Consider the following 56,624-nt stretch of genomic DNA (forward strand, 5'->3'; position numbering starts at 1 on the left):
GAAGCGGATGACCGAGGGATCGCGCCTGGTCGTGCTGGAGATGACGCGCATCGAGGCGACGCACCTCGCCGGCCTCGTCGGTCAGTTCGTCGAGTTGCTCGAGGACGACGTCGAGGGCGCGCGCACGGACGATCCCGCGGTGGCCCGCCTGGTGCCGCCCGCCTACGCCGACGACGAGGAGGCGGCGCGGGAGTTCCGCTCGCTGACCGAGGACGACCTGCTGTCGCGGCGGGCCGCGGACGCGCACGCGGTGCTGTCATCGCTCGGCCCCGAGATCATCGATGAGGACGCCGACCTGTCGTTGGCGACCGTGACCGACGTCATCACCATCCCGCTCGATCCAAACGGTGTGAGGTCGTGGCTGCGCACCCTCGCGGCGGTGCGGCTCGTGCTGGCGTCGCGACTCGGCATCATCGACGATGACGACCACTCCGAGGACGATCCGCGCTTCGGCATCTACGACTGGCTCGGCTTCCGCCTCGACGGTCTCGTCCGGGCCGCCACCGAGGACTGAGGCGCGCGGCGGGCTGACGCCTCAGGGGATGGACAGCACGAGCGTCGCATGCTGCGCGGGCTCGTCGCGCGCCAGGTGCCGCTCCTCCTGCTCGGCCCATCGCTCCCAGTGCGGACGGTAGGTGTCCCCGTCGCGGTCGAGCGCCCGTCGCCGCCGCGACGCGGTCGGGGAGTCGAGCCACACGCGTACATCGCTCAGTCGTGCGGTGACGGGCGTGAGGACGCCGGAACCCTCGACGATCAGCGGGAGGGACGGATCGACCGCGTGCGCCTCGGCCGGCTCCTCCGCCGTCCAGTCCCAGCGCTGCCAGACGCCGATGAGACCGCGCGCGTGCGGGACGAGGATCTGACGACGCGCCGTCTCCACCCCGTCGGCCAGGCCATCCCATCCGGGGTAGATCGAGTCGAGCCCGACGAGCTGAACGCGCCCGCGGATGGGCCAGCGGGCGACGAGATCCTGCGCGATGGTGCTCTTGCCCGCGCCGCTTCGACCGTCGATCAGGACGACGGGATTAGACGCCTCGACCGCGACGACCGCATCCAGGATGCGGGCGACGGCGACGGCGCGTGCAGCGGCGACCGGGTCGGAGCTACTTCTTGAGGGCGCGGATGACACGGCTGAGCGCGCGACCGGCCACCCAGACGAAGGGGATGCCGACAGCGAGGACCGACACGATGTTCGGCTCGAAACGGAGGTCGTCGCCGCGACGGATGTAGGCGCCGAGGGGGAGGGCGTAGCCGCCGCCACCGCCGCCGCCGTTGCCCTGCTCGTCGGAGCCTCCGCCGAAACCGGACCACGTCAGGGCCACCGGGATGATCCGGATGCCGTCGACGTCCTCCTGCTGGCCGTAGGCGCTCTGGACGCCGAGGGAGGCGGACTGCTTGCCGAGTTCGAGTGCGATGTTGGGCATGGTTCCACGCTACTGCCCGTGGACGGGGATGCCCAGGGTCGGGGGAAGACCGATCACTCGAAAGTGCGCGGAGCGGGGTTCGTGGGGACGGCGGTGATCGCGCGACCGCGACCTAGGAGGGCCGCCCGCGTCACCGCGCTCATGCCGAAGCGGGCAGTGGCGTCATCCATCGCGCCGTCGAGCTTCTTCCACTCCTCGTCGTCGTCCCACAGAGCCATCGCGTCGCCGCCGGCCGGCTGCAGCTTCTCTGCGCGCACGCCGATCAGCCGGATGGGCTGCCGGTGGTCGACCGCGTCGAAGAGCTCGTGCGCGACGTCGCCGATGCGCTGGCTGACGGCCGAGGCGGCCTCGAGGGTCTGCGACCGGCTGATGGTGGTGAAGTCCGCGTAGCGGATCTTGATCGACACCGTCGCCGCCTCCCACCCGTGACGGCGAAGTCGGGCGCCCACCCGGTCGGACAGTCGCCGCAGCTCGGCGCGCAGCACCGCCGGGTCGGCGATGTCCTCGTGGAACGTCTCCTCGTGACCCACGCTCTTCTCGACGTGCGTCGTGGTCACCTCGCGCGCGTCGAGCCCCCGGGACAGGTGCCACACGCGTTCCCCGCCGGCCCGCCCGAGTGCCCGCTCGAGGACGTCGCGCGGCGCGTCGCGGATGTCGGCGATCGTGCGTATGCCGCGCGCCTCCAGCGACTCGGCCGCCTTCGGACCCACGCCCCACATCGCCCGGACGGAACGCGGACCGAGGAAGTCGAGCGTGTCGGCGGCGGCGACGATGAGAAGCCCGTCGGGCTTGCTGATCGTCGAGGCCATCTTGGCGACGTGCTTGGTGGCGGCGACGCCGATGCTGCACACCAGTCCGGTCTCGGCCAGCACACGGCTCCGCACCTGCCGCGCGATGGTGCCCGGGCTGCCCCACAGTCGTCGGGCACCGCGCACGTCGAGGAAGGCCTCGTCGATCGAGAGCGGCTCCACCAGGGGTGTGAAGGACCGGAAGATCTCCATGACCTGCGCCGACATGGTGGTGTAGCGCTCGAACCGCGGTGAGACCACGATCGCCTGCGGGCACAGGCGCAGCGCCTGCGAGACCGGCATGGCGGAGCGCACGCCGAAGCGCCGGGCCTCGTACGAGGCGCTGGAGACGACCGATCGCCCCTCCGGCGCTCCGATGATGATCGGCTTGCCCGTCAGCGTCGGATCGTCGAGGACCGCCACCGACGCGTAGAACGCGTCCATATCGACGTGCAGGATGCCGGTGCCGGTGTCATCGGCGTCATCGGGCGACACGATGCGTCCCGTGCCATCGCCGCGCCCCATGCGTCCATCCTCTCGCGCACCTCCGACACCGGGGCGGCGGCTGCCGCTACTGGGCCGCGCGCTCCAGGATCAGCTCGCGCACCCGGGCCGCATCGGCCTGACCGCGCATCGCCTTCATGACCGCGCCGATGACCGCACCTGCGGCCTGCACCTTGCCGTCGCGGATCTTTGCCAGCACGTCGGGCTGCGCCGCCAGGGCGTCGTCGATCGCCGCGATCAGCGCGCCGTCGTCCGAGACGACGGCGAGCCCGCGGGCGTCGATGACCTCCTGCGCCGAGCCCTCCCCGGCGGCGATGCCCTCGAGCACCTGGCGGGCGAGCTTGTCCGTCAGCGTCCCGGCATCCACGAGGGACTGCAGATCGGCGACGTCCTGCGGCGAGACGAGGTCGGAGGCCTCGCGTCCCTGCGCGTTCGCGAGCCGCGTGAGCTCACCCGTCCACCACTTGCGGGCGGCCGCGGGCGACGTGCCCAGGGAGATCGTGGCCTCGACCTCGGCGAGCAGACCGCCGTTCGCGACGTCCTGGAACTCGAGGTCGGTGAAGCCCCAGCTGTCCTTGAGCCGGCGACGGCGCACAGCCGGGGGCTCGGGCAGCTCGTCGCGCAGCTGCGCGATGAGCTCCGGCGCGGGCACGACGGGGAGCAGGTCGGGCTCGGGGAAGTAGCGGTAATCGTCGGCATCGGACTTCGGCCGCCCGGGAGAGGTCGTGCCGGTGTCCTCGTGCCAGTGGCGGGTCTCCTGCGTGATCGAGCCGCCGGCGGCCAGGATCGCAGCCTGGCGCTGGATCTCGTAGCGCACGGCGCGCTCGACCGATCGCATCGAGTTCACGTTCTTCGTCTCCGTGCGCGTGCCCAGCTTCTCCTGGCCGCGCGGACGGAGGGATACGTTCGCGTCGCAGCGGAGGTTGCCGCGCTCCATCTTGGCGTCGGAGATGCCGAGAGCGAGCACGATGTCGCGGATCGTCTGCACGTAGGCCTTGGCGATCTCGGGAGCGCGGTGCTCGGCGCCGTAGATGGGCTTGGTGACGATCTCGACCAGTGGCACCCCGGCTCGGTTGTAGTCCACGAGGGAGTACTCAGCACCCTGGATGCGACCCGTCGCGCCTCCCACATGGGTCAGCTTGCCGGCATCCTCCTCCATGTGCGCCCGCTCGATCGGCACGGTCACGATGGTGCCGTCGGAGAGCTCGACGTCGACGGAGCCCTCGAAGGCGATGGGCTCGTCGTACTGCGAGATCTGGTAGTTCTTGCCGAGGTCGGGGTAGAAGTAGTTCTTCCGCGCGAACCGGCTCGACGGGGCGATCGAGCAGCCGAGGGCGAGGCCCAGGGAGATCGAGTAGCGCACCGCCTGCTCGTTGACGACGGGAAGCGAACCGGGCAGACCGAGGTCGACCGGCGCGAGATCGGTGTTCGGCTCGCGGCCGAAGGAGTTCGGCGCCGACGAGAACATCTTGGTCTTGGTGTTGAGCTCGACGTGCACCTCGAAGCCCAGCACGGGCTCGTACCGTTCGAGGGCCTCCTCGAACGAGAGGATCTTCTCCTTGACCATCAGCGGTTCCCTTCGTTCGATCCGGACGCCGCCAGCGCGGGCGCGCGATCCAGCAGGGGCGCGCCCCACGAGTCGACCAGGAGCGTCTCCAGCGCAGCGCCCACCCGGTAGAGCCGGGCGTCCTCGCGGACGGGGGCGAGGAACTGGATGCCGACGGGCAGGCCGTCCTCCTCCGCGAGACCTGACGGGATCGAGATGCCGGGGACGCCGGCGAGGTTGGCCGGGATGGTCGTGACGTCGTTCAGGTACATCTGCAGAGGGTCGCCGAGCTGCTCGCCGAGACGGAACGCGGTCGTCGGAGCCGACGGGGTCGCGATCACGTCGACCTTCTCGAAGGCCGCGTCGAAATCGCGCTGGATGAGGGTGCGCACCTTCTGCGCCGACCCATAGTACGCGTCGTAGTAGCCGGCGGACAGCGCGTAGGTGCCGAGGATGATGCGGCGCTTCACCTCGTCGCCGAAGCCCGCGTCGCGGGTGGCGGCCATCACGTCCTCGACGGTGCCGCCGGAAGCCGAGCGCATGCCGAAGCGCACCGAGTCGAACTTCGCGAGATTGCTGGAGGCCTCGGCGGGCAGGATCAGGTAGTACGCGGCGACGCCGTACTCGAAGTGCGGCGCGGAGATCTCGACGATCTCGGCGCCCTGCGCCTCGAGCATCGCGAGTGCGGCACGGAACGAGGCCGACACGCCCGGCTGGAAGCCGCTGTCGTCGAGCTCGGAGATCACGCCGACGCGCAGTCCCTTCAGCACGTCGCCACGGGCGCCGTCGCGCGCCGCCTGGGCGAACGAGGGCCAGGCGTCGGTCAGGGAGGTCGAATCGCGGTGGTCGTGCCCGCCGATGACGTCGTGCAGCAGGCCGGCGTCGAGCACCGTGCGCGTGACCGGCCCCACCTGGTCGAGTGACGAGGCCAGCGCGATGGCGCCGTAGCGGCTCACGCCGCCGTAGGTGGGCTTGACGCCCACCGTGCCCGTGACGTGCGCCGGCTGACGGATCGATCCGCCGGTGTCGGAGCCGAGAGCGAGGGGCGCCTCGAAGGCCGCGACCGCGGCCGCCGATCCGCCGCCGGAGCCGCCGGGGATGCGGTCGAGGTCCCACGGGTTGCGGGTCGGCCCGTAGGCGGAGTGCTCGGTGGAGGAGCCCATGGCGAACTCGTCCATGTTGGTCTTGCCGAGGGGCACGAGTCCGGCCGCGCGGGAGCGGGCCACGACGGTCGCATCGAAGGGCGACATGTAGCCCTCGAGGATGCGGGAGCCGCTCGTGGAGGGCATGTCGGTCGTGACCAGGACGTCCTTGATGGCGAGGGGCACGCCGGCCAGGGGGCCGAGCTCCTCGCCGGCGGCACGGCGGCGATCGATGTCGGTCGCGGCATCCATCGCGTGCGCGTTGACGTGCAGGAACGCGTGCACGTCGCCGTCGACGGCGGCGATGCGGTCGAGGTGCGCGCGGGTCGCCTCCGCGCTGGACACGTCGCCGGCGGCGAGGGCGGAGGCCAGGTCGGCCGCGGTCAGGCGGGTGAGGTCGCTCACTGCTCCTCCCCCAGGATCGCGGTGACGCGGAAGCGCCCGTCGGCCTGGTCGGGCGCGTTGCTCAGCGCCTCGGCCTGGGTCAGCGTCTCACCGACCTCGTCGCGGCGGAAGACGTTCTCCAGCGGGACGGGGTGGCTGGTGGCGGGCACCTCCGCGGTGGCCACCTCCGACACCTTCGCGATGTTGTCGACGATGGCGTCGAGCTCTCCGGTGAGGCGCTCGACCTCCTCGTCGCTCAGCTGGATCCTGGCGAGCACACCGAGATGGCGCACGAGATCGGGGGTGATTTCAGACACGCCCCCATTCTACGGGGGACGCTCCGGGCTCCCCCGGTCGGCGGTCGACGCGTCCTAGGCTGAGCCCGTGACCGCTTACGACCCGCCTCGGCCGTGGATCCGCAGCTACGCCCCGGGGGTGCCGGATGACCTCGAGCCGGTCTCGGGATCACTGGTGGACATCGTCGAGGCCTCGGCGAGGGACTATCCGGATGCTGCGGCCCTCCAGTTCTTCGGACGCGAGACGACCTACCGCGAGCTGTCGGAGCAGATCGACCGTGCGGCCGCAGGACTCGCAGCGCAGGGCGTCGGCGCCGGGGATCCCGTGGCGATCGTGCTGCCGAACTGCCCGCAGCACATCGTCGCGTTCTACGCCGTGCTGCGGCTCGGTGCGGTGGTCGTCGAGCACAACCCCCTCTACACGCCCCGCGAGTTGCGGAAGCAGTTCGAGGACCACGGGGCCAAGACGGTGATCGCCTGGAGCAAGGTCGTCGCCACGATCCAGGAGTTCCCGGCCGATCTCGCCGTTCGAACCCTGATCTCCGTCGACGTGACCCGGGCCATGCCGTTCGCGACGCGCGCGGCTCTGCGGCTGCCGATCGCGAAGGCGCGCGCGTCGCGCGACGCCCTGTACGCCCGCGTGAGTGGGACGGTGCCCTGGGAGCAGCTGCTGCGCGCCGCGCCGATCTCCGCCGCGCATCCGCGTCCGGCGACCGATGATCTCGCGATCATCCAGTACACGAGCGGCACAACCGGCACCCCCAAGGGTGCCGCGCTGACCCACCGGAACCTGGTGTCCAACGCCGCGCAGGCCCGCGCCTGGGTGCCGTCGATCGTCCGCGGCGAGGGCTGCGTCGTGTACGCGGTCCTGCCGATGTTCCACGCCTACGGCCTCACGCTGTGCCTGACGTTCGCGATGTCGATGGGCGCGCGCCTCGTGCTCTTCCCGCGATTCGATCCCGACCTCGTGCTGGCCGTCACGAAGAGGCACCCCGCGACGTTCCTCCCGCTCGTGCCCCCCATCGCCGACCGTCTGCTGAAGGCCGCACGGGAGAAGGGCGTCTCGCTGGCCGGCACGGAGGTCGCGATCTCCGGCGCCATGGCCCTGCCGCACGAGCTGGTGGTCCCCTTCGAAGAGACCACCGGCGGGTTCCTCGTCGAGGGGTACGGCCTCAGCGAGTGCTCGCCCGTGCTGATGGCCAACCCCGTCGCCGACAACCGTGTGCCCGGAACGGTGGGCCTCCCGCTCCCCGGAACCGAGTGCCGGGTCGTCGACCCGGACGAGCCGACCCGTGACGTCGAGCCCGGCGGCCGCGGCGAGCTGCTGGTGCGCGGCCCGCAGGTCTTCGGCGGCTACTACGGCCGGCCGGAGGAGACCGCGGCCGTGTTCGTGGACGGCTGGTTCCGCACCGGCGACATCGTCCAGATCGATGAGCACGGGTTCGTCCGCATCGTCGACCGCATCAAGGAGCTCATCATCACCGGGGGCTTCAACGTCGCCCCCACCGAGGTCGAGAACGCCCTCCGCCAGCATCCGCGCGTGCGCGACGTCGCCGTCGTCGGGGTGCCGAGCACCCATTCCGGTGAAGATGTGATCGCCGCGATCGTCGTGGACGACGACGGCCCCGTCGACGTGGAGGATGTGCGGGCGTTCGCCCGCGGCATCCTCACGCCCTACAAAGTCCCCCGTCGCGTGGTCGTGGTGGACGAGCTGCCGACCTCGCTCATCGGCAAGGTGCTGCGCCGCCAGGTGCGCGAGAGGCTTCTCGCGGAGACCGACGGCTCCTGAGGCGCGTCGGCGGACACGCCTCCGCCTGTCCCGCAGAACCGTCGGGACGGCGATGTCGGAGCCCTCGCGTATCGTCGTCAGTGTCAGGAACGCGCACGTGCCCACTCGCGCGACCGGTTGCCGCGCTACGCGCGGCCGATCCAGGAGCAGGGCATGGGGCACGAGGCGACGATCGACCCGCAGCGGCTCCATGCGCTCGTGACCTCCGTCGTGGCCGCGCGGCAGCGCGTGGCCCGTGCTCAGGCCGACGAGTCGCGGCTTCTCGCCGATGCCGTCGAGATGGTGGTGTCCGCCATGGAGGCCGAACGTGCGCACGGATCGCATCATCGCTCCCGTGCTGACCTGCCGATGCGCGAGGTGGCGGCTGAGCTCGCGACCGCGATGCGGGTCACCGACCGGACCGTCCAGCGGCGGATGGGTGACGCGTCGCAGCTCGCCAGCCGGTTCCCCGCCACCCTTGCAGCCTGGGAAGAGGGCTCGATCGACAGCGCGCACCTGAACGCCCTCCTCGACGCCGGCGGTCAGATCGACGACGACGACGCACGCGGGCGGTTCGAGGCGCGTGCCCTCGAGGTCGCCCGCATGGAGACCGCGGCGCGGTTGCGAGCGGTCGCAGCGGCGATCGCTGCGCAGATCGACCCGGTCGGATCGGCGGAGCGGATGCGGCGGAGCGCGTCCGACCGACAGGTGCGGGTTTTCGACCTCGACAGCGGGCAGGCTCGGCTGCTGGCCGATCTCCCCGCCACCCTCGCTCACGCGATGTACGACCGGCTGACGCGGATGGCCAGGACGGTGCGCGGTCGTGGTGGTCACGACACCGGCGCAATGGCGCCCAGCCGATCCGAGGGTGGCGACGACGGCGCGACCGTGGACGACGAGGAGCGCACGGCGACCGCAGACGACGAGCGCGCGGCGACCGTGGACGACGAGCGCCCGGCGACCGCAGAGCCGTGCGACCCGTTCGTGACCGGCCCCTCGCAGGCGCCGACCGACCACGTGATGGACGACTCCGTCGATTCGCGCACCCTCGATCAGCTGCGCGCCGACCTCCTGTGCGACCTCGTTCTCGCCGGCGGCGCGATGGCGCACGGCGACGGGCTCGAGTCGATCACAGGACACGTGCAGGTGACGGTCACCGCGCGATCGCTCGCTGAGGGGCGCGGTGAGATCGGGCTGCTCGCCGGGGGTGAGACCGCCGACGCCGAATCCGTCCGGTGCCTCGCCGCCACCGCGTCCGTGTGGGATCGCGTGTTCACCGATCCACTCAGCGGTGCGGTGCTCGGGGTCGACCGCTACCGTCCGTCGGCAGAGCTGAAGCGATTCCTCCGGGCCAGGGATGAGACGTGCCGATTCCCCGGGTGCCGCCGCGCTGCGAGGGGATGCGACATCGACCACACGCAGGACGCGGCGCACGGCGGACCCACCCGGGTGGACAATCTCGCTCACCTGTGTCGCCGTCACCATACGCTCAAACATGAATCCGCCTGGACGGTGAGGCAGCGCGGTGGTGGTGTGCTCGAGTGGCGAAGTCCGCTCGGTCGCCTTTGCCGCGATCGGCCACCCGCGGTCGTTCGCTTCACCCGGATGGACGCGGATCCACCTCCGTTCTGACCGGGTTCTACTCGAAGCCCGTGGAACACGTGCCAGGAGCCCGGTCGGGGAGCAGCAGGTGCCCGACGTCCGCTGCCCGACGTCTGCTGTCGGGGTGCCCTTACGCCGGCTGCCCGACGCCGCCTGGCCGACGCCCGTTGCCCGACGCCGGCTGCTCGACGCCCGTTGCCCGACGCCCGCTGTCCAGTGCCTCAACGCCAGCTACCCGGCGTGGCTGACGGCTGCCCGACACCGACTGTCCGACACTCGCGACTCGACACCGACTGCCCGACACTTAAGCCCGACACTTCCTGCCCGACACTTCCTGCCCGACACTTCCTGCCCGACACTCAAGGCCCGACACCGGCTGCCCGACACTCGCTGCCCGACACTCGCTGGCCGACGCCGCCCGGCCGATCAGTACGCTGTCTCAGTCGCCGTTGACGGCCACGGCGTAGGGGTACAGCTCAGCCGTCATCACACCGGCCGCGACAGCGGGATCCGTCTGCGTGACCGCGCGGGCGCTGGCCTCATCGGGCGCCTCGAAGATCGTGATCCCCGGCGCTCCGTGGTCGTGCTCAGGACGTCCGGCGAGGACCAGGATGCCCGCCGCCGTGAGCGCCTCGAGGTAGTCGACGTGCTCCGCCATCACCGTCTGCTCCTCGAGAGTGGGAGCTCCGAGCATCTCGGGGCGGGTCGGGACGAGCCGATAGATCCATCGAGACATATTTGATCACCCTTCCTCGATCGTGCCGGGCCGGACGGCATCGGACACCGCCGGTTCGTCCGTATCTTCCTCGATCGTTTCCTCCGGGTCGGGCAGCGCTCCGGGGCCTTCGGTGACCAGAAGCCGGAACTGGGCGGCGTCGATGATGCGCACGCCGAGCGCCTCGGCCTTGCCGAGCTTGGAGCCCGCGCCCGGCCCGGCGGCGACGAAGTCCGTCTTCTTCGACACGCTTGAAGCCGCCTTCCCGCCGGCGGCCAGGATCGCCTCCTGAGCTCCCTCGCGGGAATAGCCCTCCAGTGATCCGGTCGCGACGACCGTGATGCCCTCCAGTACCCCACCCTGAACCACGGCGCCGCCGGGCCCCGGGTGCCCCGGCGTGCCGAGGCGCACGCCCGCGGCACTCCAGCGGTCGATGATGTCGCGGTGCCAGTCGACCTCGAACCAGTCGACGAGGGCGTCGGCGATGATGCCGCCCACACCCTCCACCGCGGCCAGCTCGTCTCGGGAGGCGGCGCGGATCGCCTCGACCGAGCCGAACCACTGCGCCAGTGCGCGGGCGGCGACCGGACCGACGTGGCGGACGTTCATCGCGACGAGGTAGCGCCACAGGTCTTTCGTCTTGGCCTTCTCGAGCTCCTCGATGAGACGCACGGCCTGCACCGAGGGCTGCGCGCCCGTCACGCCCGCCTTCTTCTCCGCGGCCGACGCGTTGCGCCGGAACGGGGCGCGACGGACGGGCAGGCCGGTCGCGTCATCGACCCGCGGCTCGCCCGTCTCGGCGTCGCGGACGACGACCTCGATCGGGATCAGCTGCTCCAGGGTGAGGTCGAACAGACCTGCCTCGGTCTCGAGGGGAGGCTCCTCGGGCACGGACGGCTGCGTCAGCGCGGCCGCGGTCACCTCGCCGAGCGCCTCGATGTCGAGCGCGCCGCGGGAGCCGATGTGCTCGACCCGTCCGCGCACCTGCGCCGGGCAGGACCGCGTGTTCGGGCAGCGCAGGTCGATGTCGCCCTCCTTCGCGGGCGCGAGCTCGAAGCCGCACTCTGGACAGTGCGTCGGCATCACGAATGCGCGCTCGGTGCCGTCGCGCAGCTCGACCACGGGACCGAGCACCTCCGGGATCACGTCACCGGCCTTGCGCAGCACGACGGTGTCGCCGATCAGCACGCCCTTGGCCTTCACGATGTCCTGGTTGTGCAGGGTGGCCTGGCGCACGACCGAGCCGGCGACGCGGGCGGGGGCCATCACGGCGAACGGCGTCGCGCGTCCGGTGCGGCCGACCGAGACGACGATGTCGAGGAGCTTCGTGTTGACCTGCTCGGGCGGGTACTTGTAGGCGATCGCCCACCGCGGGGCGCGGCTCGTGGATCCGAGCTCGTCGTGCAGGGCGAGCTCGTCGACCTTGACCACGACGCCGTCGATCTCGTGCTCGACCTCGTGCCGGTGCTCGCCGTAGTGCGCGACGAAGTCGAGGACGCCGTCGATGTCGTCGGCGGTGCGGAAGTGCGGGCTGGTCGGAAGTCCCCACCCGTCCAGCAGCGCGTAGATCTCGCTCTGCGAGGACACGGGCGGGTTCTCCCACGCGCCGACACCGTGGACGTACATGCGCAGCGAGTCGAGGCGTGCCTGACCGGCTTCGAGCTCCAGTCCGTCCTTCTTCTCCAGCTGCTGTCGCAGGCCGCCGCTGGCGGCGTTCCGCGGATTCGCGAACGCCGGGAACCGCCGCTCGGCGCTGAGCGTCGACTTCGCCTCGTCGAAGGCGCGCCCGCGTGCACGCGCCTCCTCTACGACGCGGTCGCGGAGCGCCGCCTGGAGGGCGTTGAGCCGCTCGAACGCCGCCACGGGGATGAACACCTCGCCGCGGACCTCGACCAGCGGCGGGTGGCCGCTGCCCGACAGCCGTTCGGGGATGCCCGCAACGCGCACGGCGTTGGCGGTCACGTCTTCGCCGACCCGCCCGTCGCCGCGCGTCGCGGCGGAGGTGAGCACGCCGTTCTCGTAGCGGAGATTGAGGGCGAGCCCGTCGATCTTCAGCTCGGTGAGCCATCGGACGGTCCGGCCCGACGACGCCTGGGCCTTCGCGCACCACTCGGCCAGCTCGTCGGGCGAGAAGACGTTGTCGAGGCTCAGCATCCGCTCGGCGTGCGTGATCGGCGCGAACATCGACGCCTGGGCGGCGCCGACCGTCTGGGTCGGCGAGTCCTGACCCTGCAGCTCGGGGAACGCCCGTTCGAGGGCCTCGAGCCGTCGCATCCACCCGTCGTAGGTCGCGTCGTCGACGAGCTCGGCGTCACGGCCGTAGTACGCGTCGCGCGCACCCGTGATCTGGTCGATGAGCGACTGCACTTCGGCGCGGGCATCCTCGCGCGACAGTCCGGTGGGAAGCTCCGCGTCGGTCACCGCCCCAGTCTATGGATGGCCTCCGACGCTGCACCGGCCCGACAGACCGAGTCCGCAGACCGAGCGCCGACAGACCGAGCGCCGACAGACCGAGCGCCGACAGACCGAGCGCCGACAGACAGCGCAGACCGAGCGCCGACAGACCGAGCCGACAGATCCAGCGCCGACAGACCGAGGGAGACGGACCGCGCGCCGATCGTTCAGGCGTCGACGGGTACCGCGGAGACCGTGCGGTCGATCGTGAACTGGCCGATGACGCGCGTGCCGTCGTAGAGCACCGCCGTCTGGCCGGTGGCGACGCCGTCGAGCGGCTCGACCGGCGTGACGACGACGGTCGCGGCATCCTGATCCCAGAGCGCCTGCGCGGGCACCGGATCGGCGTGCGCGCGGATCTGCACGGCGCACGCGAACGCCGATGCGGTCGGCGCGGCTCCCGCCCAGGAGTACGTCGCGCCGGAGATCTCGGCCACGGCCAGCGCCTCGCGCGGCCCCACCACGACGGTGTTGTCGACGGGGCGGATCTCGAGCACGAAGCGGGGCTTGCCGTCGGCGGCGGGCACACCCAGCGAGAGGCCGCGACGCTGACCGATCGTGAACGCGTGCGCCCCTTCGTGGGTACCCACCTTCGCTCCGGCGCGGTCGACGATGTCGCCGGTCGCGGTGCCGACCTTCTCCGCGAGCCAGCCGCGGGTGTCGCCGTCCGGGATGAAGCAGATGTCGTGGCTGTCGGGCTTCTGCGCGACGGTGAGGCCGCGCTCCGCCGCCTCCGCGCGCACGAGCGCCTTGGAGGGCGTCGTGCCCAACGGGAAGTAGGTGTGCGCGAGCTGTTCGGCGGTCAGCACCCCGAGCACGTACGACTGATCCTTCGCGGCGTCCGATGCGCGGTGCAGTTCGCGACCCTCGGGGCCGTCGACCAGCAGCGCGTAGTGGCCGGTGCACACCGCGTCGAAGCCCAGCTCGAGCGCCCGCTCCAGAAGGGCGGCGAACTTGATGCGCTCGTTGCAGCGCATGCAGGGGTTCGGCGTGCGTCCGGCGCGGTACTCGGCGACAAAGTCCTCGATCACGTCCTCGCGGAACCGCTCGGAGAAGTCCCAGACGTAGAACGGGATGCCCAGCAGGTCGGCCGCGCGTCGCGCGTCCATCGCGTCCTCGATGGTGCAGCAGCCGCGGCTCCCGGTGCGCAGCGTGCCGCCCGCCCGCGAGAGCGCGAGGTGCACGCCGACGACGTCATGACCCGCCTCGACCGCGCGGGCGGCCGCGACGGCGGAGTCCACTCCCCCGCTCATGGCCGCAAGAACACGCATGCGGTCAGTCTACGAGGCGGGCCTGACCGCCGACTCGGAGCGCCGACGGGGGGATGCCGCGGCGAGCGCGCGGGCGTGGACGTCGGGCAGCGCGGCGAGCAGCGCCTCCACGTCGGCCCCGGTCGAGGTGCGCCCCAGCGTCAGCCGCAGCACGGATCGTGCTTCGGCCTCGGTGCGTCCCATGGCGCGCACGACGTGCGACGGCTCGGGCACGCCGGCCTGGCAGGCGGATCCCGTGGAGACCGCGACGCCGGCCTGGTCGAGGAGGAACAGCAGCGTCTCACCGCTGCACCCCGGGAACAGCAGCTGCGCGTTGCCCGGCAGACGGTTCCGCTGATCGCCGAGCAGCTCGGTGGTCGGCACGAGATCGCGGATGCCGTGCAGGAGCCGATCGCGGAGCACCCCGAGCCGCGCGGCCTCCGCCTCGCGCTCGGCGTCCGCGAGCTCGGCCGCCACGGCGAACGCCGCCGCGCCGGCCACGTCCTGCGTACCGGAGCGCAACCCGCGCTGCTGCCCGCCGCCGTGGAGCAGGGCGGTCGGAGCGGCCGATCGCGACACGACGAGCGCGCCGACACCGACCGGGCCGCCGATCTTGTGCGCGGACACGCTGAGCGCCACCAGCCCTGCACCCGCCGGAGCGCCGGCGCGCCACCGCGCGACGTCGACGGGCACGTGGCCGAACGCGGCGATCGCGTCGAGGTGCAGCGGGATGCCGCGCTCGGCCGCCGCGGCGGAGAGGCCCGCCGCGTCATTGACCGTTCCCGCCTCGTTGTTGGCCACCAGCGCCGTGGCCAGCGCGGCGCGCGGGTCGGCGACGGCCTCCGCGAACCCGGCGACGGGGATGCCGGCGCGCGCGTCGACGGCGACCGGGCGGACGGACGCGCTCTCGTGACGGCGCAGCCACTCGATGGCGTCGATCGTCGCGTGGTGCTCGGCGTCGGGCAGCACGATCGTGTCGGAGCCCTTCGGGCGGGACCACCACAAGCCCTTCAGGGCGAGGTTCACGGCCTCGGTGCCGCCCGAGGTGAACACCACCTCGATGCTCTCGCAGCCCAGCACCGCGGCGAGGCGCTCGCGCGACTCCTCGAGCAGCCGTCGAGCCGCCTGTCCGCCGCCGTGGATCGACGACGCGTTGCCCACCACCTCGGCCGCGGAGAGCCAGGCGTCGCGGGCTTCGGGCCGCAGCGGGGAGGTGGCGGCATGGTCCAGGTAAGCGCGCATCCGCACTCCCCCTGTCCTCCCGGATCGGCCGCTACGGCCGCCCTGACTACTGTAGGTCGCATGGTCCTGACGGAGCACGATCTCGCCATCGCCCCGCCGCCCGGTCTGCTCGATCCCCGGTGGGACGGTCTGGGTGTCACCCTGCACGACGGTGTGGGCACTCTCCGCGTGTGGTCGGGCCACGCCGACGGCATCCGGCTCGTCATCTTCGACGACACCGACCTCGACTGGGCGATCGAGACCCTCCCGCTCGTCGACGTCGGCGGCGGCTTCTGGGCGGTCACCACATCGCTCCTGCGTCCCGGCGCCCGCTACGCGATCAGGGTCGACGGGCCGCACGGACCGGGCAACCTGTTCAACCCCCTGTCCCTCCTGCTCGAGCCCTACTCGCGCGGGCTCGTCCGGGGCGGCGCCAACGACTGGCGCTCGGTCGTGGTCGAGGGCGGCTTCGACTGGGGCGGCGTCGCGAAGCCCGCCGTGCCGATGGATCGCACGGTGATCTACGAGGGCCATCTGAAAGGCATGACGAAGCGGCATCCGCTCATTCCCCCCGCCCTGCACGGCACGTACGCCGGCCTGGCGCATCCCGCGATGATCGAGCACCTGCGGACGCTGGGCATCACGAGCGTGCAGCTGCTGCCGGTGCACGCCTTCACCACGGAGCCCCGCCTGCTCAACCTGGGACTCTCGAACTACTGGGGCTACAACACCGTCAACTTCTTCTCGCCCCACGCGGCCTACGCCACGAAGGCCAACCGGCGCGAGGGCGCCGAGGCCGTGCTGCGCGAGTTCAAGGGCATGGTGCGGCTCCTGCACGAGGCCGGCCTCGAAGTCATCCTCGACGTCGTCTACAACCACACGGCCGAGGCCGACATCGGCGAGCCGCGTTCGAGTCTCCGCGGCATCGACAACCGGTCGTACTACCGTCAGCACCACGACGGCGCCTACATCGACGTGACGGGCTGCGGCAACTCGGTGAACACCTCGACGGATGCTGCGGCCCGCCTCGTGCTGGATTCGCTCCGGTACTGGGCCAACGACTGCCAGGTCGACGGATTCCGCTTCGACCTCGCCGCAACGCTCGGCCGCGACGCGGACCACGCCTTCACGCCCGAGCATCCGCTCCTGCGCGCCATCGTCGACGATCCGGCTTTGGCCGGAGTCAAGATGATCGCCGAGCCCTGGGACGTGGGCATGGGCGGGTGGCAGACCGGCGCCTTCGGCGACGGCTGGAGCGAGTGGAACGACCGCTACCGCGACCGGGTGCGCAACTTCTGGCTGAGCGATGTCGACTACGCCCGCCGGGCCGATGTCGCGCCGACGGGCATCGGCGGCTTCGCCGCCCGGCTCGCCGGCTCCGCCAACACCTTCAGCGCCGAACGCGGCCCGCTCGCGAGCGTGAACTTCGTCACCGCCCACGACGGCTTCACCCTCCACGACCTCGTCAGCTACGACGTCAAGCACAACCTCGCCAACGGCGAGCACGACCGTGACGGGGCCGGCACGAACCGGTCGTTCAATCACGGGATCGAGGGACCGACCGACGACGAGGCCGTGCTCGCGACGCGACGCAAGGCGATGCGCAACCTGCTGGGCACGCTGCTGCTGTCGGCCGGCCTGCCGATGCTCACCGCCGGCGACGAGTTCGCCCGCACGCAGGACGGCAACAACAACGCCTACTGCCACGACTCGGCCCTCACATGGCTGTCGTGGGAGACCGAGTCCTGGCAGGAGCATCTGGCCGAGCACGTGCGGGCGCTCACCACCGCACGGCGGGAGAACCCGGCCCTCCGGCCGACGCGCTTCGCACACGAGGATCTGCAGGTGCCGGGCGCGTCCGTCATGGACTGGTACGGCGTGGACGGCGAGACGATGGGCATCGCGGACTGGACCAGCGCCGCCCACCGCACGCTGCAGTACGTGGCGACCTCGACGCCGCACGAGGAGGAGTTCAACCGCATCCTGCTGATCGTCCACGGCGACGAGCGGCCGACCCGCGTCGTGCTGCCGCAGGTGGACGGCGTCGAGCGTTACGAATCGCTCTGGAGCAGTGCCGAGGAGCAGCCGCAGACGGATCGGGCGGTCTACGAGCCCGGCCAGGTCGTGGAGGTCGACCCCACCTCGATGCATCTGTTCCGCGCCGTCGGCGACGCCTCCTAGCACGCCCGCGCGGGACAGGCCACCACCCGGCCCGCTCCTTCGCGGGACGTGATCCGGGCGGTAGGTTCGGAACGTGGCCACACCGAAGCGCACCGCATCCCCGATCCTCACCCGCAGCGGCTCCACGATCCCGCTCCGACCTGCCGAGGCGTTCCAGACCGACGCCGAAACGCGCACGGGGCGCATCCCCCTCGCGCTGCCCTTCCCCTCCGTCCCCGGAGGCGCATTCCGGCCGACCGCCTTCGTCGGCGAGGTCGTGCCGTTCCGCGTCACGGCCTTCCGCGAGGGTCATGACCTGATCGGCGTCCACGTGCGGCTGTTCGCCCCCGACGGCACCGAGTCGCTGCATCGCCTCTCGCCCCTGAACGACGGCTTCGACCGCTGGGCCACCATCGTGTCGCCGCTCGCGCAGGGCGTCTGGAGCTTCCGCTTCGAGGCGTTCGCCGACGAGTTCGCCACCTGGGAGCACGCGGCGGAGCTGAAGATCGCCGCCGGCGTCGACGCGCCCCTCATGCGGGAGATCGGCGCGCGCCTGTTCGACGGCGCGCGGGCCGAGAAGGACCGCTCCGCCGCGGAGCGCCGCACGCTCAAGGGCGCGGCGACCGCTCTGCGCGACCCCGCCGTCGGCGACGCCACCGCGCTGGACATCGTGCGGGACCCCGCGATCGCCGCCTTCTTCGCCGATCGCCCTGTGACCTCGCTCGTGACGCTCGGCCCCCGGCAGGAGCTGCTCGTCGAGCGCGAGCGGGCCGGCGTCGGCGCCTGGTACGAGTTCTTCCCCCGCTCGGAGGGCGCGGAGCAGAAGGCCGACGGCACGATTCAGAGCGGCACCTTCCGCACGGCCACCGCGCGGCTGGCGGGCGTCGCCGACATGGGCTTCGACGTGCTCTACCTGCCGCCCATCCACCCGATCGGCCGTCTCAACCGCAAGGGGCCGAACAACACGCTGAACGCGGCACCCGGCGACCCGGGCTCCCCGTGGGCCATCGGCAGCTCCGAGGGCGGCCACGACACCGTGCACCCCGACCTCGGCACCCTCGAGGACTTCCGCGCCTTCGTCACGGCGGCACGCGCGGCCGGCCTCGAGATCGCGCTGGATCTCGCTCTCCAGGCGGCCCCGGACCACCCGTGGGTCGCAGAGCACCCCGAGTGGTTCACCACGCTGCCCGACGGCACGATCGCCTACGCCGAGAACCCCCCGAAGAAGTACCAGGACATCTATCCGGTCAACTTCGACAACGACCCCGAGGGCATCAAGGCGGAGGTGCTCAGGATCGTCCGGCACTGGATCGCGCAGGGCGTGCAGATCTTCCGCGTCGACAACCCGCACACCAAGCCGCTGCAGTTCTGGGAGTGGCTGATCGCCACGGTCACCCAGGAGAACCCCGACGTCGTGTTCCTCGCGGAGGCCTTCACGCGTCCGGCTCCAATGCAGGGTCTCGCGATGGCGGGCTTCCAGCAGAGCTACACCTACTTCACCTGGCGCAACACGAAGGAGGAGCTCGAGGAGTTCCTCACGCAGGTCTCGCAGGACACGGCCGACTTCCTGCGTCCCAACCTCTTCGTCAACACGCCGGACATCCTCACGGAGTACCTGCAGTACGGCGGCCGGCCGGCGTACCGCACGCGCGCGGCGATCGCGGCGACGGCGGCTCCGACGTACGGCGTGTACGCCGGCTTCGAGCTCTTCGAGAACGTCGCACGCCCGGGCGCCGAGGAGAACATCGACAACGAGAAGTTCCAGTACAAGCTCCGCGACTGGGCGGCCGCCGAGGAGCGAGGCGACTCACTCGCCCCGTTCCTGCGCCGGCTCAACGAGATCCGCCGTGCGCACCCCGCGCTGCGGCAGCTGCGCAACCTCACGGTCCACTGGAGCGACGACGACGCGATCCTCGTGTACGTCAAGCACCTCGACGCCGCCCTCTCCCCCGACGGACGCGCCGACACGATCATCGTCGTCGTCAACGTCGATCCGCATTCGGCCCGCGAGACGATGGTCCACCTCGACACCCGCGTGTGGGGCGTCACCCCCGGCGAGCCCTTCGAGGTCGAAGACCTGCTCTCCGGTGCGCAGTGGACGTGGTCCGACCACGACTTCGTGCGGCTCGACGCATTCACCGAACCCGTCCACATCCTGCACGTAAAGGAATCCCGATGAGCATCGACGACGCACTCCTCGACACGATCGCCGCAGGCGCGCACCACGACCCGCACGGCGTCCTCGGCCTCCACGCGGGCGCCGACGCCACGGGCGCGCAGACCTGGACCGTGCGCACGCGCCGACCCATGGCATCCGCCGTCACCGCGACGTTCGCAGACGGCACCCAGGTGCCGATGGAGCACGTGCGCTCCGGCATCTGGGAGGGCACCCGCACCGGCTCCCCGGGCGGCTACGAGATCACCGCGAGCTACGAGGGCGGCCCGGACTGGACCGCCGACGATCCGTACCGGCACCCCCCGACCGTCGGCGAGCTCGATCTGCACCTCATCGGCGAGGGGCGCCACGAGGAGCTGTGGCGGGTGCTCGGCTCGCACACCCGCACCCATGACGGCGTCGCCGGCACCGCGTTCACGGTGTGGGCGCCCAACGCCCGTGCCGTGCGCGTGATCGGCGACTTCAACGGCTGGGACGGACGGTCCCACGTAATGCGCTCGATGGGCGGCACGGGCGTCTGGGAGATCTTTGCGCCCGGCGTCGGAGCGGGCTCGACCTACAAGTACGAGATCCTCACCCGCCGCGGCGACTGGATCCAGAAGGCCGACCCGATGGCGCGCCTGGCCGAGGTGTCGCCGGCGACCGGCTCCGTCGTGACCGAGTCCGACTACCGCTGGGCGGACGACGACTGGATGACCGAGCGCGCGCGCACGACGCCGGTGTCGCGACCCATGTCCATCTACGAGCTGCACTTCGGCTCGTGGCGCCCCGGTCTGGGCTATCGCGACGGCGCCGACCAGATCATCGACTACGTCACGGAGCAGGGCTTCACCCACGTCGAGTTCCTGCCCCTCGCGGAGCACCCCTTCGGCGGCTCCTGGGGATACCAGGTCTCGGGCTACTACGCTCCGACCAGCCGCTTCGGCAGCCCCGACGACCTGCGCTACCTCATCGACCGCCTGCACCAGGCGGGCATCGGCGTGATCATGGACTGGGTCCCCGGGCACTTCCCGAAGGACGCCTTCGCCCTCGCCCGCTTCGACGGCGAGGCGCTCTACGAGCACCCGGACCCCCGTCGTGGCGAGCACAAGGACTGGGGCACGCTCATCTTCGACTACGGCCGCAACGAGGTGCGCAACTTCCTCGTCGCCAACGCGCTGTACTGGTTCGAGGAGTTCCACGTCGACGGGCTGCGCGTGGACGCGGTGGCGTCGATGCTCTACCTGGACTACTCCCGCGAGGAGGGCCAGTGGGAGCCCAACGTCCACGGCGGGCGCGAGAACCTCGAGGCGATCCGCTTCCTTCAGGAGGTCAACGGCACCTCCTACAAGCGCTACCCCGGCATCGCGATCATCGCCGAGGAGTCCACGAGCTTCCCGGGAGTGACGCAGCCCACCAGCCACGCCGGCCTCGGCTTCGGCTTCAAGTGGAACATGGGCTGGATGAACGACTCGCTGCACTACATCGCGCGCGACCCCATGTACCGGTCGCACCACGACGGGGAGCTGTCGTTCTCCTTCGTGTACGCCTTCAGCGAGAACTTCATCCTCCCGATCAGCCACGATGAGGTCGTGCACGGCAAGGGCAGCCTCTTCGGGCGCATGCCGGGCGACCACTGGCAGAAGCTCGCCAACATGCGCGCCTACCTCGCGTACATGTGGGGGCACCCGGGCAAGCAGCTGCTGTTCATGGGCCAGGAGTTCGGGCAGATGTCCGAGTGGTCCGAGGGCCGTGGGCTGGACTGGTGGATGCTGGACCAGCCGGCTCACGCGCAGCTGCAGTCCTTCGTGGGCATGCTGAACCGCACCTACCGCGGGTCGTCCGCGCTGTGGTCGCGCGACAGCGACGCCGCCGCGTTCTCCCGGCTGGGCGCTCCGTCGTGGAATCCGAACGTCATCGCCTTCGCCCGCCGCGACTGGCACGGCGGCACTGTGGCGGTCGTTTGCAACTTCTCCGGCACGCCGATCCACGACTACCAGCTGGACCTCCCGGAGGAGGGCGCCTGGCACGAGATCCTCAACTCCGACGCGCAGGAGTTCGGCGGTTCGGGCGTGGGCAACCTCGGCGTCGTCCACGCGGGCGCGGGTGGACGCGCCTCGATGGTGCTGCCCCCGCTGGGTGTGCTGTGGCTCGAGCACCGCGCCGGCGGCGACCCGCACCTCCCCTCCGCGACGCGCCGCTGAGGGAACGCCGAAGGCGGGTGAGCGATGCTCACCCGCCTTCGGCGTTCCCGGGGTCCCGGGCGATGTTCAGAACAGGAGCGTGGTGAGCGCCCGCCGCGCGGCGACAACCCGGGGATCGGCGTCGCCGACCAGGGCGAACAGCTCGAGCAGACGCTCCCGCACCGGAGCGCGCTCCTCGGACGGGAGGATCGAGAACAGGTCCAGGAGCCGCCCGAAGGCGTCCTCGACGTGGCCACCGGCCAGGTCCAGGTCGGAGGCGGCGAACTGCGCCTCGACGTCGGTCGGGCGGGAGGCCGCGGCGTCCCGCACCTCCTGCAGGTCGAGATCCTGCACGCGGGCCAGCAGGCGCACCTGTCCGAGCCCGGCACGCGCGTCGGCATCACGCGGGTTCTCCGCGAGTGCCTTCTCGTACGCGGCGACGGCGCGAGGGTAGTCCCCCGCCTCGATGGCGTCGAACGCCTCGGCGTGCAGCGGCGGGAGCGGCGGCTCCTCGGGCGTGCCCTCCTCGGCGGGCTCGGCCGCGTCGGCGGGCGTCACGGTGCCCGTCACGCCGTTCTGGGCGGCGAGCTGCAGGAGCTGACCGAGCACCTCGCGCACCTGCGCCTCGGGCACGGCCCCCGTGAACAGCGGCACCGGCTGACCGGCGACGAGGGCGACCACCATCGGGATCGACTGCGCGCGGAAGGCCTGCGACAGCTGCGGGTTGGCGTCCACGTCGACCTTCGCGAGGACGACGCGGCCGGCGAGTTCGGTGACGACGCGTTCGAGGATCGGGCTGAGCTGCTTGCAGGGGCCGCACCACTCGGCCCACAGGTCGACCACGATCGGGACGGTGCGAGACAGCTCGAGCACCTGTGCGAACGTGTCGTCGGTGACGTCCATCACGAGCGGGACGGTCGGTCCGCCCGCTGCCGCCGGAGGGGTCGCGCCGGCGGTCGCCGCGGGAGCGGCCGGGCGGTTGCGCAGCGAGGAGAGGTCGACGGCTCCGCGCAGGACGGCTCCGGGGGCGGGATCGGTCACGGGATCACTTTCGCGTCGAGGATGTGGGACGAGGCGCCCAGCAGACGGATCTTCTCCGTCGATCCCTGGCCGGGAACGTAGAAGAAGAGCTGGTCGCTGTAGGTCGTGGTGAAGCCGGTCGCGGACTGCTCCGCCCCGACGAGAGCCTTCACGGTCGGGTTGTTCGTCAGCTTGATCACCGCATCGGCGTTCGTCGGCTTCACGGTGTCGGTCTCGTTGATGTTGACCGCTACGATGGCACCGCTCTCCAGCGTAGCCAGCGCCAGCGGGGGCTGGCTTCCCGCGGACGACTCGAACGTCAGGCTGCCCGTGTCGGCCGCGGTCTGGTTGAACTCGTCGAGCCGCTTCTGGCGGTCTGCCGCAACCCCCGTGCGGAAGCTGTCGCTGTCGGCGTCGAACAGGCTGAGCGAGGTGCTCGCGTCGCCGTTGTTGAGGATGTCGGCGTACGCGGCCGCCACCTTGTCGGGCGCGAGGGTGAGGAAGTCGGACCCCGGCGGGACCTGCGGTGCGCCGACGTAGGGGGCGGCGAGCTCGGGCAGCTCGGTGGATGCCTCGAGGTTGGCCATGTAGGTGAGCTTGAAGGCGGACCACGGGTCGGCCTGGGTGAGCATCATGATGCTCGAGACCTTGTCGGCCTGGTCGTCGACGACGGTCATGACGGTGCGCGGCCAGGCGTCGTAGGCGACGGGCAGGACGATGCGCAGCGGCTTGGCCTGCACCGCGGGCAGCGCGGCATAGTCGGCGATCGAGGACCGGAGCGTGTAGTTCGTGGTGCGCTCGGCGAGCATGGCGCCGTCCAGACGGGTGGAGGCCAGAGCCTGGTCGCTCGCGGCGTCCGCCTCGGCCACGGTGTCGGCCACGCGCGCGAGGATCCGCTCCGCCTGTGCCTCGGTGACGGCCGGGGACTGCTGTCCCTCGGGCACGATCACGGATGCCGACGGCGTGGGGGTGGCCGTGCCGCCGAGGGTCGGCCAGGCGTCCGCCGAGCAGCCGGTCACCAGGAGCGCGGAGACGGCGACGAGCGGCACGAGCATGGTGCGACGACCGCGCCCGAGCGAGCGGCGCGACGCACTGCTGCTGATGACACCCTTGTCCGCCTCGGCGGTCGCGAGGTCGATCGGCTCGGTCACCGGGAGCGGCAGGCCCTTGCGGCGCGGACCCTTCGAGCGCCGGACGTGCCGGATGCCGAGGATGTACAGGAAGACGCCCACGGCCATCAGGAGGGCCCCGCCGGCGATGAGCGGTCCCGCCCACGGCGTCGCGTTGCCGATCGGCCAGGACACCGAGATGTCGGCCGGCGCGGGACTCGTTCCGTCGCCGGCGATGAGCACGCTCATGTCGGAGGGCAGCTGCAGCGGGGCCACCAGCTCGTCGTCTTGCTGGAACTCGTCGAGCCAGAGATCGGAGCCGATGGGATCGCGGGTCGCGGCGGCCGCGGCATCCGTCGCCGTCGTGTCCGTCGTGTCATCGGTCGTGGGGGCCGGCGTCGCCGTCGGCTGCACCTCGGAGGTGGTCAGCGCGCCGTTCTCGCCGACGCCGACCTGCACGTACTCCGCATCGGACAGCCACGCCTTCACGTCGGCGGTGCGCCCGTAGGCGGCGAAGATCGTGCCGCTGCCCTCGGCGCGCAGGGTCTGCGCGCCCGGGAGGCTGTTGAGGACCGATCCGTCGACGAGGACGTACGGGGTGTCCTGCGACAGGGATACGGACTCCGTCTGCGTCTTGGGGCCTTGGAACACCGTCCGCTGCGCGATGCCTGCGCCGATCATCGCGGCAGCCAGGACGAAGGCCAGAACGGCCCACACGAATCGCACGAAAGACACCTTCCCGAGGTCCGCGGGCACCCCGCTCGGACCGTCTGATCGACATTTCAGACTAGCGAAGACGACCTGAAAGTCCCCAGGGAGCAGCCAATGCCGTGTCGCGCTCGGGCCAGTCACTATCCTGACAGGACACCGCCTCGCCGTCGTCCCCGGGCAGGAGACCCCCGTGAAATTCCAGAACCCCTTCCGCGTCGCCTTCGTCGCGACGCTCGGGGTGGGCCTCGGCCTGCTGTTCATCAGCAGCGTCTCCACGCTGTCGACGATCCTCCTGTACGTCGGGACGGCGCTGTTCCTGTCTCTCGGCCTCGAGCCGGTCGTGTCGTTCCTCGAGCGCCGCGGACTGCGTCGCTGGCTCGCGGTGCTCATCACCATCGTGCTCGTGCTCGCGCTGTTCGCGGGCATCGTGCTCATGGTCGTGCCGATCATCGTCGGCCAGGTGAGTCAGCTGGTGAACACCATCACCGATTTCCTCTCCAGCCGCACGCTCGATCAGTTCCTGACCGACGTCAACCGCTGGCTGTCCGAGCGCTTCCCCGGCCTCCCGCCCGGCTTCCTCAACGACGCCATCGGCAATGCCCAGACGTGGCTCGTGGACAACTGGGGTGTCATCACCGGCGGCGTCATCAATGCGGGCATCGCCCTGTTCGCCGGCCTCGGCGGCGCGTTCATCGTGCTCATCCTGACGATCTACTTCACGGCGTCGACGCCCTCGCTCAAGAGCGCCGTCTACCAGCTGGTCCCCGCGTCCAAGCGCCCCCGCTTCATCGACCTCGCCGAGCAGATCACCGACTCCGTCGGGTACTACGTCATGGGCCAGGTCACGATGGGCGTCATCAACGGCGTCCTGAGCGCGATCTTCCTGAGCATCATCGGAGCGCCCTTCCCGGCCGTGCTCGCCGTCATCGCGTTCTTCTTCTCGCTGATCCCCCTCGTGGGCACGCTCACGGGCTCGACGATCATCGTGCTGAGCTGCCTCATCCCGGGGCTCGGATCGCCGAACGCATGGTGGATCGCGGCCATCTACTACCTGATCTACATGCAGCTCGAGGCCTACGTGCTGTCGCCGAAGGTCATGAACCGGGCAGTCTCCGTGCCGGGTGCGGTCGTGGTCATCGCTGCCCTGGCCGGCGGCTCGCTGCTCGGCCTGCTCGGCGCGCTCATCGCCATCCCCGTGGCCGCCAGCGTGCTGATCATCTACCGCCAGGTCATCATCCCGCGGCAGAACGAGCGCTGACCCGCTTCACGGAGCGGGCTCAGCCGAGCGGACCGTCCCACTCCAGCGGCAGCGGCAGAGCGGCGGGATTGACCGCTCCGACGATCTCGGTGAGCACGCGACGGGTCTGCGACTCCCCCACCCACAGGTGCCGGCCGCCCTCGACCGGGATGAGCACGGCGTCGGGGATCGACGCGAACCGCTCCGCCGCGGCATCCGGTCGCAGGTAGTCATCGAGTTCGGGGATGAGGGCGATCACGTGCCGGTGGTCCCCCGCCCAGGCGGCGACCTCGTCATCGGTGGCGCGGTGCAGCGGCGGCGAGAGCAGCACGACCCCCTCGACGGCGTGGTCGCGGCCGTACTTCAGCGCGAGCTCCGTGCCGAACGACCACCCCACGAGCCACGGGCGCGGCAGCCCGCGGTCGGTCACCAGGTCCATCGCCGCCGCGACGTCGAAGGCCTCGCTCCGGCCGCCGTCGAAGGCGCCCTCGCTGGTGCCCCGCGGCGACGTGGTGCCGCGCGTGTTGAAGCGCAGCACGGCGAGATCCGCCAGGGCCGGCAATCGCGCCGCGGCCTTGCGGATGATGTGCGAGTCCATGAACCCGCCCGCGGTCGGCAGCGGATGCAGTGTCACCAGGGTCGCGACCGGGTCGCGGTCCACCGGGAGCGCGAGCTCGCCGACGAGCGTCAAACCGTCGAGCGTCTCGAGCTCGACCTCTTCCCGGCGGGCGGGAAGCAACAGCGGTCCGCGAATCTCCATGTCAGCTGATCCTCCAGCAGTGGGTGTGCCAATGTCTCCGTGCCGCGAGGTCGGCTCCGTCGCCGAGGACCCCGTCGGCGCGCCACGCGACGAGGTGCGCGACGCCGGCCTCGATGACCCGGCCGCAGCCGGGGCAGATGTAGGACTTCACCGCCTGCGTCTCGGACACGGGCTGGATCGTCCACTCCTGCCCGCGGCGCACCTCGGTGCGCTTCCAGCCCGACAGCAGGCGGGCGAACGAGTCGTCGTCCGGCTGCTCGGAGCGCCGGCGGTGGGAACGGGGCATGGCGACGCGTCACCACCAGTGGTTGGACGTCCAGAAGGCGTAGGCCGAGGCCCAGCTTCCATAGCGTCCGACCGCGTAGCCGTTGCCCCACCGCAGGTTGTCGACCGGGTCGTAGCCGTTGCCCGGCACCTTGCTGCACGGCAGCGCCTGCACGAGCCCGCATGCTCCCGAGGAGCTGTTGGTGGCGTTCGGGTTCCAGCCGCTCTCGCGGCTGACGATGTAGTCGACGTAGCCCCAGTCGCCCTCGGCGATGCCCGCCGCCGACATCCACTCCGACGAGGATCCTCCGCCGGTGTAGTACGGCCGGGCTGCGGCCACCGGCTCGCTCGACGACGACTCGTCGGACGAGCTCGTCTCCTCGGGTTCGGGCACCGGCTCGGGCGTCGGAGTGGGCTTCGGGGTGACGTACACCTCGTAGCTGTCGCGGCCCAGGTCCATCGCAGCGGCCTCCGCCTTCGCGGCGGCCTCTCGTCCGGCGGCGTAGCCGGCCGCGTACGACTGGCTGTCGTCGAGGGCGCTCGCGTACAGGGTCACGGGGAGCGGCTGCGCCTCGGCGCTGGCGCGCGTGAGCGTCACCCCCAACGGCCCGGCGTAGGCGGCGACGAAGCCGACGGCGGCGACGGCGGCGAAGACGGCCACGACGCCGCGCCGACGCGACCAGCGGGGGGACGACGAGGATGCTGCGCCGACGGGTCGCTCGTCACGATGGGCGATCGCAGTCCCATGGGGAGTGGCGCGGGAGGCGACATCCCTCTCGCGACGAGCCCGGCGCGTGGACGCAGGAGTCAGATCGTCGCCGGGAGTCACAGTGCGGCCGAGTCTACCCGGAGCCCCGGACCGGTGCCAGGTCAGACGACGGCGAGCATGACCTCGACGACGGCGTCGAGCACCGCGTCGACCTGCACCTCGCGGTAGCCGCCGCGCTGCATCCGGAACGCGATCGAGCGCACCTGCTCGACGGTCACGGCGTCGCCCGACTCGAGGTAGCGCGCCAGCTTGTCGGCGATCAGGTCGACCTCATCGACGCGGTACCCGTAGTGCAGGAAGCCGACCCGCTCGAACCGGTGCCGCGGCGGCCGCGTCAGGCGGTCGAGGATGACCTGACCGGTCTCCCGCGTGCGTCCGACCCAGGCCCGCGCTCCGCGCGAGCTCACCGCACGGCTGCGCTCACGCCCGGCGAAGGCGTCCTCGATGCGCGAGAGGGCGGCGTCCACCGCGGCGATCGCGTAGCCGTGGCGCACGAGGGGGAAGGCCACGCGGCGCACGTCGGCGGCGTCCAGCTCGGCATCGGCGGGATCGGCCTCAAAGGAGGTGCGCGCCGCCTCCAGGAACGTGTCGACGGCGGCCTTGTCGTACCCCTTCGTGCGTCCCGTCGTGGACGGGAACGGAGCGGGCGCCGTGCCTCCGTCGGGGCCGACGGAGGTGGACGCGTCGTCGAGGGTCATGAGGCCGCCAGAGGGGAGAGCAGGTAGAAGAGGGCGAGGGCCGCGGCGACGGAGGGCAGGATCGAGTCGAGGCGGTCGAGCACTCCCCCGTGACCGGGCAGCCACGAGCTCATGTCCTTGATGCCGAGGTCGCGCTTGACCATCGACTCGCCGAGGTCGCCTGCTGTCGCCGTGACCAGGATCAGCGCGCCGAGGATGAGACCGCACCACCAGGGCAGACCGAGCATGAACAGCGCGACCAGGACGCCCGTGACGAGGGCCGCCGCCGCCGCTCCGGCGAAGCCCTCCCAGGTCTTCTTCGGGCTGATCTTTGGCGCCATCGGGTGCCTGCCGAAGGCGAGGCCGGCCGAGTAGGCGCCGGTGTCGGAGGCGACGACCACGATGATGAACGCGAGCACCCACCACTCGCCGCCCTCCTGACGCAGCAGGAGCACGCACAGGCTCGCGAGGAAGGGCACGTAGAGCTGCACGAAGCCCGCGATGAGCACGTCGCCCAGCACGCCGGCGTACGTGCGCCCGTCATTCGCGACCATCTGCGCGATGAGGCGCCACACGATGACGAACGCCACGGCGAGGAACAGGGCGATCCAGTGCAGCCAGGAAGCCAGGAAGAGCCCGGCCGCGACGAGCATCGTGCCCGCCACGAGCTGCGGGACGAGATCGACGCGGCGGCCCGTGGTCTGGAGGGCGCGCGCGAGCTCGAAGATGCCGAGGGTGCTGGCGCCCAGGGCGAACAGGACGAAGCCCCACTTGAAGAAGATGAGGGATGCTACGAGCACGGCTCCGATGGCGAGCGAGATGCCGATCGCCACGATGAGGTCGCGTCCGGTCCGCTCCTTCAGCCGCTCGTTGGCCTGATCGAACTCAGCCCGGGCATGCGCCACCTGCGACTCGAACTCGGTGCGCGCAGCACGCACCTGCGACGAGAAATCGCCGCCGTCGGCGCGCACGGAGCCTTCGGGCTGCCCGCGACGCGCGGCCGCGGCATCCCGTCGGGAAGGCGTCAGCGCCGGATCGTCCGCTGTGTCGCCGGTCGGCTCTGCACCGGGCGCGTCCGTCATGTGGAGTCCTCAGACCTCGAGCAGCTCGGCCTCTTTGCGCTTGAGCGCCTCGTCGATGGCGTCGACGTGGGCGCGCGTGAGCGCATCGAGTTCCTTCTCGGCACGTGCGAGCTCGTCCTCGCCGAACTCGCTCTTGAGCTCGTCGAGGTCGTCCTTCGACTTGCGACGGATGCCGCGCACGTGCACCTTCGCGTCCTCGCCCTTGCTTCGCGCGAGCTTCACGTACTCCTTGCGACGCTCCTCGGTGAGCTCCGGCATCGTGACGCGGATGAGGTTGCCGTCATTGGTCGGGTTGGCGCCGAGGTTCGGGATGTCGCGGATCGCCTGCTCGATGTCCTTCAGCACGGACTTGTCGTACGGCGTTACCAGCACGGTGCGGGCCTCGGGGTTGCTCACCGAGGCGAGCTGGGCGAGCGGGGTGGGCGAGCCGTAGTAGCCGACCAGGACCTTCTGGAAGAGCTGCGGGTTCGCGCGGCCCGTGCGGACGGTCGCGAAGTCCTCCTTCGCTGCCTCCACGGCGCGGTCCATGCGCGCTCCGGCATCGGCCAAGACGTCGGCGATCACGGTGACTCCTTCGGTTGAAACCTGAGTGCCCAGTCTAGCCGCGGGGCCTCGTCACGCCGTGACGAGCGTGCCGATGGATTCGCCAAGGAGGGCGCGCGTCACGTTGCCGGCCGGCTCCATGCCGAACACCCGCATGTCCATCTTGTTGTCCATGCACAGGCTGAAGGCCGTCGAGTCGACGACCTTCAGTCCGCGCTGCAGCGCGTCGAGGTAGGTGATGCGATCGATCTTCGTCGCCGCGGCATCCTTCTTCGGGTCCGCGGTGTAGACGCCGTCGACGCCGTTCTTCGCGACGAGGACCTCCTGCGCGTCGATCTCGAGGGCGCGCTGCGCCGCGACGGTGTCGGTGGAGAAGTAGGGCAGGCCCGCGCCGGCGCCGAAGATGACGACGCGGCCCTTCTCCATGTGACGCTCCGCGCGCCGCGGGATGTACGGCTCGGCGACCTGGGTCATCGAGATGGCGGACTGCACGCGCGTCGCGGCTCCGGCCTGCTCGAGGAAGTCCTGGAGCGCCAGGGCGTTCATGACGGTTCCGAGCATGCCCATGTAGTCGGCGCGACCGCGGTCCATGCCGCGCTGGCTCAGCTCGGCGCCGCGGAAGAAGTTGCCACCGCCGACGACCACGGCGATCTCCACGCGATCGACCGCCGCGGCGATCTCCCGTGCCATCTGGCTGACGACGTCGGGGTTCACCCCGAGCTGCCCCCCGCCGAACGCCTCTCCGGACAGCTTCAGCAGAACGCGGCGGCGTCCGGTCATCTCATCGATCACGTCAGGGGGTCCTCTCGTCGCGCTTCCAAACTAGCGGCGTCGGGGTGCGGCATCCGCCCCCCGCGCACGGAAAAGGCCCGCACCGTCGCCGATGCGGGCCTGAGCGGCGTCTTACGCGCCGACCTTGAACCGGGCGAACCCGGTCAGGGTGAGACCTGCGTCCTTGGCGACCTGCGCCACGGACTGCTTGTTGTCCTTCGCGTAGTCCTGGTCGAGCAGGGAGACCTGCTTGAAGAAGGCGTTGACGCGACCCTCGACGATCTTGGGCAGGGCGGCCTCGGGCTTGCCCTCGTTGCGGGAGATCTCGGTGACGATCTCGCGCTCCTTGTCGACGTCGGCCTCGGGGACCTCGCTGCGCGTGAGGTAGGACGGGTTGGCGAAGGAGATGTGCTGAGCGAGGCTGCGAGCGGTCTCCTTGTCGTCACCCGAGTACGCCAGGACCACGCCGACCTGCGGGGGCAGGTCCTTGCTGGTCTTGTGCAGGTAGACCTCGAAGTGCTCGCCGGTGAGGGTGCGCACGCGACGGAGCTCCACCTTCTCGCCGATGATGGCGGCCTCGTCGGAGATCAGCTGCTCGACGGTGACGTCGCCGGCGGGCGCTGCGAGCGCGGCCTCGACGGAGTCGGCCGAGACGGCGGCGGCCGCGTCGGCCACCTTGTCGGCGAGGGCGATGAAGCGCTCGTTCTTCGCGACGAAGTCGGTCTCGCAGGCCAGCTCGATGAGCGTGACCTTGCCGTCGCCCTCGCGAGCGGCGATGAGGCCCTCGCTGGTCGAGCGGTCGGCGCGCTTCGCGTTGCCCTTCGCGCCCTTGAGGCGGAGGATCTCGACGGCCTTCTCGACGTCGCCGTCGGCCTCTTCGAGAGCCTTCTTGGTGTCGACCATTCCGGTGCCGAGCTGCTCGCGCAGCGCCTTGATGTCGGCGATGGTGAAGTTGGCCATGGTGTGGCTGCTCCTGTTTCTGCTGGATCGATGCGTCGTGTGCGTGGGGGGAGGATGCGACGGCGAGGTCGTCGCGGCGATACGCGACGGACCTCGCCGAGCGGATCCGAGGCGGGTGTCGAGCGGCGATCGGCCGCTCGTCACCCGCCGGGGGTGTTACTTGGCGTCAGCGGCCTCGGCGTCGGCGACCTCGGCGGCCGGCTCGCCCGCCTCGGCGGCGACGGCCGAGTCGTGCGCAGCGGCGCCCGCGGCGTCGGCGTCGGACTCGGTGGCGGCGATGGTCTCGGCCTCGACGTCGACCGCGTCAGCGGTGTCCGTCGCGGCGATGTTCTCGTCGGCGACCTTCTCGGTGCCCGCGGAGCCCTGCTCGAGCAGCTCGCGCTCCCAGTCGGCCAGGGGCTCGGCGGCCTCGGACTCGTCGGTGGGCTGGTGACGCTGGATCAGGCCCTCGGCCGCGGCGTCGGCGATGATGCGGGTGAGCAGGCCCACCGAGCGGATCGCGTCGTCGTTGCCGGGGATCGGGTACTGGAACTCGTCCGGGTCGGCGTTCGTGTCGAGGATGCCGATCACGGGGATGCCGAGCTTGCGCGACTCGTTGATCGCGAGGTGCTCGCGCTTGGCGTCGATGACCCAGATCGCCGACGGCGTCTTGGTCAGGTTGCGGATTCCGCCGAGCGACTTGTGCAGCTTGTCGAGCTCGCGCTTCTTGATCAGCAGCTCCTTCTTGGTGAACCCGCTCGCGGCGGGGTCCTCGAAGTTGAGCTCCTCGAGCTCCTTCATGCGCGCGAGGCGCTTGGAGACGGTGCTGAAGTTGGTCAGGAGACCACCGAGCCAGCGCTGGTTGACGTAGGGCTGGCCGACGCGGGTCGCCTGCTCGGCGATGACCTCCTGGGCCTGCTTCTTCGTGCCGACGAAGAGGACGGTGCCGCCGTGGGCGACGGTCTCCTTCACGAACTCGTACGCCTTGTCGATGTACGACAGCGACTGCTGGAGGTCGATGATGTGGATGCCGGAGCGCTCGGTGAGGATGAAGCGCTTCACCTTCGGGTTCCACCGGCGGGTCTGGTGTCCGAAGTGCACGCCGCTGTCGAGCAGCTGGCGGATGGTGACGACGGCCATGGCCGTTCTCCTGTTCTCGGCGCGAATGCGCCGTCTGCGGTTGTCTCCGCCGGTGCGTTCGACCGGCGATCCTGGTGCCCCGGCTCCATGCCCGCACCCGCGGAGGACCGCGGGAGACCGATGGGTGGGGATGCCGCGCCTGACCCTGATCCGCAGACCGGGATCGCAGCGCTGAGGGCACGCGAAGTCACCCCGATATCCGAGGTGCAGTTCTCAGTGTATCAGCCGGGTCGCGCGTCCTCCCCATGGTGGCAGGGGCGCCCCGTTCCCCGGAGCGAGCTGGTGGCGGCGTCCGGCGCCGGAGGACTGCACGACAGTGGACGGATGCTGCTCCCGACCGTGCATCCCCGCGCAGCGTCAGGGCGGGCCCGACGTGCGCGGCAGCGTTCTTCCCGGCTTCTCTGGGCCGCCGCGATCGTGGTGTCGATGGTGAGTTCGGGTGGACCGGCTGCAGCCGACCCCGGAGCGGGGGTCGCTGCCGTCGACTCGCGCGCTGCGATCACGGGTCCGACGGCGGGTTCGGCCACGGAGGCGGTCGACCTCGCGGCGCTCGGATGGGTGTGGCCGGCCGAGCCGTTCCGACTTGTGCGTCCGTTCGCGGCACCCGCGCACGAGTACGGGCCGGGACACCGCGGCATCGACCTCGATCTGGTGGGCGGGGAGGCGCTCCGCGCGCCGGCGGACGGAGTGGTGGCGTTCGCCGGGTCGGTGGCCGGACGTGGCATCCTCACGATCGATCACGGCGGCGGGCTGGTCACGACGCTCGAGCCGGCCGCGTCGGACCTCGCTCCCGGCACGATCGTCGCGCGCGGAGCGCCGGTCGCCACCCTGGGCTCGGGCGGGCATGCGGCGGCCGGCACGGTGCACTTCGGTGTGCGGCTGGACGGGCGTTACATCAACCCGCTGCTGCTCCTCGGTGACATCCCCCGGGCGGTGCTGCTGCCGTGCTGCTGACGCGCGCCGCCTCGCCGCGTGCGTTCGTCGGTTCCGCGCGGACGAGGATCTCGATGCGCTGACACGCCCCTGCGGCCGACAGCCGTGCGCGGTTCGGCAGGTCAGTCGCCGGTGCGGACGGAGTTGCGCTGGCCCTGGTCGAGGACGGTGCCCAGCTCCGTGGCCGTCACGGAGTTGTCGTTGCCGTTGACGGCGACGGATCCTGCCCGCGCCTGCACCTCGACCTCGTTGCGGTCGCCGTTGAGCACGATGGAGTCGATGGCGCTCACGTCGACCTCGTTCTCCTGGCCGGCCACCGTGAGCGTGTTGACGTCGCCGGCGTCGACCTCGGCCCGATCCCCCGCGATCTCCAGCGTCCCGATCCGGGCATCCCGCGCGTCGAGCTCGATGTCGGCGCCGGCCACCACGACGTACGGGCAGTCGCCGGTGACCGTGTGGTCCCGGGCGTCGTCCGCGACCGTGACGGCCGCTCCGCCGCAGTCGACCGGCCCGGCAGAGCCCTGAGTGCGGGAGGAGCCGGACGTCGCATCTCCGGCCGAGGTGCTCGTTCCGGGCCGCGGGGCGGAGTCGCCGCCGTTCGAGGAGGAGCCCATCGGGACGCAGCCGGACAGGACGACGGCCAGCGCGCCCGCGGTCGCGAGCGCGGCGATGGAGTGACGGGCCGAGCGTGTGCGCATGAGTCCAGGTTAGGCGCAGGGGCCACCGGAACGTCTCGCGCCTCCCCGTCGTGGCGGAGTGCGCCGGGGCGGCGTGCGCCGGGGCGGCGTGCCGCCCGCGGCGGCGTCGAGCGTCAGGCGCGCGGGTGGGCGAGCTTGTACGTCGAGACGAGCCGCTCGCTCGACACGTGGGTGTAGATCTGGGTCGTGCCGAGGCTCGCGTGGCCGAGCATCTCCTGCACCGAGCGCAGGTCGGCACCACCGTCGAGCAGGTGGGTGGCGGCGGAGTGCCGCAGGGCGTGCGGACCGGTGGCCGACGACCCCATGGCCGCCCCGACGGTGCGCGAGACCAGGTCGTACACGGTGCGCGTGGAGAGCCGCCCGCCCCGCGCTCCGAGGAAGAGGGCCGGTGCGGAGGTCAGACCTGCGTCGCGCGCCGTCGTCCGCTGCGCGGTGCCGGCAGCTCCACCTCGGCCGCCGTTCGTCGGATCCGCCGCCCGAGCCCGCAACGCCGGGCGCCCGGTCCGCAGATAGGCGTCGAGCGCCGCGGCCGCCGGTCCGCCGAACGGCACGACGCGATCCTTCGACCCCTTGCCGCGCACCCGGGCGGTGCGGCGTCCGAGGTCGACGTCGCCGTCGTCCAGCCCGCACAGCTCCGACACGCGCACCGCCGCCCCGTAGAGCAGTTCGAGGACGGCGTGGTCGCGCAGCGCGAGCGGGTCGCCGTCCGCGGTACGGGCGGCCGCAGCATCCAGGACCTCCTGCATCGAGGCCGCCGAGGCGACGGCGGGCAGCGTCCGCGCGCGCTTGGGGGCGATGAGACGCAGGCTCGGATCCGTCTCGATGAGACCGCTCTCGAGCGCCCAGGCGAAGAAGGCGCGGGCCGCCGCGGTGCGACGGGCCACGGTCGCGCGCGCCGCTCCCGACTGGGTGGCACGCCACGCCCACTCCCGCAGATGCTCGAGGTCGACGTCGGTGAGCTCGGTCACGGCGGGTGCGACCGTCGCGGCCAGGTCGGCGAGGTCGCTGCGGTAGGCGCGCACGGTGGCGGGCGAGAGGCGGCGCACGTCGGCGAGGTGCGCGGTCCACGCCGCGATGGCCTCCTCGATGCGCATGCTCCCAGCATGCCCGTCACCGCCCGATGCCCGGGGACGCCGCGCGCGGGAGCATGCGCCATCCCGCCGAGCCGCTCTGCACGCCTCCCTCGAGCAGGAGCAGGCCCAGCACACCCTCGACGTCCTCCTGCGCCATCCCGGCGAGGCGGGCGATGTCGCCGCCGGTCCGCCACGTGCGCGTGCTGAGTGCGTCGAGCACGCGCGAGCGATCGTCGGTGCGCGGGCGGTGCTCTGCGAGCGGGTCGCCGGAAGTCGGCCACAGCGCGTCGCCGTCCAGCGCGAGCAGCTCGCGCGCGTCATCGGCGGAGGTGATGCAACGGGCGTCGAACTCCCGCAGGAGCCGATGGCACCCCGTCGACGCCGCGCTCGTGATCGGTCCGGGCACCGCGCCCAGCGGGCGCCCGAGCGACGCGGCGTGCGCGGCGGTGTTCAAGGAACCGCTGCGCCAGCCCGCTTCGACCACCACCGTGGCATCGCTCAGCGCGGCGATCAGCCGGTTCCGCTGGAGGAATCGCCACTTGGTCGGCGCGGTGCCGCACGGCGCCTCGCTCACGACCGCCCCCGTCGACACGATGCGACCGATGAGGTCGGAATGGCCCACGGGATAGGGGCGATCGACACCGCCGGCGAGAAGTGCGAACGTCGTGCCGCCGGCCCCCAGCGCGGCACGGTGGGCGGCTCCGTCGATGCCGTAGGCCGCCCCCGACACGATGGTGATGCCGGTGGCGGCCAGGCTCGCGCCGAGCTCCACCGCGACGGCCTCGCCGTAACCGGTCGCCGCGCGCGCTCCCACCAGGGCCAGCGCAGGGGCCGGCGCGGAGAGGAGCGCGGGATCACCGCGCACCCACAGAGCCAGGGGCGCGTGCGCTCCGAGGTCGTCCACCCGGGCAGGCCAGTGCTCATCCTCTGGACACAGGGAGACGCACCGCGCCCTGCGGGCCGCTTCGAGCGCCGTCCGCACGGCGTCGCCCGCCCGTCTCGGCAGCCAGCGGCGCGCACCCCGGTCGCCGTCGGACGCATCGATCCCCGCGCGCACGAAGACGTCCGGCGCCATGTCGACGCGCAGCTCCCCCAGCGCCGCCGCCGGCCCGAGGGCGGACACGAAACGGTGTGCGACGCTGTCCCCGGGCTCGACCAGGGTGCTCCACACCAGCCGCGCATACCGATCCTCCACAGCCTCGTCGGACATCGCTTCCACTCCGCCCACGATGCCGCTCAGCGCCTCGCGCGCGGAGCGCGGATCCAGGTCGGGACCGGTCATGCGGTGATGCCCCTTTTCAGGAACAGGGCGCGACCGATGTGCTGCGCGTCGAGGCGGTCATGTCGGCTGAGATCCGCGAGCGACCACGCCACGCGCAGCACCCGGTCGTAGCCGCGCAGCGTGAGGGAGCCGCGGTGCAGCGCCGCATCGAGCGGCCGTCGCACGACGGGCGGCGGCGCGAGCGGCCCCTGCCTCAGCCATGCACCCGACACCTGCGCGTTGAGCCGCCACGGCGTGGCGCGGAGGCGCCGTGCGGCTCGTTCGCGCGCCTCGCCCACCCGGACCTTCGCCTCCGCCGTGGTGGTGCCGGGTTCGGCGGCCCCGGCGTGGGCGACGGACACCCGCCGCATCGAGAGCTCGATGTCGATGCGGTCGATCAGCGGACCGGAGAGGCGGCCCAGGTAGCGGCGGATGGCGATCGGCGGGCAGACGCACGCGCCGCCGGGCACGCCGTAGTTGCCGCACGGACACGGATTGGTCGCCACGACGAGCTGGAATCGTGCGGGGAAGGATGCCGTCGCCCCGGCCCTGCTGATGGTGATGGCTCCGCTCTCCAGAGGCTGCCGCAGGGCGTCGAGCGCGGAGGAGGCGAACTCCCCGGCCTCGTCGAGGAAGAGGACGCCGTCGCTCGCGCGGGCGATCGCCCCGGGACGGATCAGGCGGCTCCCGCCGCCGACGAGGGCCGCGACGCTCGCGCTGTGGTGCGGGGCCTCGAACGGCGGTGTGCGCTCCAGGTCGGCGATCCGCTCCCCCGCCAGCGACCGGATCGACGCCGACGCCAGGGCGGCTTCGTCGTCGAGCGGCGGGAGGATGCCGGGGAGCCGCTCCGCGAGCATCGTCTTGCCGGCGCCCGGAGGTCCGCTCATGAGGATGTGGTGACCGCCGGCGGCCGCGACGACGAGGGCGTCGACGGCGTCGCGCTGGCCGATCACCTCGGCGAGCTCGCGATCGGGTGCCCGCAGCGTCGTCGTCGCGGGCTGGGTGACGGGCTCGCGCTCCCGCACGGCGATGTCGGCGCCGTGCCAGCGTGCGACGTCGCCGAGACTGACCGCTCCGAGCACCTCCACGCCCTGCACCAGCCGTGCCTCCTCGAGGTTGGCGTAGGGCACCACGACGCGGCCGATTCCCGCGCGGGCGGAGGCGAGCACGGACGGCAGCACGCCCGGAATGGGCCGGAGTCTCCCGTCGAGTCCGAGCTCCCCGAGGTGCACCGTGGCGGCCACGGAAGCGGCATCCATCGGAATCTCCGTGGCGAGGCACGCGATGGCCACCGCGACGTCGAAGCCGGACCCCTGCTTCGGAAGGCTCGCGGGTGACAGGTTCACGGTCAGGCGTCGGCGAGGCAGCGGCAGGTCGCTGTTCGCGCACGCGTTGTGGACGCGCTGCACGGCCTCGGCGAGCGCCTTGTCGGGCAGGCCGATGATGCGGAAATCGGGGATCTGGTTGGTGAGGTCGGCCTCGACCTCCACGAGCGCGCCCTCCAGCCCCGCGAGCGCGACGGCCCACGTCCGAGCGACGGTCATGCGACGTCCTCGAGGTGCTCGAGCCGAGCGGTGCGCGGATCGGGGCCGGTGATCGCGACCGCGTCGACGCGCAGGCGTCGGCCCTGCACGGCGGCGGGATGAGCGGCGACCCAGGCCATCGCGAGCCGCCAGAGCCGGCGGCGCTTGCGCGCATCGATCGCTTCGAGCGGATGGCCGAACGCCTCCCCCGCGCGCGTCTTGACCTCGACGACGACCAGCGCGGACGCCGTCGCGGCCACGAGGTCGAGCTCACCCTCGCCGGTGCGCCAGTTGCGGTCGAGCACCTCCCACCCCAGGGATCGCAGATGCTCCTCGGCGCGGTCCTCGCCCGCGCGCCCTCGTTCGTCCTTCTTCGCCATGACGCGATGCTCGCGCGGCGGAGACGCTCAGAATGGGCGGAGCGAGCCGATCGGAGGCATGACCGCAGTCATCACCCGCTGGGGAGGAGCCTCAGGAGTCGAGCGACAGCTCTTCGGGAAGGTGGAAGTCGCGGCGCGTGAGCTCTTCGACGTTGACGTCCTTGAAGGTCAGCACCCGGACCGACTTCACGAACCGGTCGGCGCGGTAGATGTCCCAGACCCAGACGTCCGTCATGGAGATCTCGAAGTAGAAGTCGTGTTCGGTGTCCCGCCGCACGACATCGACCTCGTTCGCGAGGTAGAACCGGCGCTCGGTCTCGATCACGTACTGGAACTGCGACACGACGTCGCGGTACTCGCGGTACAGCGCGAGCTCGAGTTCGCGGTCGTAGTCTTCGAAGACCTCGTCATCCATGGTGAGTCCATCCTAGGCGTGGGCGCCGAGGCCCGGACGACGTCAGAACAGCGTCGGCGCGTCCGCGATCGACCACGACGAGCGGTGATGCACGCTGATGCCGCGCGAGCGGATGGCGTCGCGGTGCTCCGGGCTGGCATACCCCTTGTTGCGCGCCCATTGGTAGTGCGGCTGGCCGTGGTGCAGGTCGCCCATCAGCTCATCGCGGGCCACCTTGGCGATGACGGATGCCGCGGCCGCGCTCGCGCAGTCGCGGTCGGCTTTGATCACCGGACGCACGTTGAGTCCGGATCCGCCCGCCGCCGAGATGTAGTCGTAGTTGCCGTCGAGGATCACGATGCAGTCCTCCGCACGGACGCCCGCGCCCCGCAGCTCGGCCAGCGCCCGCAGCGCGGCGTTGCCGAGCGCGCGCATGATGCCCACCTCGTCGATCTCGGTGGATGAGGCCCACCCCACGGCACTGGCCGACACCCACGACGCGGCACGGGCCGCGACATCCGCCCGTCTGTGCTCGGGTACGAGCTTGGAGTCGCGCAGGCCCGCGGGCACGCGCCGGCGCGCATCCCGGGCGTCGACCACGGCGGCGCCGACGGCGACGGGGCCCGCGAGGGCCCCGCGGCCGACCTCGTCGCACGCGATCACGAGCGGATGCTCGCGCAGCAGCCGGCGCTCGAGGGTGAGACGTGGCTCGACGACCGTCACTTCGATGCGCCCCCGGCGGCGGGAGCCGGAACGCCGGCGAACACCTCGTGATGGAAGTCGAGCACGCCGAAGCGGTCGAACGGCCACGTGATGACGAAGGCGCGCCCCACGACGTTGTCGATCGGCACGAAGCCGCGGCCGGGCTGGTCGGTGTTGTAGCGGGAGTCCTTGGACTGGTTGCGATTGTCGCCCAGCACCCACAGCGATCCCTCGGGGACGGTGACGTCGAAGGGGATGGCGGAGGCGGGGTCGGACGGGGCGAGCTTCGTGTACGGCGTCTCGTCCACGGGGACCCCGTTGACCGTCAGCTGCCCGATGCCGTTGCAGCACACCACGTGATCGCCGGGCAGTCCGATGATGCGCTTGATGAGGTGGTCGTCGCTGTCGGGCGCCGACAGACCGACGAGCGACAGCAGCCAGTCGCCGGCCTCGACCAGCGGCGGACGTGCAGGAGACGTCGAGGGAGGCAGCCACCCGCCCGGGTCGCGGAAGACCACGACATCGCCGCGGCTGTACTCGCCGAATCGCGGGGTGATCTCGTCGACGAGGATGCGGTCCTTGACCTGCAGCGTGTTCTCCATCGACCCGGAGGGGATGTAGAACGACCGCACGAGGAACGTCTTGACGAGGAACGACACCAGGATCGCGATGAGCACGATCACGAGCACGTCGCGCAGGAAGTACAGCCAGCCGCGCCGGCGAGCGGGGGCGTCGCCGGCGTCCGGCCGGGCGGGGCTCGGAGACGCGGAGGCCGTGTGCTCGGTCGTCATGGGATCCTTTGCGTGACGCATCGGGAGACGAGATGCGCAGGGATAAGCGTCGCACATCCCCGTGCCGTCGACGCGCGGAGACGCGGCGATTCCGGCGCCGTCCGCGTCCGGCGCGCGGAGGACGGATCAGGCGGCCGTCCGTGCGCCCGGGAACGCCGACGGCCCCGGAACGAGGTTCCGGGGCCGTCGGGGAAGAGCTCGACTCAGCGGTCGCGCTTCTCCTTGATCTTGGCCTTCTTGCCGCGCAGGTTGCGGAGGTAGTAGAGCTTCGCGCGACGCACGTCACCGCGGGTGACGACCTCGATGTGGTCGATCACCGGGGAGTGCACCGGGAAGGTGCGCTCGACGCCCACCTGGAAGCTGATCTTGCGGACCGTGAAGGTCTCGCGAACGCCGTCGCCGGAGCGGCCGATGACGATGCCCTGGAAGACCTGGACACGGGAGCGGTTGCCCTCCGTGATGTTGACGTGCACCTTCACGTTGTCGCCGGGGGCGAAGGCGGGGATGTCGGAGCGCAGTGAGGCTGCGTCGACGACGTCGAGGATCTGCATGATCGTTTCTCTCTGCGGCCGCCACAGGTCGACCGCGGGATTCTAAGGAAAAGGATGTCGTGTACCCGAGACCGACCACGTCCGAGACGATGGTGGGGTTCCCCTGAGGCAGAACCTTTCAGGCACGAACGCCCATTCTGTCACGGATGGCGGTGGCGGCCAAAACCGCCTGCGGCTCTCAGCGGCCGTTGCCCGGGTGCGGGTGGCCGGTCTGCGGGCCGCCGCCCTCGCTGAGGACGATCACCTCGGCATGCTGGCGCGCGCGGTCGCGCACCCGGTCCTCGTTCTGAGGCGGCAGGTAGGCCATGCCCTCGGCCGTCCGGAGGTAGGCGACCGTCGCGCCACGGGTCTCGCGCCAGAGCTGCCACAGCTGCAGCCAGAACAGACCGAGCCCGACGAGCACGGTCAGGATCATGACGGGCAGCCACCAGGCGGCGGAGAAGAACCCCAGCGACACGGTGAGTGCGTGCCACACCCCGAAGCCGAGGACATCCCACCAGGACACCGCGCGTTCCGCCCGGACCGTGCCGCGCGCCCGCACGAGGAGCCCGAGCGCCAGCTGACCGAGGAACACGGACGGGATCGCGACGAAGAGCACCCACGCGAAGGCCCAGCCGCCCGCGTTGAACACGCCCCAGCCGATCAGCAGCCAGAGGGGCAGCACGACGGCCGCGGGGAGGAGCCAGCTGTAGAAGGCACGTCGGAGCCACATGCCTCCAGGCTAACGATCGGGTCGGTCCCGTGACCGGATCCCGGGGATCTTCACAGACGGTCGAGGGGTCTCCGTGATCGCGCCGCGGGTCGATCAGACACAATGGAGGAGAACGAGAGGACGAGGATGATCGAGCTGCGCACCCCTGCCGAGATCGAGGCGATGAAGCCCGCCGGACGCTTCGTCGCCGAGACCCTGGCGACGCTCCGCGACGAGACGAAGGTGGGCACCAACCTGCTGAGCATCGATCGCCGCGCGCACGATCTCATCCGTCGGGCGGGTGCCGAGTCGTGCTACATCGACTACCACCCCTCGTTCGGCGCAAGCCCGTTCGGGAAGGTGATCTGCACGTCCATCAACGACGCGGTGCTTCACGGTCTCCCCCACGACTACGACCTGCGCGACGGCGACCTGGTCACGCTCGACTTCGCCGTCGCCGTCGACGGCTGGGTGGCCGATTCCGCGGTCTCGTTCGTCGTCGGCACGCCGCGCGACGAGGATCTCGCCCTCATCGACACGAGCGAGCGGGCGCTGGATGCTGCGATCCAGGCCGCCGTGGTCGGCAACCGCATCGGCGACATCTCCGCCGCGGTGGCCGCCGTGGCGCACGGCGACGGCTACTCGGTCAACACCGACTTCGGCGGTCATGGCGTGGGGCGCACCATGCACGGCGACCCGCACGTTCCGAACGACGGCAAGCCGGGCCGTGGGTATCCGCTGCGCGACGGCCTGGTGCTCGCGCTCGAGCCCTGGTTCCTCGCCCACACGGACGAGCTGATCACCGACCCCGACGGCTGGACCCTCCGCAGCGCCGACGGATCGCGCGGCTCGCACTCGGAGCACACGGTCGCGATCACCGCGGGCGGCCCCGTGATCCTCACGGACCGCTCGTTCCTCGGCGTCGGCTGATTCCCCGGTCCGACTCGGAGGAGCGCTGGCCTCAGTCCGGCAGGAGGTCGGGCCGGCGCTCGCGCGTGCGCTGCACCTGCTGCTCGCGCCGCCACGCGGCGATTGCGCCGTGGTTGCCGCTCAGCAGGACCGGCGGCACCTCGAGGCCGCGCCAGACGGCCGGCTTCGTGTACGAGGGGTACTCGAGGAGTCCGTCTTCGTGCGACTCCTCCACCAGGCTTGCGGGATTGCCGACGACACCGGGGATGAGGCGCCCCACCGCTTCGATCATGGCCATCGCGGCCACCTCACCGCCGTTGAGCACGTAGTCGCCGAGGCTGATCGCCCGCACGCGTCCGCGGCTCGCGGCGTGCGTGTAGACACGCTCGTCGATCCCCTCATAGCGCCCGCACGCGAAGACGAGGTGCGGCTCCTCCGAGAGCTCGCGGGCCGTCGCCTGGGTGAAGCGCTCGCCTGCGGGTGACGGGAAGATGATGACGGGCTCGGATGCCGCGTCTTCGGCGATCGCGTCGATCGCCTGCGCCCACGGCTCGGCCTTCATGACCATCCCCGCACCGCCGCCGTAGGGCGTGTCGTCCACCGTGCGGTGGCGGTCGGTCGTCCAGTCCCGGAGGTCGTGTACGCGCACGTCGAGCAGACCCGCGACGCGGGCGCGACCGAGCAGCGAGACCTCGAGGACGTCGAAGAAGCCCGGGAAGATCGAGACGACGTCTATGCGGTGCGCTGAGCGAGCGGAGTCAGCCGAAGTGCGCACGTCAGCGCCCGGCGGTGTCCGCGTCGTCGCTGTCGTCCGTCACGGAGTGATCGTCCGTCGCGGAGTCATCGTCTACGGCGGATTCGTCGTCCGTGTCCGACTCGTCGGCTGCGTCAGCCGCGTCAGCGTCGTCGGAGGAGACGGACGGAGCATCCTTCTCTTCGCCCTCGAGCGCCTCGAAGAGCCCGGCGGGAGGGGTGACGACGACGCGTCCGGCCTCGATGTCGACCTCGGGCACGATGGCCTTCACGAACGGGACGAGGATCTCCTCGTCGCCCACGCGAACGGCGAGCAGATCCTGCGCGGGGAAGTGGTCCACGCGCGCCACGGTGCCGACGACCTCGCCGTCGCGGACCACGTCGAGTCCCACGAGCTGGTGGTCGTACCAGGCGTCGTCCTCCGGGACGGACGCCTCGGAGTCCTCGTCAATCCAGAGAATCGCCTTGACGAGCTCTTCGGCGGCGGAGCGGTCGTCCACGCCTTCGAAGAACGCGACGGGGTGGCTGTTCATCCACCGGAACTCGCGGACGGTGAGCGGTCGGCCGTGCCACGGAGAGGACTCGGGAACCTGAAGGGTGAACGTCGCCCCGGTGGCGAAACGCCGGTCGGGCTCGTCGGTGTAGAGCTCGATCTTGAGGGCGCCCTTGAGCCCGTGGGCCTTCACGAGGCGACCCACGCGGAGCTGTGTGCGGGAGGGTTTGGCCACGTCAGTCATCGGCGACGTCGACGCGCACGCGGCGTCCGTCGGCCAGAGCAGTGACGACGGTGCGCAGGGCCTTGGCCGTGCGTCCGCCGCGCCCGATCACGCGACCCCGGTCATCGGGGTGCACGCGCACCTCGAGGACGTCGCCGCGAGGCGACGTCGAGGAGCGGATGGTGACGTCGTCCGGGTGATCCACGATCCCCTTGACGACGTGCTCGAGCGCGGCGGCCAGCAACGGTCTACTCGGAGTCGGTCGCGTCGGCGGCCGGCTCGGCGGACTCGACCGGCGCGGCCGGCTTCTCCGCCTTGGGCTTCACGACGGACTTCTTGGACGCGTCGACCTCGAAGGCGGCCTTGGGCTCCTTGACGCGGACCGTCGAGACGGCGTCCTTGTCACCCTTGAACTTGCCCCAGTCGCCCGTGAGCTTCAGCAGCGCAGCGACCTGCTCGGTCGGCTGGGCGCCGACGGAGAGCCAGTACTGCGCGCGGTCGGAGTCGACCTCGATGAACGAGGGCTCCTCGGTGGGGTGGTACTTGCCGATCTCCTCGATGACACGACCATCGCGCTTGGTGCGCGAGTCGGCGACGACGATGCGGTAGTACGGCGCACGGATCTTGCCCATGCGCTTGAGGCGGATCTTGACAGCCACGATTCTCCTGAATTGTGTGAAGTGGATCGAACCGGACGCCTGGAGAGTGGGGTGCACACCCGGCGGAAGCTCTGAAAGGGTGGTCGCGATGCTGGATAGAGGGTCGAGCATCACGTCCGACCCTCTATTCTGCCAGACCGATCGGGGTTTCGCGGACACCTCCGCCGCCGTGCCGTGCCGCCCGCGCCCTCGCGGGCGCCCGCATGCCACACTGTCCCCATGACGGAGCCCTTCGCCCCCTCGTCCCGATCATCCGTCGGGCTGGAGTGGGAGATCATGCTGGCCGACGGCGAGACGGGCGACCTCGTGCCCCGCGCTCCCGAGGTGCTCGCCGGCATCGAGGACGCCAGCGCACTCGAGCGCTACACGGTCACCGGCGAGCTGCTCACGAACACGGTCGAGGTCACCAGCGGCATCGGCGACACCGTCGCGGCGGCCGTCGACGACGTGGCCGACGCGATCGCGGCCGTACGGTCGGTGAGCGATCCGCTGGGCATCGAGCTCCTCTGCGCCGGCAGCCACCCGTTCGCGCAGTGGTACGACCAGCGGATCACCGACAAGACGAGGTACCACACGCTCATCGAGCGCACCCAGTGGTGGGGGCGCAACATGATGATCTGGGGCATCCACGTGCACGTCGGGGTGGACGACGTGAAGAAGGTCTTCCCGATCATCAACGCCCTGGCGATCTACCTCCCGCACCTGCAGGCGCTTTCGGCGTCGAGCCCGTTCTGGGCCGGAGAGCGCACCGGCTACGCCTCCAACCGGGCCCTGGTCTTCCAGCAGCTGCCGACCGCCGGCCTGCCCTGGCCGCTCCAGGACTGGGCCCAGTTCGAGTCGTACCTCGACGACATGGTGGCGACGGGGGTCATCGCCGACGCGACCGAGGTGCGGTGGGACATCCGCCCGGCGCCGCGCTGGGGCACCATCGAAGTGCGCGCCTGCGACGGCATGTCGACGCTTCCGGAGCTCGCGGCCGTGGCATCCCTCGTGCAGGTGCTCGTCGAGCACTTCTCCCGCCGGCTCGACGAGGGCCGCACCCTCCCGACCATCCCGCCCTGGTTCGTCCGGGAGAACAAATGGCGTGCCGCCCGCTACGGGCTGGACGCACGCGTCATCGTCGACGCCGACGGCACGCAGCGCGATGTGGTCTCGCATCTCCGCGAGACGATGGAGGAGGTCGCCGACATCGCCGTCGACCTCAAGTGCGCGCGCGAGTTCGGCGGGCTCGAGACGATCCTCAGCCAGGGTGCGAGCTCCACCCGCCAGACGCTCATCGCCGACGCGGCGGACGGCGATCTGCGCGAGGTCGTGCACCATCTGATCCGCGAGTTCCGCGCCGGCCCGACGCTTCGCGAGCACCTCGCGTCGCTGGGTCACTGAGAACGCCGCCCGAGCCGGCCACGGGTCGGGGAAGGCGCCCTCCTGCCCCTCGCCCGGGCACCTCACAGAACGCGGGCGTAGCGTGACCCCGTGCGTGCGCCGAGACCCTCTTCCCCGGTCGTGCGCCGCCTTCTCGCCCTGTCTGCGGTCGCTCTGGTGCTCACCACGGCCGGCTGCGCGGCGGAGCAGCCCTCGCGCGTCCTCCCGACGGCCGCCGCGCCCTCGACGTCTGGGACCTCCGTGCTCGGCGGCGTGGACGCCGGCCAAACTGAGGCCGACGAAGGAGCCTACGCCGGTACGACCGACGACGTCGACGGTGGCGTCATCGTGACGATCGGCGACTCGATCATGGCGGGGTACGGTCTCGACCCCGACGAGGCGTGGCCCGCGCTCATGGGCGATTCCACGGGACGCGACGTGGTCAACATCAGCTGCAGCGGCGCCGGCTTCGTGGCCGTGGGCGACTGCGACACCGACTTCGCCGGGCTCATCGAGGAGGCGGCGGCGCAGCATCCGTCCCTGATCATCGTGCAGTCCTCCGATAACGACGCCGACGAGGACGCCGACGATCTGGACACCGCGACGATGGACGTGGTCACCGCGCTGCACGACGCGGCGCCGGACGCGCGCATCGTGGGGCTCAGCACGCTGTGGAACCCGTCGTGGGACGCGCCCGACGCGATCGCGTGGAGCTCCGACGCGCTGCAGGAGGCGGTGGAGGCCGTCGGCGGCCGATTCGTCGACATCGGGCAGCCGCTGCACGGTCGCGCCGACCTGCTCCAGTGGGACGAGGAGCACCCGAACGCCGCCGGTCAGCGCGAGCTGCGCGCCACCGTGCTGTCCGCCCTCGCGGAAGCGGACATCGCGCTCTGAGCGGAGGGCTCAGCCCTTGCCGAGCAGCTTCTGAAGCTCCGCGAGGTCGGCTTCGGTCGGCTGCTTCGAGCCGCCCAGGCCGAAGCCCGATCCGGTTGGCGACGCCGGCGCCGCGGCCGCGATGCCCGCGTTCTCCGCGGCGCGCTTCGCCGGGTTGCCCGAGCGGGAGCCGCTCACGCTCTTCTGCGACCGTCCGCGCTTGGCGGAGGCCCCCGGGCGTCCGGCACCGGGCACGGGGCCCATTCCGGGGATGTTGGGCACGCCGCCGCGCGCGACGGTCTTCATCATCTTGGCGGCCTGCTCGAAGCGGTTGACGAGGGCGTTCACGTCGGTGACGGTCATGCCCGAGCCGCGGGCGATGCGCAGGCGCCGCGAGCCGTTCAGCACCTTCGGGTTGCGCCGCTCCCCCGGGGTCATCGAGCGGATGATCGCCTCGGTGCGGTCGATCTCCTTCTCGTCGAAGTCGTCGAGCTGCTGCTTCATCTGGCCCATGCCCGGCAGCATGCCGAGCATCTTCTTCATCGAGCCCATCTTCTTGAGCTGCTGCATCTGCTCGAGGAAGTCCTCCAGCGTGAAGCTCTCGGTCGCGAGCTTCTCCGCCATCTTCAGCGCCTCGGCCTCGTCGAAGGCGCCCTGTGCCTGCTCGATGAGGGTGAGGATGTCGCCGAGGTCGAGGATGCGCGACGCCATGCGGTCGGGGTGGAAGGCTTCGAGGTCGTCCAGCCCCTCGCCCGTCGAGGCGAAGACGATCGGACGCCCGGTGACCGACGCCACCGACAGCGCGGCGCCACCGCGGGCGTCGCCGTCGAGCTTGCTGAGCACGACGCCGGTGAAGTCCACGCCGTCCTGGAAGGCCTTGGCCGTGTTGACGGCGTCCTGGCCGATCATCGCGTCGATGACGAACAGCACCTCGTCGGGATCGACCGCGCGCCGGATGTCGGCGGCCTGCTTCATGAGGTCGGCGTCGACGCCGAGGCGTCCGGCGGTGTCGATGATGACGACGTCGTGCTGCTGACGGCGAGCCACCTCGACGCCGTCGCGCGCCACCTGCACGGGGTTGCCGATGCCGTTGCCGGGCTGCGGCGCGTAGACCGCGGCGCCGGCCTGACCGGCGACGACCTGCAGCTGGTTGACGGCGTTCGGACGCTGGAGGTCGGCGGCGACGAGGAGCGGGGTGTGACCGTCCTTCTCGAGCATCTTCGCGAGCTTGCCGGCGAAGGTCGTCTTCCCCGAGCCCTGCAGGCCCGCGAGCATGATGACCGTCGGCGGGTTCTTGGCGAACTGCAGACGGCGCTGCTGGCCGCCGAGGATCGCGATGAGCTCCTCGTTGACGATCTGCACGACCTGCTGCGCGGGGTTCAGCGCGCGGTTGACCTCGTCGCCGAGCGCGCGCTCGCGCACCTTCGCCGTGAACTCCTTCACCACCACGAGCGCCACGTCGGCGTCGAGGAGGGCGCGCCGGATCTCGCGGACGGTTCCGTCGACGTCCGCGGGCGTCAGCTTGCCCTTGGTGCGGAGGTTGCGGAAGGTCTCGGTGAGCCGGTCGGAGAGGGTGCCGAAAGTCGCCATGATCCCTCGAGTTTACGGGAGCGGCGCGCGACCGCTCGCGTGCGGCGTCAGCCTGCCGCGGGGAGTGCGGCGACCTCGTCGACCGCCCGGGCCAGGACGCCCGCGAGAGGGGCCCGCCCCGGTCCGTCCAGCGCCCACCGCTCCACGGCCGCGAGCACCGCCCCGCCGTAGGCCGCGCCGAGCACTTCGCTGCGGAGCGGAGCGGCCCCGCCGCGGCGCAGCCGCTCCGCGACCGACGCCGCGATGCGCGCGCGGCGGAGCGCCGCCTCGCGGCGCAGCTCGTCGACGATCCCCATCGCGTCGGCCTGCGCGATCGCGAGGGCGAGGCTGTCGGGCGCCAGGTCATCGCCCGCGGAGAGCACCAGGGAGCGGACGGATGCCGCAGCATCCGCCCCCTCGTCGTCTCCGAGCTGCGCGGCGAGGCGGGTGATGCGCTCGTCGAGCCCCGACCAGAGCACATCGCCCTTCGACGAGAAGTAGTTGAAGAAGCTCGACCGGCTCACGCCCGCCCGGGAGGTGATGTCGGCCACGGAGGTGGCGTCGTAGCCGCGCTCGAGGAACAGCTCGCACGCCGCCTCGGCGAGCACCTCCCGCGAGGAGGCGCGCGGTCGTCCGATCGGTGCATCCGCCACGACACCCACCCTGGCAGAGTCACCGCGGTGAGGCATGCGGCGTATTGTTGGACGCAATACAGAAAGAAGCGGAGTCGCTCATGCTGGACGTTGTCGACGCAGGTCTCGCACCCGGCACGGTGCCCTATGCCGAGGGGTGGGCGCTGCAGCGGCGCATCCACGGCGAGGTGGTGAGCGGGGAGCGCCCCGACACCCTGATCCTCCTCGAGCACGACCCGGTCTACACCGCCGGCCGGCGGACGGAGCCGCACGAGCGGCCGACCGACGGCACGCCGGTGATCGACGTCGACCGCGGCGGCAAGATCACGTGGCACGGACCGGGACAGCTGGTCGGCTATCCGATCGTGCGTCTGCCGCAGCCCGTCGACGTGGTCGCGCACGTCCGCCGCATCGAACGGCTCCTCATCGAGGCGCTGCGCCGGCACGGCGTCGACGGCCATCAGGTCGAAGGCCGCAGCGGCGTCTGGGTGCGGCGACCGCTGTCGGTCGACAAGGTCGCGGCCATCGGGGTCCGCGTCGAGCGCGACGTCACCATGCACGGATTCGCGGTCAACTGCGACAACACCCTCGCCAGCTTCCGCGGCATCATCCCGTGCGGCATCACCGACGCCGGCGTGACGACCGTCAGCGAGGTGGTGGGACGCGACGTCTCCCCGCGCACCGTCTACGACGCGATCGTCGACGTCTTCCGGGCCGAGTACGCGGGGGTCGCGGCGTGAGCGTCGCGGCGCCCGACGGACGGCGGATGCTGCGGCTCGAGGTGCGCAACGCGCAGACGCCGATCGAGCGCAAGCCCGAGTGGATCAAGACGCGCGCGAAGCTCGGACCGGAGTACACGGAGCTCCACGCGCTCGTCAAGGACGAGGGCCTGCACACGGTGTGTCAGGAGGCCGGCTGCCCGAACATCTTCGAGTGCTGGGAGGACCGCGAGGCGACGTTCCTCATCGGCGGGGCGCAGTGCACGCGGCGGTGCGACTTCTGCCAGATCGACACCGGCAAGCCCGCCGACTACGACACCGACGAGCCCCGACGCGTCGCCGAGAGCGTCGCGAAGATGCGCCTGCGCTATGCCACGGTCACCGGCGTCGCCCGCGACGACCTCCCCGACGAGGGCGCGTGGCTGCACGCCGAGACCGTGCGGCGCATCCACCAGGACAACCCGGGCACGGGGGTCGAGATCCTCGCCACCGACTTCTCAGGAGATCCGGCTCTGCTGGGTGAGGTGTTCGACGCGCGTCCGGAGGTGTTCGCGCACAACGTCGAGACCGTGCCGCGCATCTTCAAGCGCATCCGGCCCGCCTTCCGCTACGACCGCTCCCTCGGGGTGCTGACGCAGGCCCGCGATGCCGGCCTGATCACGAAGTCGAACCTCATTCTGGGCATGGGCGAGGAGCCGGAAGAGGTCGTCGCGGCGCTCCAGGATCTTCACGATGCCGGCACGGACATCATCACGATCACGCAGTACCTGCGCCCGACGCCGCGTCACCTCCCCGTCGCCCGCTGGGTGAAGCCCGCGGAGTTCGTCGAGTTCAAGGAGGAGGCGGAGCGCATCGGCTTCCTCGGGGTGCTCGCGGGCCCGCTCGTGCGCTCGTCGTATCGTGCTGGACGGCTGTGGGCCCAGTCCATGCGGTCGAAGGGCCGCGACATCCCTGTCGACCTCGCGCACCTGGCCGCCGCCCTCGACAGCGAGGCGGGGTTCGCCCAGGCCGTCTGAGCCGGCCGAGCGCGTCACCCCTCGCGGTCAGGCGCTCGGCCCGGTCGTGGGCCAGACGTAGGGAAGGTCGTCGGGCACGTCGCCGAACAGCGGACCGTAGAACTCGGGGTCCTTGCGGAGCAGGTTCGACTGGTGCGACCGGTGGAACGCCGGGTCGCCGAGCCAGTCGGGCATCTCGATCTCGTCCTGCGGCACCCCGTCGACCTCGGGCGCGAAGGCCAGCAGCTTCGGGCGCACGGTGTCGGCGTGCCCGGCGGCGATCCACGCGTCGGTCACGGCGAGGCCGTACGCCACCAGCGCCGGCAGGCGCCCGGCCCACATGGTCGCGGCCGGGTGATGGCGCCAGCCGTAGTCGGGAATCGTCTGGGCGCGCAGCAGCTGGAAGGTCTCGACACGCTGCTTGCCTAGACGGGGCGCGTCCAGTACGGCGGCCGACCGGGCGAACGACGGGTACGGCAGGAACGTCTGCATCGCGTCCGCGTGTCAGTCGGCGCTGGTGACCGACAGGACCTCGGCGTCGCTCGACAGGTTCACCAGCAGCACGTCGTCGGTGGCGTCCGGATCGAGCGCGTACTCGAGGACGGCGAACGGGTCGGCCCCGCCGTGCTCGTCGGCCAGGATCGTCATGCTCATGAGCTGCATCGACCGGATGATGTCCATGTGCACGTCGCCGGAGACGTCGGAGAGCAGTCCCTCCAGCTCGGCTCCCAGCGTCTCCTGCTGCTGCAGGAGGTACTCCGTCACCTCGCTGGTGCGGTTGTCCAGCTCGTTCACCATCGCGTTGCGTGCCGCGAGATCGATGGCCTCCAGTGACGAGACCATCGCCGCGGCGACGTCCAGCGCCGCCTGCGACACGTCGTCCTGATCGGGCGCGGTCAGGTCCACCGTGACGGACTGGTCGCCGAACTCCACGTTCTCGGACCAGAAGATCGATCCGTCGGGTCCGGACTCGAGCAGTCCGAAGAAGTCGTGTTCGATGGCCATACCTCCATGAAACCAGCGTGGCGGCGCAGGCGGTAGAGCCGCGCCTGCGTGTCGGGACGGGACGGGGTCAATCCACGAGTGAGGCGGCGAAGACGTGCGGGGTGAAGCCCGTGAGGTCGCCGATCCCCTCGCCCTGCCCGAGCAGCTTGACGGGGATGCCGGTGCGCTCCTGCACGGCGAGGACGAAGCCGCCTTTGGCCGACCCGTCGAGCTTGGTCAGCACGAGGCCGGTGACGCCCGCGTGCTCCAGGAACGCCTGCGCCTGCATCACGCCGTTCTGGCCGGTCGTGGCATCCAGCACCAGCAGCACCTCGCTGATCGGCGCCTGCTTCTCGACGACCCGCCGGATCTTGCCGAGCTCGTCCATGAGGCCGCCCTTGGTGTGGAGGCGGCCGGCCGTGTCGATGAGCACGATCTCGGTGCCGGTGCGCTTGGCGTAGTCGATCGTCTGGAAGGCGACGGATGCCGGATCCTGGCCCTCCTGCTGCGGCCGGACGATGTCGGCTCCCCCGCGTTCGGCCCACGTGGCGAGCTGATCGACGGCGGCGGCGCGGAAGGTGTCGGCGGCGCCCACCACGACCGAGCGGCCGTAGCGCTGCAGGAACTTGGCGAACTTGCCGATGGTCGTGGTCTTGCCGACGCCGTTCACGCCGACCACGAGCACGACCGCGGGCCGCTCGGTCAGGCGGAGGGTGGTGTCGAACTTCGCGAAGTGCTCCTCGAGCGTCTCCTTGAGCATGCGCTGCAGGTCGCGCGGATCGGTCGTGCGGAACCGGTCGACCTTCTCGTGCAGCTCCTCCACGAGGCGCTCGGTGATGTCCGGCCCGAAGTCGGCCGTCAGCAGGGCGGTCTCCAGGTCGTCCCAGGTGGTCTCATCGATCGTGGGCTTGACGAAGACCGACCGCAGCGCGCGACCGAGCGACCAGGAGCTCTCTGCCATGCCCCCAGCCTACGGCGCACGCCGGGGCCGAGCCGGGCACGTTCAGCCGCGCGGGCTGAGCTGGCGCGGGCTCAGCCGACGCGGGCGGCCGTGCGCTGGCCGACGACCGCCGAGACGCCGTCCTGGCGCATAGAGACGCCGTAGAGGGCGTCGGCGATCTCCATCGTGCGCTTCTGGTGCGTGATGACGATGAGCTGGCTGGACTCCCGCAGCTGCTCGAAGACGCCCAGGAGCCGCCCGAGGTTCGCGTCGTCGAGGGCGGCCTCCACCTCGTCGAGGATGTAGAACGGGCTGGGCCGGGCCTTGAAGATCGCCGTCAGGAAGGCCACCGCGGCCAGCGACCGCTCGCCACCCGACAGCAGCGACAGCCGCTCGATCTTCTTGCCCGCCGGGCGCGCCATGACCTCGATGCCGGTGACGAGCGGCTCGTCGGGCTTGGTCAGCGAGATGCTGCCGGTGCCGCCAGGGAAGAGGATCGGGAAGACCTCGCCGAACGCGGTGCGCGTGTCCTCGAACGCGGCCAGGAAGATCGTCTGCATCCGCTCGTCGAGGTCTTCGATGATCGTGAGCAGGTCGCGACGCGTCTGGGTGAGGTCGGTCAGCTGCTCGGTGAGGAAGCGGTGTCGCTGCTCGAGGGCCGCGAACTCCTCGAGAGCCAGAGGATTCACGCGCCCGAGCTGGCCGAGCTTGCGCTCCGCCTCCTGCAGACGGCGGCGCTCCGCGGCCCGATCGAAGTCGTCGCCAGGGCCGTATTCCGCCAGGAGAATATTCTCGTCGAGCGAGAGCTCCGAGGCCACGCGCTCCCGCAGGCTCGTCACGTGCAGCCGCTTCTCATGCATCTGCAGCTCGAGACCGTGGACTGATTCCGTAAGGCGGGCGAGCCGCTCGCGCACGGCGGACTCCTGCTGACGGAGCTCGCTCAGCTCCGCGGTCAGGGCGGTGCGCGCCGTCTCGGCGGTGGCGAGCTCGACCCGCGCCTGCGACACGGAGCGGTCGACGGAGTCGAGGAGGGGCGGCAGCTGGGCTGCCACGTCGGCGGCGACCTCCCGCTGCATCCGGCGGATCACCGCGCGGCGCGCGGCCTCTTCCGCGGCGGCGCGCTCGCGCTCCCTCTGGTGCTGCAGACCCACCACGCGCGCCTCGGTCGCCCGCACGCGCTCGCGCAGGGTCTCGACGTCCAGGCGCGCGCGCATCTCCCGGTCGCGCGTCAGCTCGAGCGCCTCGAGCAGGCCGTCGCGGGCCGACGCGTCGAGGATCGGCCGCGGCGCCTCCTCCGCGTCGCGCAGCCGGTTGCGGGCGACATCGGCCGCCGACTCGGCGTCGGCGACGGCCGCCTCGGCCTGCGCGAGTCCCGCGGCGAGCCGGTCGCACTCCGCGACGGCCGCCTCGTGCCGGACGGAGGCGCGGTTGACCCGCTCGGCTTGCGCGGCGAGGGCGGCGTCGTGGGCGCGCAGCGCCTCCAGCGACGACTTGGTGCGGTGTCGCGCGGCCGCCTGCGCCGTCACCGCGTCCTGCAGCGCCTCGCGGAGCGAATCCGCGATGACGGTGATCTCACCGAGACGGTCGGCCGCGGCATCCCGTTCGGCGACGAGCTCGAGCCGCGAGCGCGCCGACCCCGACCCCGCTCGCATCGTGCTGGGCGTGACCACCTCGCCGCCGCGTGTCACCACGGTGACGGGCAGCGGATCTTCGGCCTCCACGACGGCGCGCAGGGCTGCCGCCGCGCCGTCCAGGTCGTCGGCGATGAGGACGCGCGCGAGCACCGCCATCACCCCGTCCGGCGCGGTCACCACATCGGTCGCGTGCACGACACCGTCCACCGGCGGCAGCACGGGATCGGAGCGCGCGGCGTCCGCGATCACGAGGTCGACCACGCCGAGGTCTCCGCCGCGCACGCCGATCGCGGCATGCAGGGCCGACTCGGCGTCGTCGGCGAGGACGCCGTCGGCGAGCGGACCGAGCGCCGCGGCGATGGCCGCCTCGTAGCCGGAGCGCACCTGCACATCGTCGCCGACGATGCCGCGCAGCCCCGCGACGCCGCGGGTCAGGAGCTCGGTCGCGCCGTTCTTGACGTCGAGAGCCCGACCGAGCGCCTTCGTCTGAGCGGTGAGGGCCTCCGCTTCGCGCTCCGCGGCGTGCAGGCGCTCGCGCAGAGATGCGACCTGCGCCTCCGACTCCGCGGCGTCCCGCTGCGCCCGCTCGTAGTCCGCGGCGTGCTCGGCGGCCGACTCCTCGGGGACGAGCTCGGGGTCAGAGGCGGCCAGCTCCTCCTCCGCCTGGCTGCGCCGGGCCGTCGCGGCGTCGAGCGCGCGCTGCTGTCGCTCCACCGCGGCACGGACGGCGCCGAGGGCGGATGCGGCGGCCTCCGCGGTCCCCCGGAGCGTCGTGAGCTTCATGTCGTGCTCCGAGACCAGTGCGCTCTGCGCGGCGATGTCGGTGTCGAGGGCATCGAGCTCGGCCCGCGCGCGCAGCACGTCGCGCGCGGCCTCGGCCGCGGCATCCTGCGCCCCCTCGCGAGCGAGGCCGATCTCGTCGATCTCCGCCCGGGCCTCGTCGATCATGGCTTGGGAGACGGTGGGATGCTGCACCGCGGCGTCGTCGTCCTCGCCCAGCAGCGAGAGACGCTGGCCGGCGAGGCTGTACAGGCCGCGCATGCGCTCCTGCACCCGCTCGAGCGCGAAGGCGGTGCCGCGGGCGGCGTCGACGTCCTCCGACCGCTGGTCCGCCTCGAGGGCGGCGATGCGGGCGGCGAGGTTGGCGCCGCGGTCCTGCAGCACGATGCGCTCGGCATGCCGCTCCTGCTCGCTGCGGGTGTGGTCCTCGAGCTCGGCCTTGAGGCGCATCAGCTCGTCCGCAGAGAGCCGTGCCTTCGCGTCGCGCACCTCGGCGGCGATCCCGGCGGCCTCGCGGGCGATGTCGGCCTGGCGTCCCAGCGGCTTGAGCTGCCGGCGGAGTTCGCCCGCGAGGTCGCTCAGGCGGGTGAGGTTGGCCTCCATCGCGTCGAGCTTGCGGAGGGTCTTCTCCTTGCGACGGCGATGCTTCAGGATGCCGGCCGCTTCCTCGATGAAGCCGCGCCGGTCTTCCGGCGAGGCCTGCAGCACGCTGTCCAGACGCCCCTGACCGACGATGACGTGCATCTCACGGCCGAGGCCGGAGTCGCTCAGCAGCTCCTGCACGTCGAGCAGACGGCAGGTGTCGCCGTTGATCGCGTACTCGCTCGCGCCGTTGCGGAACAGCGTGCGGCTGATCGTCACCTCGGCGTACTCGATCGGCAGTGCCCCGTCGGCGTTGTCGATCGTCAGCTGCACCTCGGCGCGACCGAGCGGGCCGCGCGTCGCGGTGCCGGCGAAGATGACGTCCTCCATCTTGCCGCCGCGGAGGGTCTTGGCACCCTGCTCGCCCATGACCCATGCCAGCGCATCGACGACATTCGACTTGCCTGAGCCGTTGGGGCCGACGATCGCGGTCACCCCGGGCTCGAAGGCGAACGTGGTGGGATGGGCGAACGACTTGAACCCTTTGAGCGTCACGCTCTTCAGGTGCATGCGGCACGCCTTCCGCCGAGTCGGATCATCGCCCTCACGCTACCGGAGAGGCGCCCGCGGTCCGGGAAGCCAGGCCGTGGCGGGCGGCGCCGAAGGGTCGTTGACACGCCCGGGTGTCGGGCGATTCTGTGAGTTGGCTTGACGCACCGTCGTCGTTCGCGCTAGCGTCGCTTCTCGCATCGGAAGTCGAAAGGAGGTCACCATCATGATGATGAACATCAGCACGCCAGCCCGCGGAGGATTCGCCCCGCACGCTGCGCACGTCAGCCGCGCTCCCCTCGGAGTTCTCGCCGGCTCGGTGACCGCCTCCTTCCGCGTGTTCACGCCCACCGCCTC

55 protein-coding genes (1 of these 55 only partly in view) are annotated in these 56,624 nt (G+C 71.4%); 14 read left to right on the top strand and 41 right to left on the bottom strand.

What is annotated here, in order from left to right:
- Positions 1-11 carry the 3' end of an ATP-dependent Clp protease adapter ClpS gene (gene clpS / locus CVS47_RS07975; RefSeq protein WP_127095604.1) on the top strand. Its footprint begins 295 nt before the window's first position, so only the last 11 of its 306 coding nucleotides appear in the window; the start codon falls outside the window, past its left edge; it ends in the stop codon at positions 9-11.
- On the top strand, positions 8-514 hold the full coding sequence (locus CVS47_RS07980; RefSeq protein WP_127095605.1) for a DUF2017 family protein: 507 nt from the start codon (positions 8-10) through the stop codon (positions 512-514). Before clpS ends, CVS47_RS07980 begins: the two co-directional genes overlap by 4 nt.
- Positions 515-535: 21 nt before the next feature.
- Here the strand turns inward: CVS47_RS07980 and CVS47_RS07985 are convergent, their stop codons facing one another.
- From CVS47_RS07985 to gatC, 6 genes are read right to left on the bottom strand one after another with little or no spacing between them, the layout of a single operon-like run.
- Positions 536-1,129 (bottom strand): nucleoside/nucleotide kinase family protein, encoded by a 594-nt coding sequence (locus tag CVS47_RS07985; protein WP_241240322.1) that lies wholly within the window; start codon positions 1,127-1,129, stop codon positions 536-538.
- On the bottom strand, positions 1,104-1,424 hold the full coding sequence (locus CVS47_RS07990; protein ID WP_127095606.1) for a hypothetical protein: 321 nt from the start codon (positions 1,422-1,424) through the stop codon (positions 1,104-1,106). The genes CVS47_RS07985 and CVS47_RS07990 overlap by 26 nt, the downstream gene beginning before the upstream one ends.
- A gap of 53 nt (positions 1,425-1,477) precedes the next feature.
- A complete protein-coding gene (dinB, locus tag CVS47_RS07995) occupies positions 1,478-2,737 on the bottom strand; it encodes a DNA polymerase IV (RefSeq protein ID WP_127095607.1) in 1,260 nt (419 codons plus the stop codon).
- A 46-nt stretch (positions 2,738-2,783) separates the two neighbouring features.
- Complete coding sequence (gene gatB, locus CVS47_RS08000) at positions 2,784-4,283, bottom strand: Asp-tRNA(Asn)/Glu-tRNA(Gln) amidotransferase subunit GatB (RefSeq protein ID WP_127095608.1); 1,500 nt, start codon at positions 4,281-4,283, stop codon at positions 2,784-2,786.
- Positions 4,283-5,809, bottom strand: coding sequence for an Asp-tRNA(Asn)/Glu-tRNA(Gln) amidotransferase subunit GatA (gene gatA / locus CVS47_RS08005; protein WP_127095609.1), 1,527 nt, complete (start codon positions 5,807-5,809; stop codon positions 4,283-4,285). Before gatA ends, gatB begins: the two co-directional genes overlap by 1 nt.
- The gene (gene gatC, locus CVS47_RS08010) at positions 5,806-6,105 is read right to left on the bottom strand and encodes an Asp-tRNA(Asn)/Glu-tRNA(Gln) amidotransferase subunit GatC (RefSeq protein ID WP_127095610.1); all 300 of its coding nucleotides are present in this window, start codon (positions 6,103-6,105) and stop codon (positions 5,806-5,808) included. Before gatC ends, gatA begins: the two co-directional genes overlap by 4 nt.
- A 67-nt stretch (positions 6,106-6,172) precedes the next feature.
- Between gatC and CVS47_RS08015 the strand changes: the two genes are divergently transcribed.
- Both CVS47_RS08015 and CVS47_RS08020 read left to right on the top strand, forming a co-directional pair.
- Positions 6,173-7,873, top strand: a complete 1,701-nt coding sequence (locus CVS47_RS08015; RefSeq protein WP_127095611.1) for a long-chain-fatty-acid--CoA ligase — start codon at positions 6,173-6,175, stop codon at positions 7,871-7,873.
- A gap of 153 nt (positions 7,874-8,026) precedes the next feature.
- Positions 8,027-9,484: an HNH endonuclease signature motif containing protein gene (locus CVS47_RS08020; protein ID WP_127095612.1), complete on the top strand. Its 1,458-nt coding sequence runs from the start codon at positions 8,027-8,029 to the stop codon at positions 9,482-9,484.
- Positions 9,485-9,893: 409 nt separating this feature from the next.
- Here the strand turns inward: CVS47_RS08020 and CVS47_RS08025 are convergent, their stop codons facing one another.
- The 4 genes from CVS47_RS08025 to CVS47_RS08045 all read right to left on the bottom strand — a co-directional run bounded on the left by CVS47_RS08025 (position 9,894) and on the right by CVS47_RS08045 (position 15,115).
- On the bottom strand, positions 9,894-10,190 hold the full coding sequence (locus CVS47_RS08025) for a YciI family protein (protein ID WP_127095613.1): 297 nt from the start codon (positions 10,188-10,190) through the stop codon (positions 9,894-9,896).
- Positions 10,191-10,196: 6 nt separating this feature from the next.
- Entirely contained in the window at positions 10,197-12,590 is a 2,394-nt protein-coding gene (ligA, locus tag CVS47_RS08030) for an NAD-dependent DNA ligase LigA (protein ID WP_127095614.1), read from the bottom strand.
- A 200-nt stretch (positions 12,591-12,790) separates the two neighbouring features.
- The gene (gene mnmA, locus CVS47_RS08040; protein ID WP_127095616.1) at positions 12,791-13,894 is read right to left on the bottom strand and encodes a tRNA 2-thiouridine(34) synthase MnmA; all 1,104 of its coding nucleotides are present in this window, start codon (positions 13,892-13,894) and stop codon (positions 12,791-12,793) included.
- 9 nt (positions 13,895-13,903) lie between these two features.
- The gene (locus tag CVS47_RS08045; protein ID WP_127095617.1) at positions 13,904-15,115 is read right to left on the bottom strand and encodes a cysteine desulfurase family protein; all 1,212 of its coding nucleotides are present in this window, start codon (positions 15,113-15,115) and stop codon (positions 13,904-13,906) included.
- Between the two features lie 60 nt (positions 15,116-15,175).
- On the opposite strand from CVS47_RS08045, the gene glgX reads away from it, so the two are divergent.
- The 3 genes from glgX (at position 15,176) to glgB (ending at position 21,613) form a co-directional block, all read left to right on the top strand.
- Positions 15,176-17,275, top strand: coding sequence for a glycogen debranching protein GlgX (glgX, locus tag CVS47_RS08050; protein WP_127095618.1), 2,100 nt, complete (start codon positions 15,176-15,178; stop codon positions 17,273-17,275).
- 73 nt (positions 17,276-17,348) lie between these two features.
- Positions 17,349-19,433 carry an alpha-1,4-glucan--maltose-1-phosphate maltosyltransferase gene (locus tag CVS47_RS08055; RefSeq protein WP_206502788.1) on the top strand — a complete coding sequence of 695 codons (2,085 nt, stop codon included), beginning with the start codon at positions 17,349-17,351 and terminating at the stop codon, positions 19,431-19,433.
- On the top strand, positions 19,430-21,613 hold the full coding sequence (gene glgB / locus CVS47_RS08060) for a 1,4-alpha-glucan branching protein GlgB (protein ID WP_127095619.1): 2,184 nt from the start codon (positions 19,430-19,432) through the stop codon (positions 21,611-21,613). Before CVS47_RS08055 ends, glgB begins: the two co-directional genes overlap by 4 nt.
- 66 nt (positions 21,614-21,679) lie before the next feature.
- Here glgB and CVS47_RS08065 read toward each other — a convergent pair whose 3' ends face one another.
- Positions 21,680-22,633 (bottom strand): tetratricopeptide repeat protein, encoded by a 954-nt coding sequence (locus CVS47_RS08065; RefSeq protein WP_127095620.1) that lies wholly within the window; start codon positions 22,631-22,633, stop codon positions 21,680-21,682.
- Complete coding sequence (locus tag CVS47_RS08070) at positions 22,630-24,447, bottom strand: DUF8094 domain-containing protein (RefSeq protein ID WP_127095621.1); 1,818 nt, start codon at positions 24,445-24,447, stop codon at positions 22,630-22,632. The genes CVS47_RS08065 and CVS47_RS08070 overlap by 4 nt, the downstream gene beginning before the upstream one ends.
- 175 nt (positions 24,448-24,622) lie before the next feature.
- Between CVS47_RS08070 and CVS47_RS08075 the strand changes: the two genes are divergently transcribed.
- Positions 24,623-25,690, top strand: a complete 1,068-nt coding sequence (locus tag CVS47_RS08075; protein ID WP_127095622.1) for an AI-2E family transporter — start codon at positions 24,623-24,625, stop codon at positions 25,688-25,690.
- Positions 25,691-25,709: 19 nt separating this feature from the next.
- On the opposite strand, the gene CVS47_RS08080 is transcribed toward CVS47_RS08075, so the two are convergent.
- The 9 genes from CVS47_RS08080 to rpsB all read right to left on the bottom strand — a co-directional run bounded on the left by CVS47_RS08080 (position 25,710) and on the right by rpsB (position 32,614).
- A complete protein-coding gene (locus CVS47_RS08080; protein ID WP_127095623.1) occupies positions 25,710-26,429 on the bottom strand; it encodes an alpha/beta hydrolase in 720 nt (239 codons plus the stop codon).
- A 1-nt stretch (position 26,430) separates the two neighbouring features.
- Complete coding sequence (locus tag CVS47_RS08085) at positions 26,431-26,715, bottom strand: hypothetical protein (protein WP_127095624.1); 285 nt, start codon at positions 26,713-26,715, stop codon at positions 26,431-26,433.
- Between the two features lie 9 nt (positions 26,716-26,724).
- Positions 26,725-27,354: an aggregation-promoting factor C-terminal-like domain-containing protein gene (locus CVS47_RS08090; RefSeq protein WP_241240323.1), complete on the bottom strand. Its 630-nt coding sequence runs from the start codon at positions 27,352-27,354 to the stop codon at positions 26,725-26,727.
- Positions 27,355-27,563: 209 nt separating this feature from the next.
- Complete coding sequence (locus CVS47_RS08095; protein WP_127095625.1) at positions 27,564-28,160, bottom strand: DivIVA domain-containing protein; 597 nt, start codon at positions 28,158-28,160, stop codon at positions 27,564-27,566.
- Positions 28,157-29,221 carry a phosphatidate cytidylyltransferase gene (locus CVS47_RS08100; protein WP_127095626.1) on the bottom strand — a complete coding sequence of 355 codons (1,065 nt, stop codon included), beginning with the start codon at positions 29,219-29,221 and terminating at the stop codon, positions 28,157-28,159. The genes CVS47_RS08095 and CVS47_RS08100 overlap by 4 nt, the downstream gene beginning before the upstream one ends.
- 9 nt (positions 29,222-29,230) lie before the next feature.
- Positions 29,231-29,785: a ribosome recycling factor gene (gene frr, locus CVS47_RS08105; protein WP_127095627.1), complete on the bottom strand. Its 555-nt coding sequence runs from the start codon at positions 29,783-29,785 to the stop codon at positions 29,231-29,233.
- Positions 29,786-29,836: 51 nt separating this feature from the next.
- Positions 29,837-30,556 carry a UMP kinase gene (gene pyrH / locus CVS47_RS08110; RefSeq protein ID WP_127095628.1) on the bottom strand — a complete coding sequence of 240 codons (720 nt, stop codon included), beginning with the start codon at positions 30,554-30,556 and terminating at the stop codon, positions 29,837-29,839.
- Positions 30,557-30,667: 111 nt separating this feature from the next.
- On the bottom strand, positions 30,668-31,495 hold the full coding sequence (tsf, locus tag CVS47_RS08115; protein WP_127095629.1) for a translation elongation factor Ts: 828 nt from the start codon (positions 31,493-31,495) through the stop codon (positions 30,668-30,670).
- 156 nt (positions 31,496-31,651) lie between these two features.
- Positions 31,652-32,614 carry a 30S ribosomal protein S2 gene (rpsB, locus tag CVS47_RS08120; RefSeq protein ID WP_127095630.1) on the bottom strand — a complete coding sequence of 321 codons (963 nt, stop codon included), beginning with the start codon at positions 32,612-32,614 and terminating at the stop codon, positions 31,652-31,654.
- A 426-nt stretch (positions 32,615-33,040) separates the two neighbouring features.
- Here rpsB and CVS47_RS08125 point away from each other — a divergent pair, with 426 nt between their 5' ends.
- Positions 33,041-33,568 carry a murein hydrolase activator EnvC family protein gene (locus CVS47_RS08125; protein WP_127095631.1) on the top strand — a complete coding sequence of 176 codons (528 nt, stop codon included), beginning with the start codon at positions 33,041-33,043 and terminating at the stop codon, positions 33,566-33,568.
- 101 nt (positions 33,569-33,669) lie between these two features.
- Here the strand turns inward: CVS47_RS08125 and CVS47_RS08130 are convergent, their stop codons facing one another.
- The 10 genes from CVS47_RS08130 to CVS47_RS08175 form a co-directional block, all read right to left on the bottom strand.
- On the bottom strand, positions 33,670-34,245 hold the full coding sequence (locus tag CVS47_RS08130) for a DUF3060 domain-containing protein (RefSeq protein ID WP_127095632.1): 576 nt from the start codon (positions 34,243-34,245) through the stop codon (positions 33,670-33,672).
- A gap of 113 nt (positions 34,246-34,358) precedes the next feature.
- Positions 34,359-35,339 (bottom strand): tyrosine-type recombinase/integrase, encoded by a 981-nt coding sequence (locus CVS47_RS08135; protein ID WP_127095633.1) that lies wholly within the window; start codon positions 35,337-35,339, stop codon positions 34,359-34,361.
- Positions 35,340-35,355: 16 nt separating this feature from the next.
- Positions 35,356-36,600 (bottom strand): DNA-processing protein DprA, encoded by a 1,245-nt coding sequence (gene dprA, locus CVS47_RS08140; protein WP_127095634.1) that lies wholly within the window; start codon positions 36,598-36,600, stop codon positions 35,356-35,358.
- Complete coding sequence (locus CVS47_RS08145) at positions 36,597-38,123, bottom strand: YifB family Mg chelatase-like AAA ATPase (protein ID WP_127095635.1); 1,527 nt, start codon at positions 38,121-38,123, stop codon at positions 36,597-36,599. Before CVS47_RS08145 ends, dprA begins: the two co-directional genes overlap by 4 nt.
- The gene (locus CVS47_RS08150; RefSeq protein WP_127095636.1) at positions 38,120-38,482 is read right to left on the bottom strand and encodes a YraN family protein; all 363 of its coding nucleotides are present in this window, start codon (positions 38,480-38,482) and stop codon (positions 38,120-38,122) included. The genes CVS47_RS08145 and CVS47_RS08150 overlap by 4 nt, the downstream gene beginning before the upstream one ends.
- A 91-nt stretch (positions 38,483-38,573) precedes the next feature.
- Positions 38,574-38,897, bottom strand: a complete 324-nt coding sequence (locus CVS47_RS08155; RefSeq protein WP_127095637.1) for a DUF2469 family protein — start codon at positions 38,895-38,897, stop codon at positions 38,574-38,576.
- A gap of 42 nt (positions 38,898-38,939) precedes the next feature.
- Complete coding sequence (locus CVS47_RS08160; RefSeq protein WP_127095638.1) at positions 38,940-39,599, bottom strand: ribonuclease HII; 660 nt, start codon at positions 39,597-39,599, stop codon at positions 38,940-38,942.
- Entirely contained in the window at positions 39,596-40,369 is a 774-nt protein-coding gene (gene lepB, locus CVS47_RS08165) for a signal peptidase I (protein ID WP_127095639.1), read from the bottom strand. The genes CVS47_RS08160 and lepB overlap by 4 nt, the downstream gene beginning before the upstream one ends.
- Before the next feature lie 203 nt (positions 40,370-40,572).
- A complete protein-coding gene (rplS, locus tag CVS47_RS08170) occupies positions 40,573-40,920 on the bottom strand; it encodes a 50S ribosomal protein L19 (RefSeq protein ID WP_127095640.1) in 348 nt (115 codons plus the stop codon).
- Between the two features lie 178 nt (positions 40,921-41,098).
- Positions 41,099-41,632: an MFS transporter permease gene (locus CVS47_RS08175; protein ID WP_127095641.1), complete on the bottom strand. Its 534-nt coding sequence runs from the start codon at positions 41,630-41,632 to the stop codon at positions 41,099-41,101.
- 126 nt (positions 41,633-41,758) lie between these two features.
- Here CVS47_RS08175 and map point away from each other — a divergent pair, with 126 nt between their 5' ends.
- Positions 41,759-42,541, top strand: a complete 783-nt coding sequence (gene map / locus CVS47_RS08180; protein WP_127095642.1) for a type I methionyl aminopeptidase — start codon at positions 41,759-41,761, stop codon at positions 42,539-42,541.
- Between the two features lie 31 nt (positions 42,542-42,572).
- Here the strand turns inward: map and trmD are convergent, their stop codons facing one another.
- The 4 genes from trmD to rpsP are packed head-to-tail and all read right to left on the bottom strand — an operon-like array spanning position 42,573 to position 44,648.
- A complete protein-coding gene (gene trmD / locus CVS47_RS08185; protein WP_127095643.1) occupies positions 42,573-43,295 on the bottom strand; it encodes a tRNA (guanosine(37)-N1)-methyltransferase TrmD in 723 nt (240 codons plus the stop codon).
- A 1-nt stretch (position 43,296) separates the two neighbouring features.
- A complete protein-coding gene (gene rimM, locus CVS47_RS08190; protein ID WP_127095644.1) occupies positions 43,297-44,010 on the bottom strand; it encodes a ribosome maturation factor RimM in 714 nt (237 codons plus the stop codon).
- Positions 44,003-44,233 (bottom strand): RNA-binding protein, encoded by a 231-nt coding sequence (locus CVS47_RS08195; protein WP_127095645.1) that lies wholly within the window; start codon positions 44,231-44,233, stop codon positions 44,003-44,005. Before CVS47_RS08195 ends, rimM begins: the two co-directional genes overlap by 8 nt.
- 4 nt (positions 44,234-44,237) lie before the next feature.
- Positions 44,238-44,648, bottom strand: coding sequence for a 30S ribosomal protein S16 (gene rpsP / locus CVS47_RS08200; protein WP_127095646.1), 411 nt, complete (start codon positions 44,646-44,648; stop codon positions 44,238-44,240).
- Between the two features lie 219 nt (positions 44,649-44,867).
- Here rpsP and CVS47_RS08205 point away from each other — a divergent pair, with 219 nt between their 5' ends.
- Positions 44,868-46,031, top strand: coding sequence for a glutamate--cysteine ligase (locus CVS47_RS08205; RefSeq protein ID WP_127095647.1), 1,164 nt, complete (start codon positions 44,868-44,870; stop codon positions 46,029-46,031).
- Positions 46,032-46,121: 90 nt separating this feature from the next.
- Positions 46,122-46,904, top strand: a complete 783-nt coding sequence (locus CVS47_RS08210) for an SGNH/GDSL hydrolase family protein (protein ID WP_241240324.1) — start codon at positions 46,122-46,124, stop codon at positions 46,902-46,904.
- A 9-nt stretch (positions 46,905-46,913) separates the two neighbouring features.
- Here the strand turns inward: CVS47_RS08210 and ffh are convergent, their stop codons facing one another.
- Positions 46,914-48,473: a signal recognition particle protein gene (gene ffh, locus CVS47_RS08215; RefSeq protein ID WP_127095648.1), complete on the bottom strand. Its 1,560-nt coding sequence runs from the start codon at positions 48,471-48,473 to the stop codon at positions 46,914-46,916.
- A gap of 47 nt (positions 48,474-48,520) precedes the next feature.
- Positions 48,521-49,105: a TetR/AcrR family transcriptional regulator gene (locus CVS47_RS08220; protein WP_241240325.1), complete on the bottom strand. Its 585-nt coding sequence runs from the start codon at positions 49,103-49,105 to the stop codon at positions 48,521-48,523.
- Positions 49,106-49,185: 80 nt separating this feature from the next.
- Here CVS47_RS08220 and lipB point away from each other — a divergent pair, with 80 nt between their 5' ends.
- Positions 49,186-49,824 (top strand): lipoyl(octanoyl) transferase LipB, encoded by a 639-nt coding sequence (lipB, locus tag CVS47_RS08225; RefSeq protein ID WP_127095650.1) that lies wholly within the window; start codon positions 49,186-49,188, stop codon positions 49,822-49,824.
- 26 nt (positions 49,825-49,850) lie between these two features.
- Positions 49,851-50,819: a lipoyl synthase gene (gene lipA, locus CVS47_RS08230; protein WP_127097257.1), complete on the top strand. Its 969-nt coding sequence runs from the start codon at positions 49,851-49,853 to the stop codon at positions 50,817-50,819.
- Between the two features lie 27 nt (positions 50,820-50,846).
- On the opposite strand, the gene CVS47_RS08235 is transcribed toward lipA, so the two are convergent.
- The 4 genes from CVS47_RS08235 to smc form a co-directional block, all read right to left on the bottom strand.
- Complete coding sequence (locus CVS47_RS08235) at positions 50,847-51,290, bottom strand: MSMEG_6728 family protein (protein WP_127095651.1); 444 nt, start codon at positions 51,288-51,290, stop codon at positions 50,847-50,849.
- A 12-nt stretch (positions 51,291-51,302) separates the two neighbouring features.
- Positions 51,303-51,803, bottom strand: coding sequence for a DUF2004 domain-containing protein (locus CVS47_RS08240; RefSeq protein ID WP_127095652.1), 501 nt, complete (start codon positions 51,801-51,803; stop codon positions 51,303-51,305).
- 67 nt (positions 51,804-51,870) lie between these two features.
- Positions 51,871-52,743, bottom strand: coding sequence for a signal recognition particle-docking protein FtsY (ftsY, locus tag CVS47_RS08245; protein ID WP_127095653.1), 873 nt, complete (start codon positions 52,741-52,743; stop codon positions 51,871-51,873).
- 71 nt (positions 52,744-52,814) lie between these two features.
- Positions 52,815-56,288, bottom strand: a complete 3,474-nt coding sequence (gene smc, locus CVS47_RS08250) for a chromosome segregation protein SMC (RefSeq protein ID WP_127095654.1) — start codon at positions 56,286-56,288, stop codon at positions 52,815-52,817.
- Positions 56,289-56,624 lie beyond the last annotated feature (336 nt).

Origin of the sequence: Microbacterium lemovicicum (genome assembly GCF_003991875.1) — a bacterium.
GTDB lineage: Bacteria > Actinomycetota > Actinomycetes > Actinomycetales > Microbacteriaceae > Microbacterium > Microbacterium lemovicicum.

Coding starts and splice junctions, on each gene's coding strand:
- ftsY (WP_127095653.1), bottom strand. CDS start 52,743: ATGGCAGAGAGCTCCTGGTCGCTCGGTCGCGCGCTGCGGTCGGTCTTC.
- smc (WP_127095654.1), bottom strand. CDS start 56,288: ATGCACCTGAAGAGCGTGACGCTCAAAGGGTTCAAGTCGTTCGCCCAT.
- CVS47_RS08045 (WP_127095617.1), bottom strand. CDS start 15,115: ATGCGCGCTTACCTGGACCATGCCGCCACCTCCCCGCTGCGGCCCGAA.
- lipB (WP_127095650.1), top strand. CDS start 49,186: ATGCTGGACGTTGTCGACGCAGGTCTCGCACCCGGCACGGTGCCCTAT.
- CVS47_RS08130 (WP_127095632.1), bottom strand. CDS start 34,245: ATGCGCACACGCTCGGCCCGTCACTCCATCGCCGCGCTCGCGACCGCG.
- dinB (WP_127095607.1), bottom strand. CDS start 2,737: ATGGGGCGCGGCGATGGCACGGGACGCATCGTGTCGCCCGATGACGCC.
- CVS47_RS07990 (WP_127095606.1), bottom strand. CDS start 1,424: ATGCCCAACATCGCACTCGAACTCGGCAAGCAGTCCGCCTCCCTCGGC.
- CVS47_RS08020 (WP_127095612.1), top strand. CDS start 8,027: ATGGGGCACGAGGCGACGATCGACCCGCAGCGGCTCCATGCGCTCGTG.
- CVS47_RS08240 (WP_127095652.1), bottom strand. CDS start 51,803: ATGGCCATCGAACACGACTTCTTCGGACTGCTCGAGTCCGGACCCGAC.
- ffh (WP_127095648.1), bottom strand. CDS start 48,473: ATGGCGACTTTCGGCACCCTCTCCGACCGGCTCACCGAGACCTTCCGC.
- rplS (WP_127095640.1), bottom strand. CDS start 40,920: ATGCAGATCCTCGACGTCGTCGACGCAGCCTCACTGCGCTCCGACATC.
- map (WP_127095642.1), top strand. CDS start 41,759: ATGATCGAGCTGCGCACCCCTGCCGAGATCGAGGCGATGAAGCCCGCC.
- CVS47_RS08080 (WP_127095623.1), bottom strand. CDS start 26,429: ATGGAGATTCGCGGACCGCTGTTGCTTCCCGCCCGCCGGGAAGAGGTC.
- CVS47_RS08205 (WP_127095647.1), top strand. CDS start 44,868: ATGACGGAGCCCTTCGCCCCCTCGTCCCGATCATCCGTCGGGCTGGAG.
- tsf (WP_127095629.1), bottom strand. CDS start 31,495: ATGGCCAACTTCACCATCGCCGACATCAAGGCGCTGCGCGAGCAGCTC.
- glgX (WP_127095618.1), top strand. CDS start 15,176: ATGGTCCTGACGGAGCACGATCTCGCCATCGCCCCGCCGCCCGGTCTG.
- CVS47_RS08100 (WP_127095626.1), bottom strand. CDS start 29,221: ATGACGGACGCGCCCGGTGCAGAGCCGACCGGCGACACAGCGGACGAT.
- rimM (WP_127095644.1), bottom strand. CDS start 44,010: ATGACTGACGTGGCCAAACCCTCCCGCACACAGCTCCGCGTGGGTCGC.
- CVS47_RS08085 (WP_127095624.1), bottom strand. CDS start 26,715: ATGCCCCGTTCCCACCGCCGGCGCTCCGAGCAGCCGGACGACGACTCG.
- lipA (WP_127097257.1), top strand. CDS start 49,851: ATGCTGCGGCTCGAGGTGCGCAACGCGCAGACGCCGATCGAGCGCAAG.
- CVS47_RS08125 (WP_127095631.1), top strand. CDS start 33,041: ATGGTGAGTTCGGGTGGACCGGCTGCAGCCGACCCCGGAGCGGGGGTC.
- CVS47_RS08025 (WP_127095613.1), bottom strand. CDS start 10,190: ATGTCTCGATGGATCTATCGGCTCGTCCCGACCCGCCCCGAGATGCTC.
- CVS47_RS07980 (WP_127095605.1), top strand. CDS start 8: ATGACCGAGGGATCGCGCCTGGTCGTGCTGGAGATGACGCGCATCGAG.
- CVS47_RS08095 (WP_127095625.1), bottom strand. CDS start 28,160: ATGACCCTCGACGACGCGTCCACCTCCGTCGGCCCCGACGGAGGCACG.
- CVS47_RS08150 (WP_127095636.1), bottom strand. CDS start 38,482: ATGGCGAAGAAGGACGAACGAGGGCGCGCGGGCGAGGACCGCGCCGAG.
- dprA (WP_127095634.1), bottom strand. CDS start 36,600: ATGACCGGTCCCGACCTGGATCCGCGCTCCGCGCGCGAGGCGCTGAGC.
- CVS47_RS08175 (WP_127095641.1), bottom strand. CDS start 41,632: ATGTGGCTCCGACGTGCCTTCTACAGCTGGCTCCTCCCCGCGGCCGTC.
- lepB (WP_127095639.1), bottom strand. CDS start 40,369: ATGACGACCGAGCACACGGCCTCCGCGTCTCCGAGCCCCGCCCGGCCG.
- gatB (WP_127095608.1), bottom strand. CDS start 4,283: ATGGTCAAGGAGAAGATCCTCTCGTTCGAGGAGGCCCTCGAACGGTAC.
- rpsB (WP_127095630.1), bottom strand. CDS start 32,614: ATGGCCGTCGTCACCATCCGCCAGCTGCTCGACAGCGGCGTGCACTTC.
- mnmA (WP_127095616.1), bottom strand. CDS start 13,894: ATGCGTGTTCTTGCGGCCATGAGCGGGGGAGTGGACTCCGCCGTCGCG.
- CVS47_RS08235 (WP_127095651.1), bottom strand. CDS start 51,290: ATGCAGACGTTCCTGCCGTACCCGTCGTTCGCCCGGTCGGCCGCCGTA.
- CVS47_RS08135 (WP_127095633.1), bottom strand. CDS start 35,339: ATGCGCATCGAGGAGGCCATCGCGGCGTGGACCGCGCACCTCGCCGAC.
- glgB (WP_127095619.1), top strand. CDS start 19,430: ATGAGCATCGACGACGCACTCCTCGACACGATCGCCGCAGGCGCGCAC.
- CVS47_RS08155 (WP_127095637.1), bottom strand. CDS start 38,897: ATGGATGACGAGGTCTTCGAAGACTACGACCGCGAACTCGAGCTCGCG.
- CVS47_RS08145 (WP_127095635.1), bottom strand. CDS start 38,123: ATGACCGTCGCTCGGACGTGGGCCGTCGCGCTCGCGGGGCTGGAGGGC.